At 56.1% G+C, this 57,671-nt stretch carries 45 protein-coding genes (1 of these 45 running past the window's edge); 22 read left to right on the top strand and 23 right to left on the bottom strand.

What is annotated here, in order from left to right; all coding sequences use genetic code 11:
• The 6 genes from astA to ispB all read right to left on the bottom strand — a co-directional run.
• Positions 1-103: the beginning of an arginine N-succinyltransferase gene (gene astA / locus Q0796_RS12385; protein WP_298443661.1), read on the bottom strand. Its footprint begins 908 nt before the window's first position; 103 of the gene's 1,011 nt are visible here — the first part of the coding sequence; the start codon lies at positions 101-103; its stop codon lies off the left edge, out of view.
• A 13-nt stretch (positions 104-116) separates the two neighbouring features.
• On the bottom strand, positions 117-1,334 hold the full coding sequence (locus Q0796_RS12380; RefSeq protein ID WP_298443658.1) for an aspartate aminotransferase family protein: 1,218 nt from the start codon (positions 1,332-1,334) through the stop codon (positions 117-119).
• A gap of 314 nt (positions 1,335-1,648) precedes the next feature.
• Positions 1,649-2,737: a hypothetical protein gene (locus Q0796_RS12375; protein WP_298443656.1), complete on the bottom strand. Its 1,089-nt coding sequence runs from the start codon at positions 2,735-2,737 to the stop codon at positions 1,649-1,651.
• 31 nt (positions 2,738-2,768) lie between these two features.
• Complete coding sequence (locus Q0796_RS12370; RefSeq protein WP_298443654.1) at positions 2,769-5,201, bottom strand: prolyl oligopeptidase family serine peptidase; 2,433 nt, start codon at positions 5,199-5,201, stop codon at positions 2,769-2,771.
• A gap of 106 nt (positions 5,202-5,307) precedes the next feature.
• A complete protein-coding gene (locus tag Q0796_RS12365) occupies positions 5,308-5,895 on the bottom strand; it encodes an aminodeoxychorismate/anthranilate synthase component II (RefSeq protein ID WP_298443651.1) in 588 nt (195 codons plus the stop codon).
• A 267-nt stretch (positions 5,896-6,162) separates the two neighbouring features.
• On the bottom strand, positions 6,163-7,134 hold the full coding sequence (ispB, locus tag Q0796_RS12360) for an octaprenyl diphosphate synthase (protein ID WP_298443648.1): 972 nt from the start codon (positions 7,132-7,134) through the stop codon (positions 6,163-6,165).
• Positions 7,135-7,403: 269 nt separating this feature from the next.
• Between ispB and rplU the strand changes: the two genes are divergently transcribed.
• From rplU to Q0796_RS12335, 5 genes are all read left to right on the top strand, one after another.
• On the top strand, positions 7,404-7,715 hold the full coding sequence (gene rplU, locus Q0796_RS12355) for a 50S ribosomal protein L21 (RefSeq protein WP_298443645.1): 312 nt from the start codon (positions 7,404-7,406) through the stop codon (positions 7,713-7,715).
• 17 nt (positions 7,716-7,732) lie between these two features.
• A complete protein-coding gene (gene rpmA, locus Q0796_RS12350) occupies positions 7,733-7,990 on the top strand; it encodes a 50S ribosomal protein L27 (RefSeq protein WP_298443642.1) in 258 nt (85 codons plus the stop codon).
• Between the two features lie 86 nt (positions 7,991-8,076).
• The gene (cgtA, locus tag Q0796_RS12345) at positions 8,077-9,246 is read left to right on the top strand and encodes an Obg family GTPase CgtA (protein ID WP_298443639.1); all 1,170 of its coding nucleotides are present in this window, start codon (positions 8,077-8,079) and stop codon (positions 9,244-9,246) included.
• A 387-nt stretch (positions 9,247-9,633) separates the two neighbouring features.
• Positions 9,634-10,128 (top strand): type 3 dihydrofolate reductase, encoded by a 495-nt coding sequence (gene folA, locus Q0796_RS12340; RefSeq protein ID WP_298443635.1) that lies wholly within the window; start codon positions 9,634-9,636, stop codon positions 10,126-10,128.
• Between the two features lie 78 nt (positions 10,129-10,206).
• The gene (locus Q0796_RS12335; protein WP_298443634.1) at positions 10,207-10,590 is read left to right on the top strand and encodes a DUF3718 domain-containing protein; all 384 of its coding nucleotides are present in this window, start codon (positions 10,207-10,209) and stop codon (positions 10,588-10,590) included.
• 82 nt (positions 10,591-10,672) lie between these two features.
• Here Q0796_RS12335 and Q0796_RS12330 read toward each other — a convergent pair whose 3' ends face one another.
• The 7 genes from Q0796_RS12330 to lptD all read right to left on the bottom strand — a co-directional run bounded on the left by Q0796_RS12330 (position 10,673) and on the right by lptD (position 19,398).
• Positions 10,673-12,694: a methyl-accepting chemotaxis protein gene (locus Q0796_RS12330; protein ID WP_298443631.1), complete on the bottom strand. Its 2,022-nt coding sequence runs from the start codon at positions 12,692-12,694 to the stop codon at positions 10,673-10,675.
• A gap of 90 nt (positions 12,695-12,784) precedes the next feature.
• Positions 12,785-13,630: a symmetrical bis(5'-nucleosyl)-tetraphosphatase gene (locus Q0796_RS12325; protein WP_298443629.1), complete on the bottom strand. Its 846-nt coding sequence runs from the start codon at positions 13,628-13,630 to the stop codon at positions 12,785-12,787.
• 2 nt (positions 13,631-13,632) lie between these two features.
• Entirely contained in the window at positions 13,633-14,007 is a 375-nt protein-coding gene (apaG, locus tag Q0796_RS12320; RefSeq protein WP_298443627.1) for a Co2+/Mg2+ efflux protein ApaG, read from the bottom strand.
• Complete coding sequence (rsmA, locus tag Q0796_RS12315) at positions 13,997-14,806, bottom strand: 16S rRNA (adenine(1518)-N(6)/adenine(1519)-N(6))-dimethyltransferase RsmA (RefSeq protein WP_298443625.1); 810 nt, start codon at positions 14,804-14,806, stop codon at positions 13,997-13,999. The genes apaG and rsmA overlap by 11 nt, the downstream gene beginning before the upstream one ends.
• The gene (pdxA, locus tag Q0796_RS12310) at positions 14,803-15,789 is read right to left on the bottom strand and encodes a 4-hydroxythreonine-4-phosphate dehydrogenase PdxA (RefSeq protein WP_298443622.1); all 987 of its coding nucleotides are present in this window, start codon (positions 15,787-15,789) and stop codon (positions 14,803-14,805) included. The genes rsmA and pdxA overlap by 4 nt, the downstream gene beginning before the upstream one ends.
• A complete protein-coding gene (gene surA, locus Q0796_RS12305; RefSeq protein ID WP_298443619.1) occupies positions 15,786-17,057 on the bottom strand; it encodes a peptidylprolyl isomerase SurA in 1,272 nt (423 codons plus the stop codon). The genes pdxA and surA overlap by 4 nt, the downstream gene beginning before the upstream one ends.
• Positions 17,058-17,124: 67 nt before the next feature.
• Positions 17,125-19,398: an LPS assembly protein LptD gene (gene lptD / locus Q0796_RS12300; protein ID WP_298443617.1), complete on the bottom strand. Its 2,274-nt coding sequence runs from the start codon at positions 19,396-19,398 to the stop codon at positions 17,125-17,127.
• A 165-nt stretch (positions 19,399-19,563) separates the two neighbouring features.
• On the opposite strand from lptD, the gene Q0796_RS12295 reads away from it, so the two are divergent.
• The 5 genes from Q0796_RS12295 (at position 19,564) to Q0796_RS12275 (ending at position 25,138) form a co-directional block, all read left to right on the top strand.
• The gene (locus Q0796_RS12295) at positions 19,564-20,559 is read left to right on the top strand and encodes a phosphotransferase (protein ID WP_298443614.1); all 996 of its coding nucleotides are present in this window, start codon (positions 19,564-19,566) and stop codon (positions 20,557-20,559) included.
• On the top strand, positions 20,556-21,227 hold the full coding sequence (murU, locus tag Q0796_RS12290) for an N-acetylmuramate alpha-1-phosphate uridylyltransferase MurU (protein WP_298443612.1): 672 nt from the start codon (positions 20,556-20,558) through the stop codon (positions 21,225-21,227). Before Q0796_RS12295 ends, murU begins: the two co-directional genes overlap by 4 nt.
• Complete coding sequence (djlA, locus tag Q0796_RS12285) at positions 21,211-21,948, top strand: co-chaperone DjlA (RefSeq protein WP_298443609.1); 738 nt, start codon at positions 21,211-21,213, stop codon at positions 21,946-21,948. Before murU ends, djlA begins: the two co-directional genes overlap by 17 nt.
• Before the next feature lie 91 nt (positions 21,949-22,039).
• A complete protein-coding gene (locus tag Q0796_RS12280; protein WP_298443606.1) occupies positions 22,040-22,996 on the top strand; it encodes a D-2-hydroxyacid dehydrogenase in 957 nt (318 codons plus the stop codon).
• A gap of 189 nt (positions 22,997-23,185) precedes the next feature.
• Positions 23,186-25,138 carry an exoribonuclease II gene (locus tag Q0796_RS12275; protein WP_298443603.1) on the top strand — a complete coding sequence of 651 codons (1,953 nt, stop codon included), beginning with the start codon at positions 23,186-23,188 and terminating at the stop codon, positions 25,136-25,138.
• A 111-nt stretch (positions 25,139-25,249) separates the two neighbouring features.
• On the opposite strand, the gene mgtE is transcribed toward Q0796_RS12275, so the two are convergent.
• The 3 genes from mgtE to rapA all read right to left on the bottom strand — a co-directional run bounded on the left by mgtE (position 25,250) and on the right by rapA (position 30,500).
• Complete coding sequence (mgtE, locus tag Q0796_RS12270) at positions 25,250-26,602, bottom strand: magnesium transporter (protein WP_298443600.1); 1,353 nt, start codon at positions 26,600-26,602, stop codon at positions 25,250-25,252.
• A 489-nt stretch (positions 26,603-27,091) separates the two neighbouring features.
• Positions 27,092-27,349 carry a hypothetical protein gene (locus Q0796_RS12265; protein ID WP_298443595.1) on the bottom strand — a complete coding sequence of 86 codons (258 nt, stop codon included), beginning with the start codon at positions 27,347-27,349 and terminating at the stop codon, positions 27,092-27,094.
• A gap of 259 nt (positions 27,350-27,608) precedes the next feature.
• A complete protein-coding gene (gene rapA / locus Q0796_RS12260) occupies positions 27,609-30,500 on the bottom strand; it encodes an RNA polymerase-associated protein RapA (protein WP_298443592.1) in 2,892 nt (963 codons plus the stop codon).
• A gap of 226 nt (positions 30,501-30,726) precedes the next feature.
• Here rapA and Q0796_RS12255 point away from each other — a divergent pair, with 226 nt between their 5' ends.
• From Q0796_RS12255 to Q0796_RS12235, 5 genes are all read left to right on the top strand, one after another.
• On the top strand, positions 30,727-32,118 hold the full coding sequence (locus Q0796_RS12255) for a PhoH family protein (RefSeq protein ID WP_298443589.1): 1,392 nt from the start codon (positions 30,727-30,729) through the stop codon (positions 32,116-32,118).
• 492 nt (positions 32,119-32,610) lie between these two features.
• A complete protein-coding gene (locus tag Q0796_RS12250; protein ID WP_298443586.1) occupies positions 32,611-32,853 on the top strand; it encodes a LuxR C-terminal-related transcriptional regulator in 243 nt (80 codons plus the stop codon).
• Between the two features lie 300 nt (positions 32,854-33,153).
• Positions 33,154-36,825: a response regulator gene (locus Q0796_RS12245; RefSeq protein WP_298443583.1), complete on the top strand. Its 3,672-nt coding sequence runs from the start codon at positions 33,154-33,156 to the stop codon at positions 36,823-36,825.
• Entirely contained in the window at positions 36,825-37,223 is a 399-nt protein-coding gene (locus tag Q0796_RS12240; RefSeq protein WP_298443581.1) for a YbaN family protein, read from the top strand. The genes Q0796_RS12245 and Q0796_RS12240 overlap by 1 nt, the downstream gene beginning before the upstream one ends.
• 72 nt (positions 37,224-37,295) lie before the next feature.
• Positions 37,296-39,599 carry a zinc-dependent metalloprotease gene (locus Q0796_RS12235; protein WP_298443579.1) on the top strand — a complete coding sequence of 768 codons (2,304 nt, stop codon included), beginning with the start codon at positions 37,296-37,298 and terminating at the stop codon, positions 39,597-39,599.
• A gap of 142 nt (positions 39,600-39,741) precedes the next feature.
• Here Q0796_RS12235 and Q0796_RS12230 read toward each other — a convergent pair whose 3' ends face one another.
• Positions 39,742-41,577 (bottom strand): protein kinase, encoded by a 1,836-nt coding sequence (locus tag Q0796_RS12230; RefSeq protein ID WP_298443576.1) that lies wholly within the window; start codon positions 41,575-41,577, stop codon positions 39,742-39,744.
• A 192-nt stretch (positions 41,578-41,769) separates the two neighbouring features.
• Between Q0796_RS12230 and Q0796_RS12225 the strand changes: the two genes are divergently transcribed.
• Positions 41,770-42,135 carry a hypothetical protein gene (locus Q0796_RS12225; protein WP_298443573.1) on the top strand — a complete coding sequence of 122 codons (366 nt, stop codon included), beginning with the start codon at positions 41,770-41,772 and terminating at the stop codon, positions 42,133-42,135.
• Positions 42,136-42,203: 68 nt separating this feature from the next.
• Positions 42,204-43,013 (top strand): tRNA cyclic N6-threonylcarbamoyladenosine(37) synthase TcdA, encoded by an 810-nt coding sequence (gene tcdA, locus Q0796_RS12220; RefSeq protein WP_298443571.1) that lies wholly within the window; start codon positions 42,204-42,206, stop codon positions 43,011-43,013.
• 689 nt (positions 43,014-43,702) lie between these two features.
• On the opposite strand, the gene Q0796_RS12215 is transcribed toward tcdA, so the two are convergent.
• Complete coding sequence (locus tag Q0796_RS12215) at positions 43,703-44,146, bottom strand: SufE family protein (protein ID WP_298443567.1); 444 nt, start codon at positions 44,144-44,146, stop codon at positions 43,703-43,705.
• On the bottom strand, positions 44,133-45,338 hold the full coding sequence (locus tag Q0796_RS12210; protein ID WP_298443564.1) for a cysteine desulfurase: 1,206 nt from the start codon (positions 45,336-45,338) through the stop codon (positions 44,133-44,135). Before Q0796_RS12210 ends, Q0796_RS12215 begins: the two co-directional genes overlap by 14 nt.
• Positions 45,339-45,494: 156 nt before the next feature.
• Between Q0796_RS12210 and Q0796_RS12205 the strand changes: the two genes are divergently transcribed.
• A complete protein-coding gene (locus Q0796_RS12205; protein WP_298443562.1) occupies positions 45,495-48,098 on the top strand; it encodes an acylase in 2,604 nt (867 codons plus the stop codon).
• Between the two features lie 142 nt (positions 48,099-48,240).
• Here the strand turns inward: Q0796_RS12205 and yjjX are convergent, their stop codons facing one another.
• Entirely contained in the window at positions 48,241-48,774 is a 534-nt protein-coding gene (yjjX, locus tag Q0796_RS12200; protein ID WP_298443560.1) for an inosine/xanthosine triphosphatase, read from the bottom strand.
• A gap of 88 nt (positions 48,775-48,862) precedes the next feature.
• Here yjjX and Q0796_RS12195 point away from each other — a divergent pair, with 88 nt between their 5' ends.
• The 3 genes from Q0796_RS12195 (at position 48,863) to Q0796_RS12185 (ending at position 52,793) form a co-directional block, all read left to right on the top strand.
• Entirely contained in the window at positions 48,863-49,651 is a 789-nt protein-coding gene (locus Q0796_RS12195; RefSeq protein ID WP_298443558.1) for a sulfite exporter TauE/SafE family protein, read from the top strand.
• A 436-nt stretch (positions 49,652-50,087) separates the two neighbouring features.
• Complete coding sequence (locus Q0796_RS12190) at positions 50,088-51,356, top strand: aromatic amino acid transport family protein (RefSeq protein ID WP_298443556.1); 1,269 nt, start codon at positions 50,088-50,090, stop codon at positions 51,354-51,356.
• Between the two features lie 72 nt (positions 51,357-51,428).
• On the top strand, positions 51,429-52,793 hold the full coding sequence (locus tag Q0796_RS12185) for an L-serine ammonia-lyase (protein WP_298443554.1): 1,365 nt from the start codon (positions 51,429-51,431) through the stop codon (positions 52,791-52,793).
• A 126-nt stretch (positions 52,794-52,919) separates the two neighbouring features.
• Here Q0796_RS12185 and Q0796_RS12180 read toward each other — a convergent pair whose 3' ends face one another.
• Complete coding sequence (locus tag Q0796_RS12180) at positions 52,920-53,474, bottom strand: hypothetical protein (protein ID WP_298443550.1); 555 nt, start codon at positions 53,472-53,474, stop codon at positions 52,920-52,922.
• A 47-nt stretch (positions 53,475-53,521) separates the two neighbouring features.
• On the bottom strand, positions 53,522-55,840 hold the full coding sequence (locus tag Q0796_RS12175) for an EAL domain-containing protein (protein ID WP_298443547.1): 2,319 nt from the start codon (positions 55,838-55,840) through the stop codon (positions 53,522-53,524).
• A gap of 452 nt (positions 55,841-56,292) precedes the next feature.
• Between Q0796_RS12175 and Q0796_RS12170 the strand changes: the two genes are divergently transcribed.
• Positions 56,293-56,571, top strand: coding sequence for a helix-turn-helix domain-containing protein (locus Q0796_RS12170; protein ID WP_298443545.1), 279 nt, complete (start codon positions 56,293-56,295; stop codon positions 56,569-56,571).
• A gap of 69 nt (positions 56,572-56,640) precedes the next feature.
• Here Q0796_RS12170 and udp read toward each other — a convergent pair whose 3' ends face one another.
• A complete protein-coding gene (gene udp / locus Q0796_RS12165) occupies positions 56,641-57,402 on the bottom strand; it encodes a uridine phosphorylase (protein WP_298443542.1) in 762 nt (253 codons plus the stop codon).
• Positions 57,403-57,671: the final 269 nt, after the last annotated feature.

Here is a 57,671-nt window from a genome sequence, read left to right as displayed (position 1 = left end):
ATTTTTCGTCGATCGGCAGCGAGGTAAAGCCGTGCCCCGACGCTTTGGCAATCGCCATCAGCGCCGGGTAATCGTTGGTGTGGATCGGTCGGATCACTAACATGGACACTACCTCGTTAGCCGCCAACCACTTGGGCTACCGCTTGCTCGAAGCGCGCCAAGCCTGCGTCGATGTCTTCGTCGCTGATCACCAAACTTGGGGTAAAACGCACCACGTTGGTGCCGGCCACTAAGCACATCAGACCCTGCTCGGCAGAGGCCACTAAGAAATCGCGAGCGCGGCCTTGGAATTGTTCGTTTAAGGCTGCGCCTAACAGCAGACCCATGCCGCGGACTTCGCTAAACACGTGGTACTGGGCGTTGATTTTTTCCAGCCCAGCGCGGAAACGAGCCGACTTGGCTTCCACTCCAGCCAGTACCTCTGGCGTGGTGATCACGTCCAGTACCGATTGCGCGACCGCACAAGCCAGTGGGTTGCCGCCGTAGGTGGAACCGTGGGTGCCCACTTTTAAGTGCGTTGCCAGATCGGCGGTGGTCAACATGGCGGCAATCGGGAAGCCGCCGCCTAAGCCTTTGGCTGAGGTTAAGATGTCGGGCACCACGCCGTATTTCTGGTAAGCGTACAGGTGGCCAGTACGGCCCGCGCCGGTTTGTACTTCATCAAAAATCAGTAAGGCGTTGTGCTGATCACACAAGGCCCGCACGGTTTGCAGGAACTCGTCGGAGGCAGGAATGATGCCGCCTTCGCCTTGCATTGGTTCAATCATCACCGCGCAGGTGCGATCGCTGATGGCATCACGCAAAGCGACGATGTCGTTGAACGGCAGGTGATCAATGGCGCCCGGCTTGGGGCCAAAACCGTCAGAGTAAGCCGCTTGGCCACCCACGGTGACGGTGAAGAAGGTGCGACCGTGGAAACCTTGTTTGAAGGCGATGATCTGATCTTTGCTTTCGTCAAAGCGTTCTAATGCAACACGACGGGCTAATTTCAAGGCGGCTTCGTTGGCTTCGGCGCCAGAGTTGGCGAAGTAGACGCGCTCAGCAAAAGTGTTGTCGACTAAGGTTTTGGCCAGCTTCAACGCGGGTTCGTTGGTGAACACGTTTGATAGGTGCCAGAGCTTCTGGCCCTGTTCGGTTAGGGCATTCACCATGGCAGGGTGGCAGTGGCCCAAACAGCTCACGGCGATACCACCGGCAAAGTCGATAAAGTCGCGGCCGGACTGATCCCATACCCGGCTGCCTTCGCCGCGCACTGGCACGATGGCCGCAGGGTTGTAGTTCGGTACCATTACCTCATCAAACAAGGCGCGATTTACGGTGGTTTGTTCACTCATGGCGGGTCCTCTTTCCTGTGGGGGCATCTTCTTAGTGTGATGCTTGTCTCATTTCCATTTAGCCAGCACCTTATAAAAACAAAAGGGGCGAGTCAAAACTGTGCAAACCCAGTCAGAAGCGTGTTTTTGCTTAACTATGCAGCGCCAATGGTAACGGCAATGTTGCGCCGATGTTGACGCCAAAACAAGAAGGAAAAGGGCTTGGTAGTTGGGGTTGAGCAGCGCCGTGAAAACAGCGATGACGGCGGGGGGAGTCGTTCGCCCGATCGAATGAGCGGTGTATTTATGCACATCCATGTGCGCTTGCTGCGGTTTTATGCGTGCTTATTTGTTGCGTCGGCCAGGCTTGGGTAGCTGCAACGCCACAGATTAAGCTGCTCTGGTGCCGCTAAACGGCGGCGACGCAAGGTGCTGCTGATGGTCATCAGGTGGGCGTGGGCGATCACTTCGGTGGCGTTTGAGAGCTTGTGGTAATCCCGTTGGGCCATCTCGCCAATCCAGCGTTTGTTTTGCGCTGAGAGCTGCCCTGCCATGGTTTGATAGCCCCACAGGTGTGGGCGCTGCCATTGCTTTAACAGTTGTTCGCTGGGTAAGCGCAGTTCGAAAATGGCTTGGTGGGCGATCTTTTCTCCGGCTTGGCGAGCTTGGCTTAGCCAGTTGTGTTTCAGTCGGTTAAAGCACAGTTCACCTAGGTGCAGCAGCAACATAATGTCCACCGCTTGCAGCACGGCTAAGCCTTCTGCCAAGCCTTTGCTGACGTTGAAACTCGGGGCCACCTGGCCGGCAAAGCGCTTTTGCTGCTGCACCATACGCCACAGCTTGCGCTGGCGTAACGAGGCCGGACCGTGGGGGCGCCACAGTTGAAACAGCAACCACGGCAACACCTGCTGCAGCTGCTCGATGCCAAGAAAGTTGAAGGCAAGGCGCACGTTGGTGACATCCGACGCTTGGCGTTGGCGTTGCTGGCGGTTGACGTAGCGGATCAGCGCGTTGCTGAGATCGGCCATGGCGCTCAATTGGGTAAATAAGCGATGGCGATTAACCTGAGGGCTCAGCAGCTCATCCAGCAAGTCCAGCTGACGGGGGGTGATCGGGCTGTCTTTGGTGATCAGCGCGGGCGAGGCCATTAAGCGCTCGAGCTCTTTATCAAAGTGGGCGATAAAGCGCTGTTGGCATTGGGCGATGGCCTGTTGCTGCGCCTGTTGATCGGCAATGCGCTGCTGCTGAGCAGCGCGTTCGATGGCCAGTTTGCCTTGCCAGTAGCTGTCGTCGCTCGGATCCAGCGCCGACCGGGAGACCGGCGGCGCTTCGGTGATCAAGTATTGCCAGAATCGCTCTTGCAGGGCGCCCCGATCTGATAACGGGTTTGCGGCCAGATTGGACGGGCCTGCGGCTTCGGTCACAACAATACTCCAGAGGAAAAAATAGAAAGCGCTATTTTACCTCTTGTTCGAATAAACGGAAGATCCGTCGGTACTCATCAAGCCAACTGCTTGGCTGTCGGAAACCGTGGGGTTCGATCGGGTAGATGGCGGTTTCAAACATCGGCTTCTCCAGTTCAATCAAGCGCTGCACCAACCGCACGCTGTCTTGGAAGAACACGTTATCGTCTAACACCCCAGCCATGATCAGCAGCGGCTTGGTTAACCCTTCGGCGTGGTAGATCGGCGAGCTGCGCTCGTAGGCGATGTGATCGTCCGTTGGGGTGTTCAAGATGTTGCTGGTGTAACCGTGGTTGTAGTGGGCCCAATCGGTTACTGGGCGCAGGGCTGCCCCGGCTTGGAACAGATCCGGCTGGGTAAACAGCGCCATAAAGGTCATGAAGCCGCCGTAGCTGCCGCCGTAGGTGCCCACTCGATCGCGATCGACGTTGGCGTTGGCCACCATCCAGTTCACCCCATCGGCTAAGTCTTCCACTTCCGGGTGGCCCATGTTGCGATAGATGGCAGTACGCCAATCGCGGCCATAGCCTTTAGAGCCACGGTAATCCATGTCCATTACCACGTAGCCTTGCTGACTCAGTAGGTTGTGGAACATAAATTCGCGGAAGTAGCCCGACCAACCAAAGTGAGCGTTTTGCAGATAACCGGCACCGTGGTTGAAGATCACCGCGGGGTACTGTTTGTTGGCGTCGTAGCCTTGGGGCAGATAAACCCGAGCGTAGACGGGCTCCGCTTGATGGCTGGATGGTACGGCCACCACCTGCGGGGCTTGCCATGGGTAAGCGGCAAAATCGGCGCTCACGGTATGGGTTAAACGCTGTGGCTGGTCGCCGATCACCTGAGTGTACAGTTCGGTTGGCTGGGTGCGCTGGGAATAGCCCAACAGCAACGTGGTTTCGTCAGGGCTGAGCTGGTAATCCAACATGCCTTGCAGTTGAGTTAGCTGCTCAATCTGGCCACTGCCAACATGCACGCGGAACACATTGTACTGGCCAGGATGGCTAGGGTTGGCTTTGTAGTAGATGTGCTGCTGATCTTGGCTCACGGTTAATGAACTGACCACCTGTTTGCCGCTCACCAGTGGTTGCTCGGTTTGCCCTAAGGATTGCAGGTACAGGTTGGAATAGCCGGATTGTTCCGATAAGAAGTACAGCTGTTGGCCTAACCAGCCAAATTCGTTGTGGGTGTAGTTCACCCAAGCGTCGTCGTGCAGGCGGTGTTCGGTGCTGAGTTTGCCTTGGCTTAAATCAACGGTCGCGATCCAGCGATCTTTGTTGTCGGCGGCCTCCAGCATCACCGCGACGACATCTTGGTCTTGCTGCCACACCATCGGGCTTTGCTGCCACCCCCAATCTTGCATTAAGCGGATGGTTCGCAGAGCGGGTTTACTTTGGTAGGTGTTGCCTTCGGCCTGATGGTTTTCCGCTTTAACGCTGGCCAGCACATCTTCGTTGTAGCCGCTTAATCCCTCGTAGGTTACGTCGATCTGCTGACCGCTGTGGTTATCCAATACCACTAAGCGATGGGCGGCGATTTTTGTCTCGGCAACACGGGCCCGGGCAGGAACGGCATCAACGTAACCGCTTTGGGTGACGTAGTTCGGCATGATGTCGTGTTTGGCGCGCCAGCTAATCTCTTTGTCTGCTAGGGCCAGCAACACATAACGGCCGCTGGGGGATAGCGACAGCGCCACTAAGCGTTCGCTCTCGCCCAGATAAAACGGCGCCTTAGCCATGGTGGGATCGTGCTGTTGGCGTTGCTGTTTCAAGGCCAGACGTTGGTTGGCATTGTGCTGCTGTTGCTGCAGGTAGCTGCTCAGGCGTTGCTGTTGCTTGGCCAAGTAGCTGCTGGCCTGTTGTGGTTTGGGGGCTGGGGCGAACTCAAACTGGCTGAGCAGCTTAGGTTGCGGGGCCGCGGTGTCGATGGCCCAGATCTGGTTATCGTGCCAGTAGGCCAAGCGGCCATCACTGAGCCAGCGGAAATCGTCGATGCGGCCAGCGCCAAAGGTCAGCTGGCGGATGTCGCTGCCCAGCACTTGGGCAAAGAGGTTGCCTTGGTAGAGCCAAGCTCGCTGGCCGTTGTGCCATTTGCCCGGTTGCTCGACTTGGCCCCACTGCGCGACTTCTAAGGTTTGTGGTTGGCCATCAAGCGGTTGTTGCAAGCGTGCCCGTTGCGGGCTGCCCAGCTGTTTTTGCTGGTAGAACACACTTTGGCTGTCGCTGCCCCAGTAGTAACGCTCTGGCGCGCGCCCCATCCAATCTGGATCCGCCATGATCTGTGCCAATGTTAAAGCATGGCTGGCCTGCGGTGGGGCCATTAGGGGGGCAGAGGTTGCTGTTGCGGTTGGGGTCGTATTAGGGCTGTTGGTGCCGCTGCTGGCGCAACCAGCTAGGACGACGGCTAGGGCTAGGATCCCGACTCTCATTATTATTCTTCCGTGTCTGTCGTTGTTGACGGCAGGTTATAACACGGTGAATTAATTGAGAATAGAGTCGAGGCTGCGCAAATTGTCAGCGACTGTGAGCCTGAGCTTACGCGGGCGGATTGGTGTTGATGAAATTGGCCAGCAGTTCCAGCCCTTGCTCGGTCAAAATCGACTCTGGGTGAAACTGCACCCCTTCAATGGCCAGCTGCCGATGACGCAAGCCCATGATCTGCATCTGCCCTTGCGGGGTGTGGTGCCACGCGGTGATCTCTAAGCAGGACGGCAAGGTGGCCGGATCAACCACTAACGAGTGGTAACGGGTTACTTGCAGCGGCTGCGGCAATTGGCGAAATACACCTTGGCCTTGATGCGTGATCAGGCTGGTTTTACCGTGCATCGGCTTATCAGCGCGAACCACGTTAGCGCCATAGTGCGCGGCGATGGCTTGATGACCCAAACAGACCCCTAACAGTGGGATCCGACCGGCAAAATGGGCGATCACCTCAAGGCTTAGCCCAGCCTGCTGGGGATCCTTGGGGCCGGGGGAGATCACTAGGTAACTGGGGTTAAGCGCTTCGATTTCAGCGATGCTGGTTTGATCATTACGGCGTACCACCACTTGTTGCCCGAGTTGCTGAAAATACTGCACTAGGTTGAAAGTAAAGGAGTCGTAATTATCGAGCATCAACAGCATGGTGGGATCTTAAGTGGCTTTCGGCTCGGGGATGATAGCAATCAAGGCAAAAAAAAACGCCCTTAGTGGGCGTCTTTTTTGATTGGTGTTAGTTGACGGCTAACAGCCAACCTTTGCAGGGATAATGATGAACATATTACTAGACCTGCGTTGTGGCCAAATGGTTCCCTGCGCGCGTGATTTTTTTATAAAAAACCGCATGCAGTGCTTAACACCATGAAAAACCCAGCACTTAGGCTGGGTTTTCGATGGTGCGCGGTGCTGGGATCAGTTACGACGCTGTACCGCAATGTGGGCTAAACCGATCAACGCTTGTTTAAAGTCATTGTCGGGCAGCACCGCTAACGCCGCGATGGCTTTGTCGGCCTCTTGCTCGGCGCGTTGCATGGTGTATTGCAGCGAGCCCACCTCGTTCAAGGTGGCGACAACGGCATCAACTTCATCACAGCCACTGTTTTCAATGGCGTCACGAATGCGCTTGCTGTCTTCGGGCTTGGCGTTCGCAATGGCGTGGATCAGCGGCAGCGTTGGCTTGCCTTCGGCTAAGTCATCCCCCAAGTTTTTGCCCAGTTCATCGGCGTCGGCGGTGTAATCCAGCACATCGTCAACCAATTGGAAGGCGGTGCCCAAGTAGCGACCGTAGTCGCCCATGGCACTGCTGATGGCGTCATCACAACCGGCCAGTACCGCAGGCAAATGAGTGGCCGCTTCAAACAGGCGCGCGGTCTTGCAGTAGATCACCTGCATGTAGCTGTCTTCCGTGGTATCCGGATCGTTGCAGTTCATTAACTGCAATACTTCCCCTTCGGCCAACACATTGGTGGCGTTGGCCAAATCGCGCAGCACACGCATGCTGTCGAGTTCGGTCATCATCTGGAATGAGCGGGTATAGAGGAAGTCGCCGACTAATACGCTGGCGCTGTTACCAAACAAAGCATTTGCGGTTTCGCGACCACGGCGCATGGTGGACTCATCCACCACGTCGTCGTGCAATAAGGTAGCGGTATGAATAAATTCAATGATGGCGGCCAGTTTGACGTGGAGATCGCCGCCTTGGTAATCAACGGCACGGGCGGCAAGCACCGTTAGCAGCGGGCGCAAACGCTTGCCACCACCATTGATAATGTAAAAAGACAATTGATTGATCAGGGCCACGTCACTGTGGAGCTGGTCGTAGATCATGGTATTGACCGACTGCATATCGTCGTCGGCAAGGGCACGGATGGCGTTCAGTTCCATATGGAGTTCCGAAATCTGGCTTAACTACGGGCTAAGCCTACTATGGTTATTGTTTTGCGGCCTAGCATTCTACTGAAAAAGTGACACTGAACCAGCAGCTTCACGGCTTCGTGAGATGGGATTTAGGAAAAGCAGCGATCTTTTTCTAACTTAGACTTGCCTGTTTCCTGCTCATGCCGTAGAATCCGCGCCCATTGTCAAACAGTTTTAGCCACACCCTGAGTGCAACTATATTAAGCATATTCAGCGTGTGAAGTAGCGGAGTTATTATGTACGCGGTTTTCCAAAGTGGCGGTAAGCAGCATCGTGTTGCTGAAGGCCAAACCCTGCGTCTTGAGAAATTAGACGTAGAAACCGGCGCAAGCATCGAATTTGATCAAGTTCTGTTGGTTGCTAACGGCGAAGAAGTAAAAGTTGGCGCTCCTCTGGTAGAGGGCGGCAAAGTGGTAGCGGAAGTGGTTTCTCACGGTCGTGCGGACAAGGTGAAAATCGTTAAGTTCCGTCGTCGTAAGCACAGCCGTAAGCAGATGGGCCACCGTCAGTGGTTCACTGAAGTTAAAATTACCGGCATTAACGCTTAATTCGAGGAATCTGAGAAATGGCACACAAAAAAGCTGGCGGTTCTACTCGTAACGGCCGCGATTCAGAAAGCAAACGTCTTGGTGTTAAGCGCTTCGGCGGAGAAACCGTTCTGGCGGGTAACATCATCGTTCGTCAACGTGGCACTAAATTCCACGCTGGTGACAACGTAGGTTTGGGCAAAGACCACACCTTGTTTGCTACTGCGAATGGCAAAGTTCAGTTCGACGTTAAAGGCAAGAACAACCGTAAATACGTAAGCATCATCGCTGAGTAATACGACTTGCGCTCGAACTAGAAAAAGCCCCGCCTTGGCGGGGTTTTTTGCGTATTATTAGACGAAACTTTAGTGGGAACTGACCGATGAAGTTTGTAGATGAAGTGACCATCCGCGCCGAAGCGGCCGATGGCGGCAGTGGCGTAGTTAGCTTCCGTCGTGAAAAATACATTCCTCGTGGCGGCCCTGATGGCGGCGACGGTGGTGACGGCGGCGACGTGTTCTTGGTGGCCGACGAAAACCTCAACACTCTGGTGGATTACCGCTTTGAGCGTTGTCACCGTGCGGTGCGTGGTGAAAACGGTCGCGGTGCGAACTGTACTGGTAAGCGCGGCGAAGATAAGTTGCTGCCCGTGCCAGTGGGCACTCGCGCCATCGACGCCGACACCGGCGAACAGATTGGCGATTTGACTGCCCATGGCCAAAAGCTGCTGGTGGCCAAAGGCGGTTTCCACGGCCTTGGCAACGCTCGCTTTAAAAGCTCGGTAAACCGTACTCCTCGACAAAAAACGTTGGGCAGTAAGGGCGAGCACCGCGAAGTGAAGCTGGAGCTGCTGTTGCTGGCGGATGTCGGCCTACTGGGCTTGCCTAACGCCGGTAAATCAACCTTCATTCGTTCGGTTTCTGCTGCTAAGCCAAAGGTGGCGGACTACCCGTTTACCACTTTGGTGCCTAACTTAGGCGTGGTGCGTACCGGTACGGCTTCCAGCTTTGTGATTGCAGATATCCCAGGGTTGATTGAAGGCGCATCCGATGGCGCAGGCTTAGGTATCCGCTTCTTGAAGCACCTAGAGCGTTGTCGTCTGCTGCTGCATATCGTTGACATGGCGCCGTTTGATGGCAGCGATCCCGGTGAAGGTGCTGTTGCCATCTTGAACGAACTGGCTGAGTACTCACCCAAGCTGTACGAAAAGCCACGTTTGTTGGTACTGAACAAGTTGGATTTGGTGCCAGAAGGTGAGCGTGAAGCGCGCATCAACGACATCAAAGCAGCGTTGGAGTGGGACGAAGAGGTGGCGACCATTGCGGCGATCTCTAAGACCGGCACCGACGATCTGGTGCAGCAAGTACAGCGCATCATCGACGAAATGCCAGCGCAGTTCGACGATGAGGAGGCGGAAGAAGAGGTGTCCTTTAAGTGGGAGCACCACCACGCTGAACAGATGAAAAATGCTGTTGTGGTTGAAGACGATGACGACTGGGATGATGACTTTGACGACGACGATTACGACGTTGAAGTGGTTTACCAGAAGTAACCGCAGCCATTTGGCTTAACGAAAGGGCGCTCCCATGGGAGCGCCCTTTTTGTTGGGGTATGACTCTGAGAACAGAGCCATTAAGCGGGGTGGCCCCTTGGTGTGTTAAACCGAGGCGAATGCCATAGCAGATCCATAGCCAATGGCTGCAGAGAAGCACGACCCCGAGCAACCCTTTGCCTGACTTGCCTGACTTGTCTGGCTGCTGCTGATGCCCGTTTGCCGTGAGTGGGGCCCCGTAGGCCGTTACCCCTCGCTGCTGGCAAGGAGTTGCCGCCAATGCGGCAAATCGTTGCTGAGACTGGCCTCGCGAGGGGCATCTGTGCGACAGTATGGCGCCCCAAATGGGCGCCATTTTTGAATTGAAGCCAAGCGCAAGGAGCCCCCGTGCAGATCGCCATGATTGCCTGTATGGCCAACAACCGAGTAATCGGAAAAGACAACCAGATGCCGTGGCACCTGCCTGCGGATCTGGCTCACTTTAAAGCGGTGACGATGGGCAAACCCATTGCGATGGGGCGGAAAACCTACGAATCCATTGGCCGGCCACTGCCAGGGCGACGCAATATCGTGATCAGTCGCCAAGCGGATCTGCAGATCGATGGGGTGGATGTGGTCAGCAGCATCGATGCCGCCTTGGCATTAGCGCAGGGGGAAGCGGACGAATTGATGGTGATCGGCGGCGGCCAATTGTATGCGGAATTGATGCCGCGCGCTGACAGCTTATACCTGACCTTGATCGATGCGGAGCTTGACGGTGATACCTATTTCCCAGCCTGGGAAGCGGATCAGTGGCAGCAGCACAGCAGCGAATTACGAGTGGCGGATGACCGTAACGTTTACAATTTACGCTTTGTCCACCTAACAAAACGCCAAGTGTAAGGGTTGCGTGGTTCAAATGTGAACGAATTGAGGTATTCTTGTGGCGCAAATACTAACTGTCGATAGAGGGATTTTGTTATGCGTGCAGGGATTGTCGTTGCTGCCTTGGTGGCTGCAGCTGTAACGTACTCACCCGCGAGCCAAGCCAATGTGCAGCAGTTAGCTGCCAATGTGTGTGACTATGTGCAAGCCAACGATAAAGGGCGGTTACGCAAGCGCTTGAAAGAGAGCCGAGTGAAACTGCGAAACGTTTATCCAGAGATCCAATGTAACGGCAACAGCTTGTTGCGGTTTGCCATGAGCAACAACGCCGATGGGGTTGGGGTGTTTGTCGCGAAGCAGATCTCCAAGAACGCCTTGGTTGCTCCGGAAGCGGATGGTCAAACCGTATTAGATTGGGCCGCAGCCAACGGCTACGGTGATGGCAAGATCGCTTCCTCGATTGGCGCTCGCCTGAATTAAGGCCTGCGGTAAAGCGCGGAACCATTAAAAAGCCCAGCATTGCTGGGCTTTTTTGATCTCGTGGGGGCGGTGCTTGGCACCATTACACCTTGAACTGACGCACCTGTTCACGCAGCTGCTCGGCCAATTCGGCCACCTGCTGGCTGGAGCTGGCTGTTTGAGTCGCGCCGGCGCTGGTTTCCTCGGCAATGCCGGTGACTTGTGACAGGCGTTCGGAGATGGTTTGCGAGACTTTGTTTTGCTCTTGCGCGGCCAGCGAGATCTGATTGCCTGCGCTAAAGACTCGGTTAACCGCATCGGCGATGGAGTCGAGCATCTGGTTGGCGTCGTTGCTTTTCTCAACACTGGTGCGGGCCTGTAATTGGCCTTGCTCCATGGCGCCAACCGCTTGCTGGGCACCTTGTTGCAGCACTTCAATCATATGCTGGATCTCGCTGGTTGAGTCTTGGGTACGCGATGCTAACGAGCGCACCTCATCGGCCACCACGGCAAAGCCACGGCCCTGTTCACCGGCTCGAGCGGCTTCAATGGCGGCGTTTAAGGCCAACAAGTTGGTTTGCTCGGCAATGCCGCGGATCACGTCTAGGATGCTGCCAATGGCGGCGCTGTCTTCGTGCAGTTTATTGATCACGCCGCTGGCTTGCTCAACTTCACCGGCCAGTTGCTGTAAGGCGGTGGCGTTTTCGCTCGACAGGGTCTTCATCCGCTGGGTTTCGTCGTCGGCTTGTTTCATCTCGCCGAGGGTGTCGCTGGCGCTGGTGGCCACTTGGCTGGCCGAGGCCGACAGTTCTGAGGTGGCGCTGGCCACTTGTTCGAGCTGATTGCGCTGCTCTTGAATGCCGCTGGTGGTTTGCGCTGTAACCGCCGACGTTTGTTCCGCGGCCGTGGCCAGCTGATGAGAGCTGTCGGCAATGGCTCGGATCAGTTGCCGTAGGTTGGTGACCAAGGTGTTGATGTTGGCCACCAGTTGGCCAAATTCATCCTGATGTTTGTACTCTAAGCGTTCGGTCAGATCCCCTTGGGCCAAGATGGTCAGGCTGTCGTTTACCTGCTTAAGTGGGCGGGTGATGGAGCGGATGGTATAGAAGCCGATGCTGGCAGCCACCAAGATGGAAAAGGCCATCATCAGTAAGATCCGCAGTTGCCCGATCTCAAGGGATTCTAAGGTATCGTCACCGGCCATTTGGCTAACCCCACTGAGCTGCTGATTGAGGCGGCTAACGGTAAGGTTGAGCCCTTGCAGTTGGGTGTTGGCGTCGTTCAGGGCACTGTGGGCGCGGCTGCTTTGCTCAAGCAGATGCTGTTGCTGTTGCAGTAAGCTGTTGCTGCCGGCCATGCCTTGCTGGATCTGATCCAACTGGCTGAACAGCTCGGCGGCATCAATAGGCAGCGGCTGCTGTTGATTCAATGCGTGCAGCTGTTCACGTTCGTGGCTGATGTTGGTCAGTATGTATTGCAGTTCGCCGTGCATGGTATCAAGCAGCGCAAGGCTGTTGGCGCTGGGCAGCTCAAGCGCTAAGCCGACTAAGCTGCTGAGGCTGGTATCGAGGGAGTTGGCTTGCGCGGCCATGTTTTGCTCTAGGGCGCTGTTGGAGAGCTCCAGATCCATCACATCCAGCAGCAGTGAGACGGTGTCATCAACGGTGGCTTCGAAGTTTTCTACCCCTTGGCGCACCTGTTCTTGGCTTTGTAGGGCATTGCCGTGGGCGCTGATCACCACGGAGGCTTGTTGCCAAAAGCGTTGATATTGTTCGTTTAGGGTACGAACCAGCGGCAGGCTATCAGGGCTGTGTTGCAGCAGCTCTTCCAGCTCTTCCAGTTCGTCGCTGAGTTGTTGTTGCTGTTGGGACAGTTGTTGCTGGTAGCCTTGGTTGCTGCCGTTGTCGCTGCTGTAATAGGCATTAATCAGGGCGATGCGCTGATCGGTGAGGGTACGTTCAATGTTGCTGGCTTGCTCTTGGGCGGGCAAAGAAAAATCTAATAAGCTGCGGGTGTTGTCGCTGACATTACGCATGTCCAGCCAAGACAATCCGCCGAGGAATAACAGCAGCAGTGTTACCGAGGTAAAACCACTGATGATCCGCATTGCGACCGTGATCTTCATGAGTGCTCCCTGCACATTTTGTTCTTATTGATATCGGCCGATAGTATCAATTTCTTAACGTTTTCTCAGTGCTGAAGCCAATTAATTTGCTTAAAGGCTGTACACCGGTTGTTGGCCTCCGGCGTCGATCAGGTAGCGTGTATCGGCTTCGGCGTGCCAGATGCACAGTTGCCCACCCCAGCAGCAGCCGGTATCCAGTGCGATGGCATTCGGGTGGCTGGTGCGGCCTTGCAATGAAGCCCAATGGCCAAAGACCACGCGGCAGTGGGGCAGTACTTGGTGTGGGGTAAAGGCAAACCACGGGACGTGAACCGAATCGGCGCTAGGCGGTGTTTTGTCGTCAAACTCAAGGTGGCCATCAACGGTCAGGTAACGCATGCGGGTTAACGCATTCACGGTGTAGGTGGCGCGTTGGTAGGCGTTGGCATCGGATCGATCATGATCGGGCTTGTGGCCATACATCTGTTGGCAAAAATCGAGGTAATTGTCGCCGCGCAAAATCTGCTGCACCTGTTGGGCGCGCGCCGTGGCGGTGGCCAGATCCCATTGGGGCGGAATGCCCGCGTGGGTCATCACCACATTATGCTGTGGGCAGTGTTGCAGCAGCGGTTGCTGTCGCAGCCAGTCAATCAACTCTGGTAGATCGTCCGCCGCCAATAATTGCTGTTGCCGATCTTTGGGGCTGCCACGTTTTAGCCCTGCCGCAACGCAGAATAGGTGCAGATCGTGATTGCCTAGCACCACCTTGGCGCTGCGGCCTAAGGCTTTGATGTAGCGCAAAGTGGCCAGGGAATCGGGGCCTCGGGAGATCATGTCGCCACAGACCCAAAGGGTGTCGTGGTGTGGATCAAAATCAAGGTGTTGTAACAGCAGTTGCAGTTCGTGAAAGCATCCTTGGATATCCCCCACAAATAGATTCTTCGCGGTGTGGGTCATGATCAGTGCAGGATCCCGGGCTGACAAAGTTGAAATGGGGCGATGTTGGCTTTTATCGGGCCCTCGCTGCTGGCTAAGGTGTAATAGCCGTGCATGGTGCCCAGTGGGGTTTCCAGCGCCACCGCGCTGCGGTATTGAAATTGTTGCCCTGGGACCAGTGTTGGGGTTTCTCCCACCACGCCTTTGCCTTCCACTTCGATCTGCTTGCCGTTGGCGTCGCAGATAAACCAGTGGCGCCGCTCTAGGGTAACGGTGTCGGTACCGATGTTGTCGATGGTGATGTGGTATTGGAACAGAAAGTGTAACTGCGCCGGATCCGATTGATCCGGCACATAGTGGCAAGCCACGGTAATTCGCAGGGGCGAATTAGGCTGCATTGCGGCGGCTAATGAAGTTGGCCATGGCCACAAATTCCGCCACGCTGATCCGCTCTGGGCGCAAGGTTGGATCGATGTTGAGTTCGGCGAACTCTTCATCGCTCAATTGGCCTTTGAGGTTGTTGCGCAGGGTTTTGCGGCGCATGGCAAAGGCGCTGGCAACCAGCTTTTCTAAGGTGCGAACGTTGTCGGCCGGGTACGGCTTGGTTTCGTGTGGCAACAAGCGCACCACGGCGGAATCAACCTTTGGTGGCGGAGTGAAGCTGCCTGGTGGCACTTCCAGTACCGGCATGGTAACGCAGTAGTACTGCGCCATGACGGTTAGGCGGCCATAGTTTTTGTGGCCTGGGCCAGCACACAGGCGTTCAACCACTTCTTTTTGCAGCATAAAGTGCATGCTGGCAACGTTGTCTACGGTTTCGAACAGGTGGAACATCAACGGGGTAGAGATGTTGTATGGCAGGTTGCCAAACACCTTCATCTTTTTGCCCGGCTCCAGCAGCTGATTGAAATCGAACTTCAGTGCATCCCCTTCGTGGATCACCAAGCGTTGCCCCCAGCGAGGCTGATGACGCAGGCGCTCGGCCAAGTCGCGGTCAAGCTCGACCACATTAAGGGTTTCTACTTGCTCGGCCACGGGCTGGGTTAAGGCACCCAGACCTGGGCCAATTTCAACCAAGGTGTGGTCGTTATCAGGCCCAATGGCGCCAACGATGCGATCGATGACGTTCATGTCGTGCAGAAAGTTCTGACCAAACCGCTTACGGGCGCGGTGCCCCATATGAATGTTGTTGCTCATGGGTGTTGATTATTCGCTAGCTCAATGGCTTTGCTAAGGGCGACGCGCAGGCTGCCAGCGTCGGCTTGGCCAGTAGCGGCTAAGTCCAATGCGGTGCCGTGGTCGACGGAAGTACGGATAAAGGGTAATCCCAGTGTGATGTTCAGTGACTGACCAAACCCTTTGTATTTTAGCACCGGTAAGCCCTGATCATGGTACATCGCTAAGACCGCGTCGGCATTATCGAGGTATTTCTGTTGAAACAGGGTGTCCGCAGGCAGCGGACCGGTGAGCAACATTCCTTCGCCGCGTAGCGTTTCGAGGGTAGGCTCGATAACGTCGATCTCTTCTCGGCCTAGGTGGCCGCCCTCGCCCGCGTGGGGGTTAAGCCCACAGACAAGGATTTTTGGTTGCTGACAACCAAATTTACTTTGCAGATCCTGATGCAGGATCCGGATCACTTTTTCCAATCGCGCTGGGGTAATGGCCTTGGCCACGTACGCCAATGGGATGTGGGTGGTCACCAGCGCCACTTGCAACCCTTCGGTGGCGAGCATCATCACCACATCTTGGCAACCGGCCTGTTGGGCAAAGTACTCGGTGTGGCCAGAAAAAGGCACGCCCGCTTGGTTGATGATCCCTTTATGCACTGGGCCGGTAACGACGGCGGCGAAATCACCACTGAGGTTGCGTTCACAGGCAAAGCGCAGGGTTTCCACCACATAAGCGCTGTTGGCTTCGTGCAGAACGCCCGCTTGGCACGGTTGCATCATGGCCGTTGGGGCGATGGTTAAGGTACCTGCGGCTTGGGGCTGAGCTGGCTGTGACGGTTGATAAGGTTGCAGCGCTAACGGCAACCCCAGCGCTTTGGCGCGCTGGGTCATCAGATTTGGATCGGCACAGACCACCAGTTCGACCGGCCAGGCTTGCTGGGCAATTTGCACCACAAGATCAGGGCCGATCCCCGCGGGTTCACCTGGGGTTATCGCAATACGAAGGCTCATGAGTTGTTGTTAAGCACTTCGATGTACGCGTTAGAGCGCATCTCGTTCTGCCAGCTCTGTGCTTGTTCGGCGAATTTACGACGGAACAGCAGCTGGTAAGCGCGATCGCTGTTGACGCTGGCGGTGGCATCGGTGGTGCGCTTTTCGAGTAGCTGCACAACGTGCCAGCCGTGGCTAGAACGAAACGGCTTAGAGAACTCACCAGGCTTCAGGCGATTAAGGGTATCGCGGAACGCCGGTACGTACATGTTGGGATCGGCCCAGCCCAGATTGCCACCGCGAGCGGCGGAGCCGGGATCGTCAGAATGTTGTTCGGCCAGATCAGCAAAGTCGGCTTCGCCCGCGGCAACTTGCGCCAAAAAGTCGGTTAGCATCTGCTGCGCCATGTCTTCGCTTAGGATCGGCGATGGCTTCAGTAGGATATGGCGTGAGCTCAGCTCGGCCACTTCTTTGGTTTGAATGCCACGGGTTTCAAAGACTTTAACGATGTGGAAACCGGCGCTGCCTTTGATCGGGCCGATGATGTCACCGGCTTTGGCATCGGTTACTACTTCAGCAAACAGGGTCGGCATGGCGTTGACGTTCATAAAGCCCCAGTCGCCACCTTCCAGTGCTTTCGGGCCCGAGGACGCCGCTAAGGCGGTGTTTTTAAAGTCGGCGCCGTTGTTCAGCAGTTTCATGACTTTTTCGGCACGCTCACGAGCGCCGTTTTCATCGTTGGCGAAGTCCACCAAGATGTGACCAACGTGGAACTCGGCGGTTTGCAGCCCCTGTTCTTTGATCAGCTTAACCAGGGTGTCAATCTCTTGAGGCGACACTTGGATCCGGCGCTGCACTTGAATGCGCTGCACCTGACCGATGGTGATTTCGTGGCGGATCTGTTCGCGATAAGCGGCGTAGTTGCCGCCCTTTGCTTCAACGCTGGCACGGAATTGGTCGAGGTTCTGTTTCTGTTCTGCGGCCATGTTGGTCAGGGTTTGATCCAGCTGGGTATCGCTGATCACCAGCCCCATGCGCTCGGCCATTTGCAGTTGCAGTGACTCGCTGATTAAGCGTTCGATTACCTGAGTACGCAGCGCTTGCTCCGACGGCAACTTTTGCCCCGCTTGGATGGCTTTGAGTTTCACGGACTGCAGTCGCTCTTGGATTTCACTATCCAGAATGATGCCATCGTTCACCAATACGGCAACGCTATCCAGTGGCTGTGGTGCCGCCCAAGCCAGCATTGGCACGAGTACAGCAGCAAGTAAGGTATTACGAACTCTCATTATTGTTTTCCATCCTGGCAATAGTCAGCGTGGTCGCTGCGGGTTGCACTTTATCACGTCTTTGTTATCAGTTGCGTAAGTAGTACGGCTTGCGGAAATTGAACTGACCTTCGTCACGCATCGCCTTAACGCCCAGCGGGCCGGTTGAGCCCAGGCCTTTTAAGACGAAGTTAAGGCGAATGCCACTATCAAACTCATTGGATTGGCTGATGGTGGTGAAGTCTTCGCCTTCGTAGTTGGTGTTCAACTCGCGGTAGTAGGCCAGCTGAATCGCCCAACAACAGGACTCGTACTGCAAGCCTGCGTAGGTTTCAATCGACCGACTTAAGTTGGTGTCGTAGTAGTAGTTACCGACAAAGTAGATGTCTTTGGCAACGGGCCACGTGGCGCGCATGCCGGTTTGACTGATGTCGATGCTGCGACCGTTCTCGTCGGTGCCCAGATCCGGCACATAGCGGTGAGACAACTGCACCAGCCTATTGTCATCGACCTGATAATTGAGCAACAGTTCACTTTTGTTGGTGTCGCCGCTTTGGCTATCAAATTGCAGCGAAGCTTCGGTGTACCAGCGTTTGTTGATCTGCCATTGGCCTTCCACCGCCAAGGCGGAGCTGGACTGAGTGCGACGTTCGTTGCTGTTGTTTAGGGTCAGCTCGGCGTCTTGGAAGTAAAAAATTTGGCCAATGGACAGCTCGGCGGTTTCGTGCAAACCGTTATCGAGAATGCGGCTTGAGAGGCCGACGGTCAGCTGGTTGGCGTCGGAGATCCGATCCAAGCCACTGAAGCGACGGTCGCGGAACAAACCGAGGTAATCTTCTTGCAGCAGGGCGGTGTCGTACAAACCGATGTCGGACTGATCCTCGTAGGGCACGTACAGGTACTGGATCTGCGGCTCTAGGGTTTGCAGGTAGCGGTTGCCACCAAGGCTGAAATCGCGCTCAAAGTTGACCTGCCCATGCAAGCGCAGTTGCGGCAGGGTACGGCTGACGGCACTGTCGAGCACATCGCTAGGATCGTCCTGCTGATAGAAGGTCTGCATCAGCTTCACTTCCGCCGTTACGCCCCCTTCCGGGGTTTGGTAGGGCAGGGTTAACGTGGGCTCAAAGTGCCAGCGGGTGGCGGTGAGGTGTTCATCGTCGCGATGGGCGAAGTTGGTCAGTTCAGTGTTGAAATCAAACTTCAATCCCGCAGCTAAATCGTATTGGTAGTAGTTAAAATTCAGGCTGGGCATCACCTGAAAGGGCCGCTCTACGTCACCGAGCACTTCGATGTCTTGCACCTTCAGCGCCATGTTCCAGTTGTCGTTGAAGTAGGACACTTCCCCTTCACGGCTGATCTGGTTATCGGTGGCATCGTTGACGCTGCTGTCCAGATCGGTGAAGTAGTTGTCGTCACTGATGTGGGTATAGTCGGCGTACAGGCGCCAGTTTTCGTCTAAGCGCCCCGCGTGCTCAATATGAAACAGGTAACGTTCGTCGTTGTTGGCGGTCAGGCGATCGTTGCCGATGTACTCTAAATTCACCTGTCCTGCGCCCCACGGCTGCAGGTAGCGACCAATGCCGCTGAAGAAGGTGCCGCGCTTGCTCATGTACTGGGTGGTTAAGGTCGCGTCCAAGTTCGGCGCGATGTTCCAGTAGTAGGGCACGCTGACGTCGATGCCATTTTTTGAGCTGGAGCTCAGGCTTGGGAATAAAAAGCCGCTTTTGCGTTTGTCGGTGACCGGCACGGTCATGTACGGCACGTAGAACACCGGCACCCCAAACATATTGACCTTGGCATGCCAGATCTCGCCCCATTCGGTGGCGCTGTCGAGAGTGATCGACTCCGCTTCAAGCTCCCATGCCGGTTCTGCTTCGGCACAGGTCGTGAAGGTGGCATTGGTTAATTCGATGTCGTTGTTTTGCTGGATCTCTAACAACTGCGCGGTGCCATGCACCTGTTGGCCATTCAACCAATAGCGTGCTTGGCTGAGCTCCGCTTGGTTGGCGTCCACATCGGCGTTAAGGGTTTGCGCGCTAATGGTAACGTCGGGATCTTCATAGATCAGGCCACCGCTGGCTGAAAAGGTGCGATCTTGCTGATTCACACCGGCGTTTTCGGTGCGGATCCGACGGGCACCTTGGAGCAGCTCGACTTTACCGGTAAAGGTGGCGCTGTCGCCGGCCACCGCTTGGCTGCGATCGGCATTCACCCGAATGGCAGGATCGTTGCTATCGCCTTGATGCGGCTGTTCAGAGGCGATCCCTGCTGGGATCGGGGCGATGCACTGGCTCTGCTCAATGGTGGTTGCCCACGAGGCAAAAGGGATACAGCTAATAGCTAAGATCAGGGAAAAACGCATGAGGTCCCAAAATAATCAAACATCGGTAAGCGATAACCGTCCATGGGCGGGCAAATACTGAGCCTATGAAGGTTTTGCTGACAATTCCACACCGGCGTCTTTGTCAGCACAAAAACTCCGGTATGATAAAGCAATTTTAACGATTCTACTACGTTAGGGGGCCGGATGACGGCAGACCTTAGAGCGCAAAGTTTGCACCGTTGGTTAGAGCAGAATTGGCAACAATCGTTCGCGCCGCCACAGCCGATTTTTGCCGATGCCAGCTTTCGCCGTTATTTTCGCTACCAGCGTAATGGCCGCAGCGAAATCGCCATGGATGCCCCGCCGCAGCAAGAGGATTGCCGTCCCTTTGTGGCCATGACCCAGGCACTGACAGCGGCGGGGCTGCCGGTACCGCAGTTGCTGGCGCAGGATCTGGAACAGGGCTTTTTGTGTTTGTCGGATCTGGGCGACACCCACCTGTACCAACGATTGATCGAGCCTCGGCCGCAATCGTGGTACCGACAGGCGTTGGCGATGCTGCCAACTTTGGCGCAGGTGAGCGCGACCGAGCAGGGGCCGTTGCCCGCTTACAGCGCCCAGATGTTGCGTACCGAGTTGACGATCTTCCCGCAATGGTTGTTGCAAACGCACCTTAAATTGCCGCTGCCCGCATGCTGGCAAGCCAGTTGCGATGCCTTAGTCGCCAGTGCGTTAGCGCAGCCGCAAGTTGCGGTGCATCGGGATTTTCACAGCCGTAACTTGATGGTGGTGGCACAAGAGCTGGCGCTGATTGACTACCAAGGTGCGGTGATTGGCCCCATCAGTTACGATCCGGTGTCGCTGCTGCGAGACTGTTACCTGCACTTAGACGAAGCGCAGCTGCAACCGCTGCTGGCGGAGCACCGAGCGGCGTTGGTGCAGGCGCAGTTGTTGTCGCCCAACGTTTCGGCCGAGCAGTTTGGTCGCTGGTTTGATCTGATGGGGATGCAACGTCATCTCAAGGCCGCGGGGATCTTTGCCCGTTTGCACCATCGTGATGGCAAATCGGGCTACCTGGCGGATCTGCCCCGGGTGTTGGATTACCTGATCAGCGTGGGGCAACGCCACCCAGACACCCTTGACTTGGCCAACTGGTTAGCGGCCGAGGCCAAGCCACGCTTAGCGCAGGCGCAGCCATGAAAGCGATGATCTTAGCCGCTGGACGGGGCGAACGGATGCGCCCGTTGACTGACACTACCCCTAAGCCGTTGATCCCATTGCAGGGTAAGCCACTGATTGTGCATCACTTGGAAAACCTGGCCGCGGCGGGGATAACCGAAGTGGTGATCAATCAGGGGCATTTAGGCGAGCAATTAGCGGCCACTCTGGGGAACGGCAGCCGCTGGGGGCTGTCTATTCGCTACAGTGACGAACGCGGCCAAGTGCTGGAAACCGGTGGCGGCATTCATAAGGCGTTGTCGTTATTGGGAGCCGAGCCGTTTTTGTTGCTCAATGGGGATGTCTACTGCCCTTACCCGTGGCACACTTTAGCGCTGCCCGCGGGGCAATTGGCGCACCTGTTGTTGGTGCCCAATCCGGATCACAATCCCAATGGCGACTTTGCCCTGCACGCTGGAGTGGTGGCCGCCCGTGGTGAAAACCGATTCACCTACAGCGGTTGTGCGGTGCTGGATCCGCAGCTGTTTGCCGCTTGTCAGCCCGGTCGCTTCGCTTTGGGGCCGCTACTAAAACAGCACATGAACCGTGGCCGCATTAGCGGCCAATTGATTGATGAACCATGGTGCGATGTGGGCACCGTGGCACGATTACAACAGTTGGAGAAACAGCTTAATGCGCATTTGGGGTAAGCTTATCGGCGCCGGTATCGGCTTTATGATGGGCAAGTGGTTTGGCGCGTTAATTGGCCTGTATTTGGGCCACCGTTTTATTGATGCACGCCGTTCCCGTGGGCCGAATCCATTCTTCCACACCACCTTTGCGGTGATGGGACACATGGCAAAAAGCACCGGTCAGGTCACCAAAGAAGACATCGCGTTGGCCTCGGCATTGATGGATCAGCTGGGGCTCAGTGGTCAAGTTCGCACCATGGCGCAGCAGGCCTTTCGCGACGGCAAAGCCAGTGATTATCCGCTGCAGCAACGGCTGAAACAGCTCAATATGGCGCTGCGCTTTCGCCGTGATCTGGCGATGATGTTCGTTGAGATCCAGATCCAAGTGGCTTTGGCCGATGGGGAAGTGCAAGCCGCAGAGCTGCGTTTGCTGGAGATGATCGCCGTTGAGCTGGGCTTTGACCGAGCGCAACTGGAACAGATGTTGGCGCGCCACAAAGGCGGCCAACACGGTCAGCAGGCGGGGATGAACATGGCCGATGCCTGTCAGATCCTTGGGGTCAGCGAGCAAGACGAATTGCGAAGCATTAAGCGCGCTTACCGTAAGTTGATGTCGCAGCACCACCCAGACAAACTGGCCAGCCAAGGGTTGCCGCCAGAGATGGCCAAGGTGGCGCAAGAGAAAAGCCAACAGATCCAAGCCGCCTGGGAATACGTGCGCGCCCAAAAAGGCGAATAATCCCCAGTGTGGTGGTGTTTTTATCTTTCAAGGCCAGCGTTGTAACGCTGGCCTTATTGTTTAACCCGTCCCTCTGAATTTGGAGCAGATCATGACCAGCCTGGTGGTGTTAGATGGCTACAGTTTGAATCCCGGCGACTTAAGCTGGGCGCCCTTAGCGCAGTTGGGATCATTGACCGTGTACGACAACAGCCGTGCGGATGAGGTGGTGGCCAGAGCCCAAGACGCCACCGTCGTGCTCACCAATAAAGTGGTGTTGGATGCGGCGCTGTTGGCGCAGTTGCCACGGCTGCAGTACATCGGCGTGTTGGCGACCGGCGTTAATGTGGTTGATGTGGCTGCCGCCGCCCAGCGTGGCATTGTGGTCACCAACATTCCCGCTTATGGGCCGGAATCGGTGGCGCAGATGGCCATTGCCCATCTGCTGCACTTTGCCAGTCAAGTGGGGCCGCATCAGCAAGCGGTTCGTCAAGGGCAGTGGCTTGCCAGCGAACAGTTTTGTTTTTGGAATGCGCCATTAATGGCGCTGGCGGGGAAAACCTTTGGGGTGGTGGGCTTTGGCGCCATCGGCCAAGCCGCCGCCCGCATGGCGCGGGGCTTTAATATGCCGGTGTTGGTCACCAGCCGTCAGCGCCGTGACGATCTGCCTGAGGGTTACCGTTGGGTAACCCAAGCGCAGCTGTTTGCCCAAGCGGATGTGGTCAGTCTGCACTGCCCGCAAACCGAGCACAACAGCCAGTTTGTGGATGCGCGGTTGCTGGCGACCATGCAGCCGAGCGCAATGCTGATCAACACCGCCCGTGGCGGTTTAATTAATGAAGCCGATCTGGCGCAAGCACTGCAAGATGGGGTGATTGCCGCCGCCGGACTGGATGTGTTGTCGACCGAACCGCCGAGCGCCGATAACCCACTGTTAACCGCCCCCAATTGCAGCATTACCCCGCATAACGCTTGGGCGACACTGGAAGCACGGCAAAATCTGTTGGCGATTGCGGTGGCCAATGTGCGCGCCTTTCTGGCGGATCGGTGCCAGAATCGAGTGAACTGATGGGTCATCGGTTTGTCATCGCCGGAAGTTAACTTGAAGTAAGCCAGCATTACTGCCGTCTTAATTCACCCTTACGGTCAAACGGGGGCGGGGCCATTGGCGCCGCTCACCGCTATCCCGTACAATTGCCGCTTTTCTGGCCTTGGCCAGAAGGCCAATTTTAGTCAGCACAACCACGAGATCCCTTCGATGTTTCAAGACAATCCGCTACTGCAGCAATTAAAAGCGCAGATCCGCGAAACCCTGCCCACGGTAGAAGGGCAGATCAAAGCCACCGCCAAAGGCTTTGGCTTTATCGAAACCGACAAGGGCGAAAGCCATTTTGTGCCGCCGCCATTGATGAAAAAAGTGCTTCATGGCGATCGCGTTACCGCGGTATTACGTACCGATGGCGACAAAACCTCTGCCGAGCCAGAACAGTTACTGGAAGCCGGATTAAGCCGCTTTATCGGCCGCGTTCAGTGGTTTAAAGGGCGCTTAAACGTGGTGCCAGATCACCCAATGATGCGCGCGGGCATGCGGGGGCGCTGCAAAAAGCACATTGATGAAAAGTCCCTGAAAGAGGGCGATTACGTGGTGGCGCACTTAAAGCGCCACCCGCTGCGCCCAGACGATCAAAGCTTCCAAGCGGAGATCAGCGACTTTGTGGCCGCCAATGACGATCCGCACGTGCCATGGTGGGTGATCTTGGCGAAGCACGATTTGGCCAAGGTGGAACCGCAAGATCCGGCCAACTGGCAGCTGGACGAGGCGCCACGACAAGATCTGACCGCGTTGCCGTTTGTGACCATCGATGCCGAGTCCACCAAAGACATGGATGACGCGCTGTACATTGAACCGCAGGACAATGGCTGGCGCTTAACCGTGGCCATTGCCGATCCAACCGCCTACATCCAACCGGGCGATGCGGTCGATCAAGAAGCCTTTAAACGCTGTTTAACCCAATACCTGCCGGGTTATAACGTGCCGATGTTGCCGCGCCAGCTGGCCGATGAGCTGTGTTCCTTGGTGGAAGGCGAAGATCGCCCGGCGCTGTGTGCCCACATTCAAGTTAGCGCTGCAGGTGAGCTGCAAAGCGGTGCTGAATTTTTCCTGGCGAGCATTCGGTCGCAGGGCAAGTTGGCCTACGACAAAGTGTCGGATCACTTAGACGGCGTCGAGGCCGCATGGCAGCCAGCCAATCCGGTGATTGCAGAGCAAGTGCAGCAGCTGCACCTGTTGGCGAACGCCCGCAGCAACTGGCGCAAGCAAAATGCGCTGGTGTTCCCCGATCAGCCGGATTACCGCTTTGAAGTGGACGACAACGGCAACGTGCTGAACATTCACGTGGATCAGCGCCGCACCGCCAACCGCATTGTGGAAGAGTGCATGATTGTTGCTAACGCCGCTTGCGCTGAACGGTTGGCGGCGACCGTGGGCCAAGGGGTATTTAACGCCCACGCGGGCTTGGATCCAGAGCGCATTGGTCAAGTGGTGGAACTGCTGCAGCAGCATCACCTGAGCTTTGACGCCGAACAGCTGCTGACCATGGGCGGTTACTGCGCCTTGCGCCGAGTACTGGATAAGCAAGACACCGGTTACTTGGATGCACGGGTACGCAAGCTGCAGGCCTTTGCTGAGGTGGCGGGCACGCCGAAACCACACTTTGGCATGGGCTTAGAGGGCTACGCCACCTGGACCTCGCCAATTCGTAAGTACAGCGACATGGTCAATCACCGCTTACTGAAGGCGGCGATCACCCAAGCGGAGCCACAGCAGCAGGTGGATGAGCCTCTGCTCGAGCAGCTGGCGAAGATGCGTAAATTGCACCGCATGTGCGAACGCCACGTAGGCGATTGGCTTTACGCCCGTTACCTGAAGGCAGAATCCGGTTCTAGCACCGAATTCAGCGGCAAGATCATCGACATCAATCGCGGCGGCGTGCGGGTGAAACTGGAAGAGAATGGCGCCGTAGCGTTTATCCCTGCCAGCCATCTGAGCGTTGATAAAGCGCGCTTGCAGATCAACGGCGATGCCGCCCAAGCCAGCTTTGACGACCAGCTGCAGCTGAGCGTGGCGGACACCATCAAAGTGACCATTGGCGAGGTGGATGTGGATCAGCGTAGCGTGATGGCGCTGCCGCTGGTTAAGCTTGGCGCCTAAGCCCTAAGCCCTAAGCCCTAAGCCCTAAGCCAACGAAAAACGCCGCGATGAGCACTCATCGCGGCGTTTTTGTGTGGGCGCCATAGCGGCGTGACTCGATAGGGGGATGCCCTATGGCATCGACAACCCCAGTACGGTACTGGCAAAGCCTAAGTAGATCACCATGCCCGTGGCATCGACAATGGTGGTAACCAGTGGGCCCGAGGCGGTGGCGGGATCCAGGTTCACCCGCGACAGCAAAAACGGCAGCGATAAGCCAATCAACGAACCGGCCATCACCACGCAGATCATCGCCATGGTCACCACCAAGGCGATCTCAGGGCCGCCCCGGAACCAGCCTAAGCCCGCGACTACCGCGCCCATGGTTAAGCCTAAGCCCCCAGCCACCAGCACTTCCCGCCCGAGCACCCCAAGCCAATCTTTCAGTTCCACTTCGCCGGTGGCCAGCGCCCGCACCATTAGGGCGGCGGCCTGCGAGCCGGCATTACCGCCAGAGCCCACCAGCAGCGGCATAAAGAACACCAGCGCGACATTGGCGGCAATCACTTGCTCGTAATGGGCAATGCCCGCGCCGCTGAGCAACGAGCCGAACACCAATAAAATCAGCCAGCCGATGCGTTTACGGTACAGCTCCCACTTGCCGACCTTATCCATGGTGGAGTCCAAGGCGGCGACCGAAGCGGACTTCTGCGCATCTTCGGTGGCTTCTTCAACCACCGCATCCATGGCGTCATCGTAGGTACAGATCCCCACCAGTCGGTCGTTGCTGTCCAGCACCGGCAGCGCCAACAGATCGTAGTGGCGAATTTTGTCGGATACGTCTTCTTGGTCTTCATCCACCCGCACAAACAGCACGTCGGTCAGCATGATGTCGGCCACCAGCCGTTCAGGATTAGAGAGGATCAGTTCCCGTAACGAGATGGTGCCCACCAGTTGGCGGTCGCCGTCGATCACGTAGGTTTGGTAGATGGTCTCTTTGTCTGGGGCTTCCAAGCGTAAACGCTGCAACGCTTTGCGGATCGGCCAGTGGCTGCGCAAGGTCGCGTAATCCGAGCTCATCATCGCCCCAGCGGTTTTTTCCGGGTAGGACGCCAGTTTACGCACATCTTCCCGCTCTGCCTGGGCTAGGCCCGGCAGCAGCGCTTGTTGTTGCTGTTTGGAGAGTTGATTAAACAGATCCGCCCGTTCGTCGGATTCCATCTGCGAGAACAGCGCCGCCAGTTCGTTGCGGGGCATTGATTCAGCGATGTCTGCCTGCTTTTGCGGATCGAGGTAGGCAAACACCTCGGCGTGATCCGGCAGCGACAGCAGATCCAGCAGCGTGGCCGCGCCGGTTGCATCAAATTCGTCCACGGCCAAAGCAAAGTCGGCCGCGTGCATGTGTTCCAGTTCCGCGCGAATGGCGCGCTTATCACTGGCAGCGAGTAGTTCGCTAAGGGTGGCAAAAAGTTGCGCTTTTTGCATGGTCCACCTCCGAAGGTCGGAAGCAGAGCAGCAGGGAGGCGATCCCTATCAGATATGGACTCTGCTTACCGAAGGTAATTGTTGCACGGTTCGGTTATCTCATCCCACCTGGGACTGGGAATGGGGTCCATATCGGCCTCCTAAAATTGGATTTCGCCGCGATTTTAGGCGCTTAGATACAGAGGTGCAAGGGCAGAGCCAACTCGGGAGGGAATTAGTTGCTGCAGTGCCAGCGCGAAGCGCCAGCACACCGTCGGCTTAGAAGCGACAGTTGCAGTTAATGTTGTAAATCGCGTCATTAAAATCATCGGCACTGGCGACACTGATTTCCACCGCCGCGCGGGTGGTCAACTGCAGCCAGTAGGTTGTTTGCATATTGAAGTCGCCGTCACCACCGCTATGACAGTCGCTCGCCCCGATACTCCACTGCGACAGGAGGTACAGATCGGCACACGCGCCAAGCAAGTCTTCGCCGTCACCGCCTTCGTATTAAGCCCGAAAGTCGACGCCGTGGACGTGGTTTAGCGGCAGGCAGTGTTGGTCACGCACGCCGTAGCGGTTGAAATCAAATTCGTTGTAGTACAGCGCCGCTTGTGCCTGCTCAGAGAGGAAATAACCCAGTTCAACGCCATAGCTGCTGAGCTCAGCTGGGCCGGGATCAAACTGACTGAAGTGAGCACCAAGATGGATCTGATTGGGCAGGACAGAGCGACCGGTAACTTGATAGTCATCTTCTTCTAGAGCCACACCGACCAAGCTCTGCTGAGTGTAGTCGCTGCGCTAAGCAAAGCGGCAGCGAACAGTGCGGTTACTGTATATTTCATTGGTGTCGTCCTTGTCTGAGTTGTCGCCACAACCGTGACAACCGTGGCAACAACGGTCACAGCTCACAATCGTCACCGACTGCATGGTGTGTCAGTGATTGCCCGTAGGGTGTTGCGATTAACTCATTGAGTAGACACAAAAAAGGCGCTCAATTGAGCGCCTTTTTGCACAGTGCGGGTGGTTACTCTGGGGTCACCACAATCAAGCGGATGGCATCCAGTTGAATTTGCGCGCGCGCCAAGTGGGCTTTAACCATGTTCATCTGTTCACGCAGGGCATCCAGCTCGGCATCACGAATGTTCGGGTTAACCGCTTTAAGCGCCTGCAGGCGTTCGAGCTCGCCGCCTAACTCTTGCTCCGCTTTTTGTTCCGCGCCGCTGACCAACGCGGCGAGCTGCTCGGCCACTTGGGCTTCAGCGGCGGCGATCAGCGGGTGCAGCACCGATTGCGACGCCGACACTAACTTCGAGCCGGTGTGACGGTTGATGGGCACCAATTGGCGGTTGAAGCTGTGGAAGTCGATGTTCTGCCCCAGATCCTTACCGGTTTTGTCCATCAACATGCGGATTGGCGTTGGCGGCAGGAATCGGCCCAGCTGCGCTTCGGCCGGTGCGATCGCTTCAGCAACGTAGATCATCTCTAGGAACAAGGTGCCGGCGGGCAGGGCTTTGTTCTTCAGCAGCGAAACGCCAGTACAGCCGGTTTCGCTGCTGGTGACCAAGTCGATGCCGGCCGCCACCATCGGGTGCGCTGAGGTGATGAACTGGAAATCGTCGCGGGATAGGGCGGTATCGCGGTCGAAGGTGATGGAACAGCCATCGTCCGGCAAGCCGGGGTAACTTGGGAACAGCATGTGTTCGGTTGGGCGCAAGACAACGGCGTTTTCACCGCGGTCGTCCTGATGCACCCCGATCACATCCCACAGCTTCAGCATAAAGCTGATGAAGTCGGTGTCGTCGTCGGCCTGCTCAAGTTGTTGCACCAAAGCGTCGGCTTGCTTGCCGCCGTTGGAGTTGATCTCCAGCAGGCGATCGCGGCCGGCTTCCAGTGCCGCTTTGTGCTCGGCGGCACGGGCGGAAGTGGCGTTGATCAACGCTTCAAGCTGTTCGGTTTTGCCCGACAGCACTTCAACCAGTTGCTCGCTGAACTCGTTGTAGATCAGGTGGCCGCCTTGGCAGTTGTGTTCAAACGCGTCCATGCCGCGATCAAACCACTCCAGCAGGTGTTGCTGGGCGCTGTCGGTGATGTAAGGCACGTGGATCTGCACATCGTGGTTCTGACCGATGCGATCCAAACGACCGATGCGCTGCTCGAGCAGATCGGGGTTTTGCGGCAGATCGAACATCACCAAGTTGTGGGCGAACTGGAAGTTACGGCCTTCAGAGCCGATCTCAGAACAGATCATCACCTGTGCGCCACCTTCGCTTTGGGCGAAGTAGGCGGCGGTTTTGTCGCGTTCTAAAATCGACATGCCTTCGTGGAACACCCCTGCTTGAATGCCTTCACGGGTACGCAGGGCTTCTTCCAGCTGCAGCGCCGTGGCCGCTTGTGAGGCGATCACCAGCACCTTCTTCGAGCGGTTGGCTTTTAAGAACTCCAGCAGCCAGTTTACGCGGGTATCAAACTGCCACCACGAGGCGTTGCCTTTATCCCCTTCAAACTGCTGGTACAGTTTTTCTGGGTAGAGGTTGTTGATCACCTGTTGTTCGGTGGTGTTGGCGCCGCCAAACATGTTCGACACCTTAACGGCGGTGGCGTACTGGGCGGGCAGCGCCACTTCATGGCGGTTGAGCTGGCGGGCGGTAAAGCCGGAAACCCCTGCGCGGGTGTTACGGAACAACACCCGGCCGGTGCCGTGGCGATCCAGCAGATCCCGCAGCAGTTTATCGCGGGCGGCTTCATCGCCGCTGGCGATGGCGGCTAAGGCGCTGCTGAGATCTTGCTCTGGCAGCAAAGCGGTTAAGCTGTTGGCTTCCTCGGCGCTGACTGGGCGTTGCTCAAGCAGCGATTCCGCGGCATCGGCCACCTGCTGGTAGGCTTGCTCCTCGGCCAGGAAGGCGTCGTAATCGTAGAAGCGATCCGGATCGAGCAGGCGCAGACGGGCAAAGTGACTCTGGTGGCCGAGCTGATCTGGGGTGGCGGTGAGCAGCAGTACCCCAGGCACCTCTTCGGCTAAGGATTCCACCACTTGGTAGGCGCGGCTGGGTTTGTCTTCGCTCCATTCTAGGTGGTGGGCTTCATCGACAATCAGCAGATCCCAGCTGGCGTCGAGCGCTTGCTCAAACCGCTTCTTGCGGCGCAGCAGATCCAGCGAGCAGATGATCAGTTGTTCGGTATCAAACGGGTTATCGCTGTCGGCCAAGGATTCGATGCAACGCTCTTCATCAAACAGTGAAAAGCGCAGGTTGAAGCGGCGCAACATCTCTACCAGCCATTGGTGTTGCAGGTTCTCTGGCACCAAGATCAGCACCCGTTCAGCGCGGCCGCTGAGCAGTTGCTGATGCAGGATGTGGCCCGCTTCAATGGTTTTACCCAAGCCCACTTCATCGGCCAGTAATACCCGTGGCGCGTGACGCTGGCCCACTTCGTTGGCGATGTAGAGCTGGTGCGGGATCAGCCCCGCTCGTGGCCCTTGCAGTGCCCGCAAGCTGTTTTGCTGCATGGCGTGGCGCTGCTGCTGACATAAGTAGCGGGTAACAAAGTGTTCCATTCGATCGATCTGACCGGCAAACAGGCGATCTTGCGGCTTATTAAAGCGGATCTGATGGTCCAGCATGGTTTCGCGCAGGCTTACGGCTGCGCCGTCGTCAACGCGGCTGCCGTGGTAACAGATCAGCTGATCCTTCTCTTCAATGGTATCGACCGTCATCTTCCAGCCTTCGTGGCTGGTGATCTCATCGCCTTGGTTAAACACCACCCGAGTGAGGGGAGCTTCTAAAATAGAGAACAGGCGGTTATCGCCGGTGGCCGGAAACAGCACGGTGACCATGCGACCCTCGATGGCAACAACGGTGCCGAGGCCCAGATCAGATTCGGTGTCGCTGATCCAGCGTTGACCTAAAGCAAAGGACATAGACGGGGGAACTCCTGATGAGCAAATTGCAGGGGCAAAAAAGGCGCGTATCTTACCCAAATTTTACCATGCAATCATCTGCTTATTTTATGTGGTCAAAGGCTAATCGTTCTGGCATGTTGAAATTGCGATGGGCGTTCGAAATGCGCTTCGAGAGGCGCTCTAGAACCGCCTTTGCCAGATAGCTGTCGTGACGAATATGGGTATAAAGCATAGCGGAGGCGCCATGGTTCAGTCTGAGAAAAAGCTGTTTGTTCTGGATACCAATGTGTTGTTGCACGAACCCCTCGCCATCTACTCGTTTGACGAGCACGATGTGGTGGTTCCGATGACCGTTCTGGAAGAGCTCGACCAGATAAAAGATCGCAAAAGAGACGTGGCCCGGGATGCCCGTATTGCCATCCGTACCTTAGAAGATTGCGTTGGTGCGGCCACCCCGGAACAGCTGTTGGCGGGGGTGCCACTGGCCACCACCGAACACGACATTCCCCGCGGTAAATTGCTGATTTTTGCCGATCACCAGGTCGATTTGGGCACGGCCCCCGTGCTGCCGGCCAGCAATAACGACAACCTCATCATCAATAGCGCCTTGTATCTGCAACAGCAGCGGCAACCACGGCCGGTGGTGCTGGTAACCAAAGACATCAACATGCGGATTAAGGCCAAAGGGGCTGGGTTGGCGCAGGTAGAGGATTACCGCAGCGACCAACTGGTGGACGACATTCGCTATCTGGCCAAAGGGTTTATCCAGTTGCAAGGGGATTTTTGGCAATCAGTGCAGCAGGTAGAGACCCGTCAGCAGGGGCAGTTTGCCGAGCACCGCATTGCGCTGGATCAGCTGGGGGAAGAAGCACTGTACCTGAATCAATATCTGCTGGATGACGGCGAGGAGTTCTGCGGCCAAGTGATGGCCATTGATAAGCAGCACGTTACCTTGCGTGATTTTGGCCGCGAACGGCTGATGCATTACCGCGCTTGGGGCATTACCCCAAAAAACATCTACCAAGGCATGGCCTTGCAGGCGCTGCTGGATCCCAGCATTGATGTGGTGATCCTAACGGGGCCGGCGGGATCGGGGAAAACTCTGTTGGCACTGGCCGCCGCATTAGAACAAGTGGTAGAGCAGCACCGTTACGACCGAGTTATCGTTACCCGCAATACCCCCGAAATTGCCGAATCGATTGGCTTCTTGCCGGGCACCGAAGAGGAAAAAATGATGCCGTGGCTGGCGGCGGTGACCGATACGCTTGAAGTGCTGCACAAGCACGATGAAAGCCCATCGGGCAGCCTGCAATACATTATGGATAAGGCCAACATCCAGTTTAAGTCGGTGAACTTCATGCGCGGCCGTTCGATCCAAAACAGTTTCGTGTTGTTGGATGAGTGCCAAAACTTAACGCCATCGCAGCTGAAAACGCTGATCACCCGCATGGGCGAGGGCAGCAAGTTGGTGTGCAGTGGCAACTTAGCGCAAATCGATTCCGACTACTTAACCGCCGTCACCTCGGGACTGACCTATTTGGTTGAGCGCTTTAAAACGTTTGAAGGCAGCGCCAATATCTACCTTGATGGAGTGGTGCGTTCCCGTTTGGCTTCGTTTGCGGAAGAAAACCTGTAGGCAAACCGATGCTCTGCTCAGGAAGGGGTTATTTTAAACTGTTCCTGAGCATTGTTTTGAACGGGTTAATTCAGAGTGGAAATATCTAGTTAACCGTTCGTGTGAGCTCGTTTCTCTTTAGCTTTTCCCTTTAAGAGGGCGCATCAATAAGATCAATCTTATTGCCGGTGATATTAGAGCCCTCGTCATGGTCATCAGTCATCAGTCATCAGTCATCAGTCATCAGTCATCAGTCATCAGTCACCCACAGAAACGGATCACTGTGGGGTTAACGACAAATTGCTGCGCGTTTACGCGTCTCCTTTTCAAGATTAACTCAGCGCTCCACGAGCGCTTGCGCTGCTTGGGTAAAACCATTCGCAGCAATAACCATGATAAATGTGCGTGATACTGCTCCTGCGTTACTTGGCCAATTTCTGCTGCGGATCACTTTCCTAAGCACAAGCTCAAGAACAGCTGTTGCTGACGTTTTCAGACAGGTTAACCCCATGGGTGAACCAAAAACGAATTAGCACCAAAGGTGATGAAGTGTTGAGTCTGTTGGCGGAAGGGGAATCAACTGAGGTGATTGCTGCAACAATGAACCTGTCTGAGCCTGGGGTGCTTTACCATAGTGACACCATGAAGAAGAAGTTCGGCGCCAGAAACCGAACCCACCTTATTAATAAGGCCACTCAAGCGGGCATCATCAGGCGAAATGTGGTGGGGAAAGAGCTTGATTCAATCTTCAAGTGAGCGAATGGGTGTTTCGCTAACCCACAACTGATGGGATGGCGCGGTGTGCTGCTGTTCTGATCCGATTGACGAGCGGTTCTTACGCTTACCCAACAACGTGCACGCCGGTTGCTGTCGGGGATCGGCTGGTTGATGAGTCAGGTAAACCGCCGCGGCTCACGGCTACGCCCTTATGCATCCCAACGGCAGCCCATTGGATCCGCCACCGAGCCAAAGCAGCAACCACATCGCTTGGGTAACGTCTTCCACAATCCATCTGATACACTGCGGTAAACCAACACTATTTGCCTTGTTTAGCCTGTGAAATTGCCCATTCTCCGTCGATATAACAAAGCGGTGTTCTACACCTATCTTGGGGTAGTACTGCTGGCCTTGGTTACCGCCGGTTTAGATTACGACAACAAGAAACAGCAACTGATGGCCGCCAAGTATGGCCGCATCACTCAGCACGCCCATCAGGTTGATATGCTGCTGGAAACCAGTGTGCGTACGCTGCAGTCGCTGAACAATTTTGCGGTGAATCATCTCACCATGGCGCGGATGACGCGGGTGAGCCCGTTCCCGGATCTGGCGCGCTTTGGCAGCGATGGCGAATACTTTGCGTTGGAATCCTTCGACAGCCTTGATATGAGCAACAGCATTGGCCGGATCTCGGGCCAAGGTAAGCTGTCGGGGCGCGATCCCGAGTTCTATTTCGAGCTGGATATGCTGCATCAGATGTCGCTGACCTTTCCGGTGGCGTCGCAGATGGCCTCAAAAGCGTCGCAGATCTATTACATTTCGGCGCAGCGGATGATGTCGGTCTATCCGTGGCCACAGGGGCAGGACAACTTCAACCGCAGCATTTTGAATTCGCCGCTATTTAAGCTGGCGCAACCGGCGCAAAATCCCGAACGAGATTTGTTTTGGAGCGAAGTTCGACGCGATGGCAGTGGCCAGTTGATCACCACGTTGGGGATGCCGGTTTATCTTGAGGATCAGTTCCTTGGTGCCCTGTTTTTAGACATCGAACTCTCAACCCTGGCCAACCAGATCGATCGTTACTTTGAAGTTGATGGCACCGTCTTATTGCTGGATGACGACAACAACTTGCTGACCTACCCACAGATGCACACCGAGCCGGTGGTGCGAACCTATCAGCTAAGCCAAAAGCTGCCTCCGGAGCTCAACAGTGTGCCGGTGAGCGAGTTGATGAACAGCCCCGATGGCCGCATCAGCAACGAATATTACCTGCGCTCGATGTCGATGGAAGTGGCGCCGTGGCGACTGCTGTTCCTGCAGCCCGAAGCTGAGCTGGTCGAGCCCGCCATCGGCCAACTGGAATCCACCTTTATTACGGTGATCATCGCCTTGTCGGTGTTGGTTACCGCGGTGCACTATTTAACGCGCCGTGCTTTTGTTAGCCCCGCCGCGCGGCTGCTGACTCACCTCGAGCGCAGCGCCGAAAAACCACAGCAACCGCCACGGCGGGTGCAACCCGGCTGGGAAGCGTGGTTTGAGCTGATCTCGCGCACCTTTGAAGAGAATCAGCAATACACCCACTACCTGGCTGAGCAGAATCGGCGCTTGGATAAGTTGGTGGCCAAACGCACCGAACGCTTACGCTTAGCCAACGAGCAGCGTGAACGGGACTTCTCATTAATGCGCAGCTTGATTGACGCCATTCCCGAAGCGATCGTGTTTAAAGACACCTCGGGCCGTTATCTTGGCTGCAACAAAGCCGCCGAACGGATGCTGGGCCAGAGTGAATCGGAGATCATCGGCTGCGCGGTAACGGAAATTGACCCATCGCCACGGGCGGCACGCCAAGCCCAAGATGATCTGCTGTTACTGGAAAAGCGAGCGCCGGATCGCTACCAAGAACGGGTGGCCATCGATGGCAAAATGCTGCTGTTGGATGCGCTGCGCTTGCCGTTCTACAACCGCCGTGGCGAACTGCTGGGGTTGATTTCGGTATGGCGCGACATCACCCGCGATGCCGAACAACAAGAGCAGTTACGCCGTTCTGAGCAGCGTTACCATCTGGCAATGGATGCCGTAGAAGATGGCATGTGGGATTGGTATCTCGATTCCAATCAGCTGATCTGCAACCCAGCCTATTACACCATGTTGGGCTATCAAGCGGATGAGTTCCCCCTGCTGGTGGAAACCTTTTATAGCCTGATGCACAGCGACGATTGCCAGCGGGTTGAGCGTTACATCGACGAATACCTCGACTTCCCAGAGCAGGCCTTTAGCGTTGAATACCGGCTGCGTGGCAAGGGCGGTGAATACCACTGGATCCACTCCCGTGGCCGAGCGGTCGAGTTTGACGATCTGGGCGAGCCGCTGCGTTTGCTTGGCACCAACAAAGACATCACCCAGCAGAAAGAGAACGAAGTAACCCTGCTGGAAGCCAAGCAAGATGCTGAGCTGGCCAACCGCACCAAAAGTGAATTCTTGGCCAACATGTCCCACGAAATTCGCACGCCGATGAACGCGGTATTGGGGATGTTGGAACTGACCCTGCGTACTCAGGTCGACGACCGCCAACAGGATTACCTAGAAAAAGCCAAGTTAAGCGCGGGTTCGCTGCTGCGGATCATCAACGACATTCTCGATTTCTCGAAAATTGAAGCGGGTAAGCTCGAACTTGAGCAGCGGGAATTCTCGCTGGAAAAAGTGCTGGATCATGCGCTCTCTATCAACGCCATCAAAGCGCAAGAAAAGGGCATTGAACTGCTGCTGTACGCCCCAATCAGCACCGGATTGCACATCATGGGCGATTCACTGCGGCTGGGGCAGGTGCTGGTGAATCTGCTGTCCAATGCCGTGAAATTTACCCAGCAAGGGGAAGTGGAACTGGGGTGCGAAGACATCACCGAAAGCGATGGCCGCGTGAGCCTGAAATTCTGGGTGCGCGACACCGGCATCGGCATCACGCAAACTCAGCAGCAACGGTTGTTTGATGCCTTCAGTCAGGCCGATGGCTCGACAACGCGGCAGTACGGCGGCAGCGGTTTGGGGCTGTCGATCTGCAAACACTTGGTGGCGATGATGGGCGGCGACATCGAAGTCGTCAGCGCGGTGGGCGAAGGCACCACCTTTAGCTTCACCATTGATGCACTGCAGGTGGAAGCGCCGCAGCTGCCTGGGCGCGCCTTGCCTAGCCAGCTGAAAGGCTTAACCGCGTTGGTGGTTGACGATAACCACAGTGCGTTGCAGATCTACGCCACCTACTTGCGCGATCTCGGCTTCAACGTGGAAACCGCTGAAAATGGCGAAGATGCATTGCGACAGGCCCAGCGCCATCAACCACAGCTGGTGTTACTGGATTGGATGATGCCGCAGATGGATGGCCTGCAAGTGGCCGACAAACTGCATCAGCTGTACAACAACGGTGACTTAGAGCTGCAACCGCAGATCCTAATGATGACCGCCTACAGTGGCCAATCGGTGCAGCAACAGGTGAAAGAGGGGCGGGTGCAGGCGCTGCTGCAAAAACCGTTTAAAGAGGCCGCGCTGCAAGATGCGGTGCTGAACGCCTTTGCGGCGCAGTTTGCCGATGCCGCCGAGCCAGAACCGCAGGCAAGCCACAACGAACATCGCGGTGGCCACCACATTCTGTTGGTCGAGGACAACCTGATTAACCAACAGGTGGCGATTGAATTGCTGAAGAGTGCTGGCTACCAAGTGAGCTTGGCGGTAAACGGCCAAGAAGCGTTGGACATGGTGCAGCAGCAACCGCCGTTTGATCTGGTGCTGATGGACATTCAGATGCCAGTGATGGATGGCCTGCAAGCCACCAAGCTGATCCGCAAAACCCACCCGGATCTGCCCATCGTTGCGATGACCGCCCACGCCATGGCCGGCGACAGTGAAAAGAGCTTGGCGGCGGGCATGAACGATCACATCACCAAACCCATTGTGTTGCCGCAGCTGTTTGAAACCATCAGCACCTGGTTAAACAAAAACAAGGGGCACAGCGCCTGATGCAGCCAATTCAAGGGCCCATGCGTTATCTGTTGCTGGCACTGGGCTGGCTGGCGGTGGTGTGCGGCACCATTGGCCTGTTTTTGCCGCTGATCCCAACGGTGCCATTTCTGCTGTTGGCCACCTTCTGTTTCTCCCGCACCTCCGAGCGCTGCCAGCAGTGGTTGTTCAACAACCGTTTGTTGGGGCCAGTGCTGCGTAACTACTTGGAACGCCGCGGCTTAACCAAACGGCAACTGCTCACCACCTTAGTCAGCCTGTGGCTCAGCATCTCGATTGGCATCTACCTCGTGCCGCTGTTGCCAGTGAAGCTGTTGTTGGTGGCCATCGCCTGCGGCGTGAGCATCCATTTGTGCCGCATGAAGCGCTTGGAACCCGAGCCAGCCGTGAAGTCTTAACGTTGCCATTGCCGCTCTGGCAGTGGCGGCGTAAGCTGGCTTAAAAGTACGCACAAATATAAGGATTTTAGTATGTTGGCACGGATGCTAATCGCAGCCACGCTGTTGTTTTCAACGGCGTTGGCGGCGGCACCACTGCTGCCGTGGCAGGTGGATAACAGCGGCAAGCTGCAAGGGCCATTGCCGCCATTACAGCAGCCGATGTTGTGGGTGAGCGCCTTACCTCACGGCGTTGGCGCCAACGACATTGGCTTGGATCGAGGCCAGCTTGGCGCGCGCAAACTGGTGCAGTTTGAGCGCCATGGCGATCGCCTGTTACTGCGCCAGCTCAATACCCAGTTTCGTGGCAGCAGCAGTAACGCCGCCGAACAAGAGGCGATCCGCACCGCCTTTGCCGATGCGGTGCTGTGGATCGGCACCATCGACAACAACCAAGTGGATTACAGCGCGTTGGTGTTAAGCGATGGCCACGGCATTAGCACTCGCTTAAGCCAAGCGAAGCAGGGCAGTTTCACGCTCGACAGCGCCCGTTCGTTGCTGCTCAGCAACAGCGCCAAAAGCTTTGAACGCAATAGCGATGTGGACGTGCAGCTGACGTTCTCTAGCCCCAAACCGGGGCCGCAGGTGCAAGCGGTTGCGGCGGATCCAAATCATGTCAGTGTGCGGCTGCGTTATTCGCTGGTGGCCTTACCGGACGAGCCAATGAGCCCAAGGCGATTTCACCCTCAGTCCGGTTACTTTCCCATTAGCCACCTGGATTACACCCAGCCACTGAATCGCCCCATGGCGCAACGACTGCTGCCAAAACACCGCTTGCAGAAAACCGATCCGAGTGCGCTGTCGTCACCGGTGGTGAAGCCCATTGTCTATTACCTTGATAACGCCACCCCAGAGCCCTACCGCAGCGCCTTATTGGAAGGCGGCAACTGGTGGACACAAGCCTTCGCCGCCGCCGGTTTTGAAGACGCATTTCGGGTGGAGTTGCTGCCAGACGGCGCCGATCCGCAAGACATTCAGCTGAACATCATCCACTGGGTGCACCGCTCGACTCGAGGTTGGTCTTATGGCGATGCCCTGATCGATCCCCGCAGTGGCGAGATCATCAAAGGCCATGTCAGCCTTGGTTCGTTGCGGGTGCGGCAAGACGCCAAAATTTTCCGCGCCCTAAGCGCTGGCTGGGCCGATCGCAGTGCGGCACTCAACCTGTCGCAGCAACTGGCCTTGGCGCGCTTAAAGCAGCTGGCCGCCCACGAAATAGGCCATACCCTCGGCTTGGCGCATAACTTTGCCGCCTCGGCCAGTGGCGATAAATCGGTGATGGATTATCCCCACCCCAATATTGGCCTGCGCGATGGCCAGATCACCTTGGCCGACAGCTATCAACATGGCGTGAGCGAATGGGATAAATTTGCCATTCGCTTTGGCTACAGCGAACAATCCTTTGCCGAACTGGTGGCCGAAGCGCAACAGCGAGGGCTGGTGTTCATCAGCGATCCCGACGCCCGCGGGGCAGAGGCCGCCCAGCCGCAAGCCAGCCTGTGGGATAACGGCACCGATCCGGTGGCGCGCTTAGAGCAGCTGTTGCAGATCCGCCAGTTAGCGCTGGGGCAGCTAGGGCCACAGGCGTTGTTGCCGGGGCAACCCCCCAGCGAACTGACCGAGCTGATGGTGCCGCTGTACCTGTTGCACCGTTATCAGGTGGCTGCGGTGGCGAAGGTGCTGGGTGGGGTTGAGTACGATTACCTCAGTGGCCGCCGCAGTCACGCCGCCCCCGAGTGGCAGCAAGCGGCGTTAACGGCGCTGTTGGCCGCGTTGCAGCCAGAGCAGCTGACCGTGCCGGAAGCGCTGTGGCAACAGTGGTTACCGGCCAACTATGGCAGCGATGCCAATCGCGAATATTTCAGTGGGCGTCAGGGCGCGGTGCCGGATCTGCAAGGGTTGGCTGAAGTGGGCGCGCAGGTGGTGTTGCAGCAGCTGCTGAACCCACAGCGGTTGAACCGCTTAGCCGAACAGCGTTGGCTTGATGGCGAGCAACTGGGGGCAACCGAGTTGCTGCAACAGCTGTCCGAACAAGTGCTGCACGATGATCATCGCGATGGGCAAGAGGGGGCTCAACAAGCGCGGTTACGCACGGTGCTGATCGATCACTACCTGAAGCTGTACCGCCACGCCGATCTTAGCCCAGAGGTGGCCGCCACACTGAGGCTGCGCCTGCAGCAAGACGCAGAAAAACTGCAGCGTCGTGCCCGCCGTGCCGGAGTACCGTTATCGGCACAGCTAAGCCAATTGGGGCAAGCGGCATTGGCTGGGTTAGAAGATGAAAACGTGGTGTTGATCCACAAGCCACTGCCGTTGCCGCCGGGCTCGCCGATTTAACGGCCAGCAACGGAAGCAGCAGCGGCGAACCACTGTGGCCAACCGCAAGCCATAAGCCACAAGCCGCCTTTGTACCGTCACGTCAAGGCGGCTTGTTGTTGCTGCGCGGGTTAACAGCACGAGTGCCGGGCTCAGCGCCGAGTTACCGCGTGGATGCCACGGTTGAGCCGGTTAAAAACACCCGCGGATCCTTGGGATAATAGTGGGGCGGCAGCTGCTCAATCCGCTTAAATTGGCGAGTGTTTTTGTAGGGCAGCTTCATAAACCCAGCGATCCCACATTGATCGATCTGATCAACCGCCGCCAAGATCCGCGCCAAACAGGCACTAAAGGCGGCGTGACGGCTGGGATCCAGCAGCCGCAAACAGGAGTGGATCTTCAGGTGATCCTCGAGCACTTCGAAGATGATGCAGCCGGTGTGGTGGATTAAGTTCAGCCGCCCCAGTTCGCTCATGATGCTGGCGGGCAGGCTGAGGGTTTCATCGGGATCGCGGCCATCTTCAAAGTAAGAGTGTAAGCGGCTGCTTTGCTCTGGCGGTGCCTCGCCGACTTCAAACGGCAGGCTTATCTGCTCCGGCACGCTAAAGGGCTGTTCGGCGTTGCTGCGATCAAAGTGCAGGGTATCGCGGGCATCAAAGAAACAGGCTTTAAACACCGCCCCACTTTGCGGTGGGCGCACGGCTTGGGCCAACCGCACCACGTTATTCACCACCTGCCCAAACGGCTTGGTTAGGGTGGGATCCTGTAAATTTAAGCTGCAATCAATCGCCACGCCATGTTCACTCCAATGCAGCGCCAAACCGCCGAGCAGTGGGTATTGGCCCAATTGACTTACCGCCACCACAAACGCCTTTTCGTTGTCGCCCATCCCTTGCAAGAAATCACGGTAGTAGTGCGCGAGCTGAATATCATCGCGGTGGTGCTGTTGCGGCGCTTGCTGGTTGGCTAACAGAAACGATTTGCGTGAGCTGTACACCACGGTATCGATCCCTTTGCCTTGGGCGTGGATCCACAGCGGCAGCAAGCACAGCGGCGCTTTGTCTGGCGGCGGGATCAGGTGCCAATGGGTGCTGGCGGCCATGGTGCGCAGAAAGTGCTCCCCCGCCAGTTTGCGGGTCTCGGGCTGATCACTGAGCATGCCGTCCAAAATTGTGGCCAGCGGCTTGGGCAAGCCGAGGCTGGCGGCCGGTTGCAGTTGGCTGCCAAAGCGGCTGCACTGGCCAGACGCCAGCGCGTACAAGGTGGCGGCGACCCCTTGTTCATCAAAACGCGGTGACGACGGCTGCCCAGCCAGTTGATCCGGGCCAATAAAGTAGACGTCGCCCATGCGTGCGTTCGAGCCTTGCTCGCCTTCATACAGGCCAAGCTGCGAGCCCAGCGCGTTGCCGTCGGCGTCTTGCTGCGCCAACACCGCCGAGCCCCAATCCACCAGCGACAAATGGCGGTTGCTGGGATCAAACAGCAGGTTGGAGGGTTTGATGTCGCCGTGCACCACCGGCTGCGGCAACTGGCGTAGGTACAGCAGGATCTGCGCCAGTTGCTGGGCGATCACCATCAGCCACGTCAGTGGCAACGGCCCCACCTTTTGCCCTAGTTGTGCCAGCTCGCGACCAGGGGCGCGATCCATCTGCATGATTGGCTGCCCCGAGGCGCGAACAAATTGGGTTAGGCCGGGAATATTGGGGTGATCCAGCAGGGCGAGGATCTGCGCTTCATCTTCTAATCGGTCTTGCAGCCGCTGCGGCAAGGTGCGGCGACTGAACTTAAACACCTGCTCGCGGCCGCGGGCTTGGCCAGCAAACACAAAGCCAAACACCCCTTTGCCAATAAAGTGCACCTGCTGGTAGCCCAAGCGGCGTAATTGCTGCTGGCACAGCGACTGCCATTGGCGCAGTTTTTGTGCGTCATTTTGACGCAGCAGATAAATGCTTTGTTCTTCAGGGATGTAAAAATGTTGTAGCGGTTTGTTGAACGGCACGGGGATCCCTTCCTGCGTCGAGTTGATCAAACTGTTGGCAGCATACCCTTTGTGGCTGAAGTTAGGCGAATGTGATCTGCGCCACACTGATAACATTTGGTACTGATAGGGCGGATGGAAGCTGTGCCAGACTAAGGCCAACAAACAGACAGAGCCAGACATCATGCCTTAGCGGGCAAGAAGGTACTCAGTATGACCACACAATCCCCAATTCAGCAGCTCGAACGCGGTGAGCTGGCCGAGTTGCTGGCGTATCCACGCCGCAAAATGCGCGACAATATGGATGTGCGCTTTTGTAAGCACGCGGTGTTTTACAATCCGGTTGATGAAGATTGCACCTACTGCCATCAGGGCATGGAGTGTAAGTGGCTAAACCATAACGATGAATTGATCTCGTTGGATAAAAAAGCCGACGACGACATTCGCCGCGAGCTGACCAAAGCGATGGATTACGTGGAAGCCCAACTGACCGCCGCCCACCTTAACCGTCGCGCCTGCAGCTGCGATAATTGCACTTGGCTGGGGCGGGTGCGCGTGCTGCTGGGGATCGCTCGGTAATAGCAACCGCCGACTGCGGTTTGCTATACTCCCGCCTCGATTTTTAGCCGACGGCGAGCACCCTAACTATGAACGATCTCTATCTACAACGCTTTGGCGGCATTGGCCGACTGTATGGCGCCCAAGCGCTGCAGTGTTTTGCCAACGCCCACGTTTGCGTAGTGGGGATCGGCGGGGTGGGCACTTGGGCCGCCGAGGCACTGGCGCGTTCGGGCATCGGTCAGATCACGCTGATTGATCTGGATGACATCTGCACCACCAACACCAACCGCCAAATTCACGCCCTCTCCAGTACCGTTGGTCAGTCTAAAGTGGCGGTCATGGCCGCGCGGATGCGCGCCATTAACCCCGACATCGTAGTGAACGAGGTCGAGGAGTTTGTGGATCTGGATAATCTGCACGAGCTGATTGATAACCGCTTGGATTATCTGGTGGATTGCATTGATTCGGTGCGCGCCAAAACCGCGCTGATCGCCCACTGCAAACGCAACAAGATTAAGATTGTGACCGTCGGCGGGGCTGGCGGCCAGTTGGATCCCACTCGAGTGCAGGTGGCGGATCTGGCCAAGACCTATCAAGATCCGTTGGCGGCCAAGGTGCGCAACAATTTGCGCCGTGAATACAACTTCTCGAAAAACCCTAAGCGTAAATTCTCGGTTGAGTGTGTGTTTTCCGATGAGCCGCTGCGCTACCCCAGCAGCGATGGCCAGGTGTGCTTGACCAAAGCCGATGCCGAAGGGCCCAAAGCGATGGATTGCGCCACTGGGTTTGGCGCGGTTACGCCGGTCACCGGCACCTTTGGGTTTGTGGCCGCATCGCGGGTGCTGCTGAAATTGGCAGAAAAAGCCAAGCGTGACGCGCAAGCGCCAAGCGTATAGCCAAGGCAAGTCCTAGCTCTAGGCTGTGTACCAATTAGTTGTTGAGCTGATTTTGTATGACCAGCTGTTGGTAATGGTCATTGCCGGGGCCGCCCGGCGGCGGGCAAGGAACTTCGTCCCTTTGCAATCCCGAGCGCCTCCGAGGTGACGACAGCCCCTCGTTCTCGCCGCATTACGTTGCAGCAACGGCCAGATGCGCCATCCATGGCTTAGCTGGCCTCTGCGGCATCCTGCCTTCGGCTTTACTTCATCACTGCTTCACTCGGCGTCACCAAGTCGGCAAAAAAACCTCACTGTCAGACGATTACTTCACCGTGAGAGCTGCGCCGCAGCGGCTTTATTGCCGCATCACAGCGTTGAGCGGTGTACTGCAGAATGAGGTTGAGCAACAGGATGTTGCGAATGCATCGCTAAGCCATGGATGGCACATCGATGCAGTGCCGAATTATGCAGTGCAAGGAGCGAAAATTAAGCTGAGCTAAGGCGATTGGGATCCCAAAGGGGATTTATCCCCTTTGGGTGCCGTCGCCACCGCGACATAACCCCATGAAAGCAATATCAGTGCATCCGGTAAATGCCAGCCGAGAGTGTGTGATACAGCCTAAATCTAACCCCAACCAAAAGCACAACGGCCACTATCACAGTGGCCGTTGTGCTATCTGGCCAAGGCCAGTTAGGTCGATATTGTGTTAGTCGGCGTGCGCCAGCAGCTGCTGCACCACCGCATTGAGGCCATTGCTGCGGCTTGGGCTTAAATGATCGGCTAAGCCCAGCGCGGCAAACCAGCCAGCCAAGTCCAGCTGCGCTAACTGCGCGCCGGTTTTGCCGTTGCAGGCGGCCAGCACCAGCACCAATAAGCCCCGAACAATGCGGGCGTCGGAATCGGCCAGCCAGTAGTGCTTGCCGTCGATCTGTTGATGATACAGCCAAGTGGCGCTTTCACAGCCAGCAACTTCGGCACTGGCCTGCTGTAACGCGCCAGGCAACTTATCCATGCGCTGGCCGAGTTTCATCAAGATGCGGTAGCGCCCCTGCCAATGGCCTTGGGCGCTGAGCTCCTGATCCAAACTCTGCTGGGTTAATTCGCTGCCCAGTGGGCTTTGCAGAAACGATTCGGGGCTAGGCGTCGTCATCAATAAATTCCAAATAGTCGCTGATGGCCGCGATCACGGCGTCGATCTCGGCGTGGGTGTTGTAGGCGGCAACGGATAAACGGCAGGTGCCTTTTACCCCGAGGTGTTGCATCAATGGTTGGCAGCAATGATGGCCACAGCGCACCGCGATCCCCGCTTGATCCAGCCATACGCCAATGTCTTGGTGGTGTTCACCATCCACATTAAAGGCCAGCGAACCAACGTTATCGGCAAAGGCACTGTATAAGGTGATGCCATCGAGTTGGCGCAGCTGTTGTTGGGCATACTGCAGCAGTTGCTGTTCGTGCGCGGCTACGCTGTGGCGATCTTGGCGCATCAGCCACTGCGCCGCAGCGCCTAAGCCGATCGCCTCGGCAATGGCGGGGGTGCCCGCTTCAAATTTAAACGGCAGTTGGTTAAAGCTGCTGTGTTCAAAGCTGACGCTGGCGATCATCTCGCCGCCAAACTGATAGGGCGGCATCGCCTCCAGCAGTTCGGTTTTGCCCCACAAGGCGCCAATGCCCGTTGGCCCATACATCTTATGGCCAGAGAAGGCGAAGAAGTCGCACCCCAACGCTTGTACGTCAATGTGGCTGTGCGCCACCATTTGCGCGCCATCAATGATCACCGTAGCGCCAACGGCTTTGGCGGCGGCAATAAATGGCTCCAGTTCAACCCGACAACCCAGCGCGTTACTGATGCCAGTGAGCACCACCACCTTGGGGTGCTGGCGCAGCAGCGCGCGAAAGGCGTCGAAATCCAATCGTCCTGCGGCGGTCATTGGAATGGCGTGCAGTGTTGCCCCGTGGCGGTGGCAGGCTTGCTGCCACGGCACAATGCTGGCGTGGTGAGCCCATTGATCCACTAAAACGTGATCGCCTGGGTGCAGCTGCATCGTCGCTAAGCTGGAGGCCAGCAGGTTCATCGCTTCGGTGGTGCCGCGGGTAAAAATCACCTCGTGCTGCGCCGGAGCATTAATGAACTGAGCCAAGGTGGCGCGGGCGCCTTCAAAGGCCCGGGTTGCGCGAGCCGAGAGCCGATGAGCACCGCGATGCACATTGGCGTTGTCGCGCAGATAAAACTGGCTCATCGCCTCGATCACATCGTGGGGCTTTTGGGTGGTGGCGGCGTTGTCTAGGTAGATCAGCCCCGCCTGCTGCAAAGCGGGAAATTGTAAGCGCAGGGATTCCACGAATGTCCTTTAGCGATGAAACGGCATAAAGGCCAATTATACCCGTAGTTGGTGGCGACTGTGCAGCTTAACGCTTGAATACGGTAGCGATTTCATTGGGAAGCTGATTTACTGAGCAAAGCAGTCCCCTCGGTTGTCCATACAAGGAAGATAATCATGACAATAAAACCGTTTTGGCTTACCACGCTAACGGCATCGCTGCTGTTGGCCGGTTGTGGCGACAACGACTACCAAGTACCAACCCCCGCGCCAGTGGAGCCGCCCCCTGTGGTGACCCCGCCACCGATTGAACGCCCCAGCGTGACGACTAAGGCCGATGGCCCGCTTGAAGCGCGCATTCGCCGCACCACCTATGGGGTGCCGCACATCGAAGCCGACAGCATGGAAGAGATCGCCTTTGGCTCGGGTTATGCCCAAGCGCAAGATCACCTGTGTATCTTGGCCGACAACATCATCAAGGCCAACAGCGAGCGCTCGAAGTACTTTGGCCCCCACCGCAGCATCGACTTTACCACCGGTGAGGTACTGGCCGAGGACAACCAAAACCTGATCAGCGACTTTGGCTACAAGGCTCTTGGAGTCCGTGCCAGTGCCGAAGCGTTGTACGGTACCTTGCCAGAGCGCAGCCAAGCGATGCTGTCGGGCTTTAGCGCCGGCTATAACCTCTATTTAAGTGAGCTGCCAACCAACACCGCGCCCAATCTGCCCTGTGCTGGGCAGGCCTGGGTTCAACCGATTGAGCCGGTTGATATGCTGACCTACCTGTTCTCGATTGCGCAGCTGCCGGGCTCGGCCAACTTCTTAGATCTGATCTTCTTCGCCAACCCCGGTGACGGCGATGAATACCTGCCGCAACCGGCACCGCTGGCCAATGTGCCCGAGCAAGCCAGCACCATGCTGGCGCAGATCCACCGCAAGGCGCGTCATCGTGCCGCCCAGATCAGCACCCCAGAGTTGAATCCGACCGAGCTGGGCTCGAACGGCTGGGGCATTGGCAGCGAGTTAAGCGCCAACGGCAAGGGCATTGTGCTGGGCAACCCGCACTTCCCGCATACCGGCCAGCTGCGCTTTTGGCAATCGCACCTGACCATTCCCGGCGAATTGGATGTGATGGGCGGCTCTTTAGTGGGCACCCCGGGGATCATCAACATCGGCTTTAACCAAAACCTGGCGTGGACGCATACCTTCTCGACTGCCGAGCACTTCATCGCCTATAACTTGGCGCTGAAAGAGGGCGATCGCCTCACCTACCTGTTGGATGGCGAAGAGCGACCGATTGAATCGGAGTTGGTGACCATTGAGGTGAACGTGGGCGGCGGCGTAACCATTCCGCTGCAAAAAACCATTTATCGCACCGGCAAAGGGGTGATGGTGGAAGCGCCACCGCAACTGGCGCCGTTTGGCTGGGATGATAACCAAGCGTTCTATGTGCAAGACGCCAATGAAGAAAACGTCGATGTGTTGGAGCACTGGCTGGCGATGAACCTCGCCACCGATCTGGGCCAGTTCCAACAGGCATTTAAAGACTTCGATGGGGTGATCTTCAACAACACCATGTACGCCGACGATCAGGGCAACGCCTTCTACATTGATGATTCCACCGTGCCGGACATCAGTGACGACGCGCAGTTGGCGTTGCGAGTGGTGCCAGAGCTGATCGCCGCCAAGCAAGCCGCCGGCTTTACCATCTTCCCCGGCGACGATGGCCGCTTTACCTTTGATGGGGCCGTACCCTACGAGCGTGCGCCCAAGCTGCTGCGTCAGGATTTCGTTCAGAACTCCAATAACTCCTACTGGGTAACCAACCCCGCCGCGCCGATTGAAGATGTGTCGCCGCTGTACGGTAAGCGTCGAAATGAGCAAAGCCTGCGTACGCGGATGGCGCTGCAGCTGCTGGCGGACTCCGCTGGGGATGATGGCTTGTTTGAACCGGCGGAAGTGGAAGCGGCGCTGTTCTCTAACCGCGCTTACTTAGCGGAGTTGGTGTTGCCGCAGTTGCTGGCGCAATGTGATGCCCAAGGTGCCACGCCGGTTGATATTGGCAACGGCACCCTGGTTGATCTCACCGCCGCCTGTGCGGCCTTAGGGCAGTGGAATGGGGCGCAAAACCTCGACAGCATTGGCGGTGCCTTGTTGCGTGAGTTTGGCCATCGCTTTGACAGCGGCACCCACCTAACCACGCCGTTTGTGTCGACCATGCCAGCCACCACCCCGAAGGATCTGGTCACCGACGGCAGCGCCTTGGTGATCTTGGCGCAAGCGGCGCAAAGCCTGACCGATGCCGGTTTTGCCTTAAACGCCAGCTTGGGCGAGATGCAGTTTATTGAAAAGTCACTGCCTAATGGCATGGCCTCTGGGGTTAAGATCCCAGTGCCGGGCAGCAACAACCGCGAGGGCGGCTTCAATGTGTTCTCTTACTCGGTTGATAGCCGCGACGACACCTTGTTGCCACAGCATGCCTACCCCGCCGCGCTGGATCCGATCAGCGGCAATCGATTGCGCTCCAGCTTAAGCACTGAGGGTTACCACATTCGCTACGGTAGCAGCTGGATGATGGTGGTGGGCTTTGATGACGATGGGCCGCAGGCGCGTGGGTTGCTGACCTACAGCCAGTCCAACAACTTCCAATCGCCACACTGGAATGATCAAACCGCTTACTACGGTGCCAACAACAGCTTGCGACCGCTGCTGTTTAAAGAAGACGACATTGCTGCGGCGACCTTGTCGGACATTACCATTAGCGTGCCATCGCCCGAATAGCCAAGCGCGCAGGGCTTAGCGTCAAAGACTCAGTGTAAAAGACTTGGTGCTGCAGAGCGCGATCCGCAACACCATGCAATAAAACGGCAGCCTTAGGGCTGCCGTTTTTATTGCTGCGGGGTCAGCGGCTGTGCCGATCCTTTCAATACAGCTCTGGGTGCAGGAAGGGCGCCAGCAGCAGGGTCATGGTGTCGCGGTAGGTGCTGGCTCTGTCGATGATGCCATTGGTGAGCAACCCAATGGCGCCGCCTTTATGCTTAATGTTGTGATCGTTAAACAGCGCATCCATCAGTGGCCCTAACTCCCCGCCGGCTTCCAGTGCAGCCGCAATGCTGGCTGGTAATGGCAACGTGCCACTGCGGCCCACTTGGGTGCGCTGACCGTCGCTGATGGCGACATAGGCAAAGGTGTAGGGCTGGCCATCAATGCGGGCATAGCCACCTTCAAAGGCCGCATAGAACTGCGCTTGGGGGCGCAATTGCTGCAACGCGGCTAAGCGATTGATTGCCCCGAGCCGAGTTTGCGGTTCATCCATGGGCTGTTCGGCCACGCCCGAGGGCACCGATACGCCTTCCACTTGCCAAGGTTGATCGGCAAAGGCGCGTTGCAGTGCCTGGTGCGCGGCGCGGATCTTAACGGGGTTGCTGGATCCAACCAGCAGCAGTGGCGCGGTCATAGGTGTGCTTCCTTCGCAATATTTACCTGTTATTTTGCCAGATGGGCTGCGAGAATGTGGTTGATTTTAAAGCAATTGGTGCGGTGTGATGTTGGATTTGCTGATTTATCTTGTTTTGGGCGCGCTGGCGGGCACGTTGTCGGGACTGTTTGGCATTGGTGGCGGCTTGGTGATTGTGCCGGTGCTGATCACCACCTTTAGTGTGATGGGGCTAAGCCAAGAGATATACATCCACATGGCCATCGCCACCTCGTTGGCAACGATTGTGATCACTGCGGCGACGGCCATCGCCAATCACAATAAACGGGGCAACGTGGATTGGGATGTAGTGAAGCGGTTTACGCCTGGGGTGATCCTGGGGGCGTACTTAGGCGGGGTGATTGCCGATCGTGTGCCGGCAGACAGTTTGGCCACGCTACTTGGGATCTTTATGTTGCTGATTGCGGCACAAATGCTGCTGGGGCTAAAACCGGATGCGGGCCGTCAGTTGCCGGGCAGCGGTGGTTTATTTGCCGCTGGCGGCGTGATCGGTACTTTGTCGGCGATGGTGGGGATCGGCGGCGCCAGTTTGAGCGTGCCGTTTTTTCGCTACTGTTCGTTAGCGATGAACCGAGCGGTTGGCACCTCCGCCACGTTAACGCTGCCGATTGCGGTGGCTGGGGTCACCAGCTTCGTGGTGAACGGCTGGGGCAGCAGTGCGTTGCCAGAGTGGACATTGGGTTACGTCTACCTGCCGGCTTTTGCTGGCATTGCGATCGCCAGTTCGCAATTTGTGCGGGTGGGGGCGGCGTTGGGGGCCAAGCTATCGCAGCTGTGGCTGCAACGCAGTTTCGCGCTGTTCTTAGTGTTTATGGGCGTGAAGCTGCTGCTGAGTTAACGCCGCTGTAAATAACTTGTAAAGCCGCCGTTATGGCGGCTTTTTTTGTTGCTACCAAATAATCACAACTCTGTCACCTGTGAATTTTGCCCCAAATCTGTGCATCTTTGTGCCGAACCAAGCCAATGTTGCCAAATTGGTAAAAAACAGAGGCGAAATGTTACTGCTAAATTGAGGGCGATCAAGACCTATTTGGGTGGAATAAACGTGATTTGTATCACTAGAGGGGTAGTTGGCGCTGCATAAGCGACCACGATGGGGCACCACATTTAAAATTGGTTAATTGGTCTTACCAAGTGGTAATTTCTGCAATTCATTATTACGGAGTGTGACGAGCTTCACGCGAGATCTTTTCAAAAGTGATTCGGATCACTTTTTAATTCCTCAAAAACCCTATTCTGTGCCCCGCTAACTCGAACACTCAAAGGTGATAATCATGCAGAACAACACTGCGACCGCAACTGACAAAAAGTCAGTTGGCTTTACCAAACAAGACCTAACTTGGTCTCTGTCCATGTTCGGCACCGCTGTAGGTGCTGGTGTACTGTTCCTGCCTATCCGTGCAGGTCTGGAAGGCTTCTGGCCGCTGATCGTTATCGCGATGCTGGTTGGTCCTATGACTTACCTGTCACACCGTGCATTGGCTCGCTTTGTTCTGTCTTCAAGCGACCCTAAAGCCGACATCGCAGATGTAGTTGTTGAACACTTCGGCAAAAGCGCCGGCGTGATTATCTCTTTCCTGTACTTCTTTGCGATTTACCCAATCGTTCTGATTTACGGTAACGCCATCACCAACACCATTGATTCGTTCATGGTTAACCAGCTGGAAATGGCTTCTATGCCACGTTGGATCCTGTCTGGTCTGTTGGTTGCGGCGATGATGTCAGTAATGATCATGGGCCAGAAGCTGATGCTGAAAGCCACTGAACTGCTGGTATACCCACTGGTTGCTATCCTGTTGGGCATGTCTATCTACTTGATCCCAGAATGGTCAATGGCAGCGATGTCTTTCGACAAGATGCCTGAATTCGGCGACTTGATGATGGTGGTTTACCTGACCATCCCAATGCTGATTTTCTCTTTCAACCACAGCCCTGCCGTATCTTCTATGGCGCAGGCTCAGCGTGATTCTTACGGTGATGATGCGGTTGCTAAGTCTGACATGATCCTGAAGCGCGCTTCTGGCATGTTGCTGGGCTTCGTAATGTTCTTCGTATTCTCTGTAGTACTGTCTCTGTCTCCAGCCCAGCTGGCTGAAGCGAAAGCACAGAACCTGCCAGTACTGAGCTACTTGGCGAACGAATTTGATTCTCCAGTAATCTCCCTGATGGGCCCACTGGTTGCATTCCTGGCTATCTTCTCCTCTTTCTTCGGTCACTACTTGGGTGCCAAAGAAGGTCTGGCTGGCATGATCCGTAAGGGTGCACCACAGATTGTTGAGTCCATGGGCGCGAAGTCTTTCGACAAAGCGCTGGTTGCTTTCTTCTTCTTCACCGTATGGGGCGTGGCCATCATCAACCCATCCGTACTGGGCATGATTGAGTCTCTGGGTGCACCGTTCATCGCTGCCATCCTGTTCCTGATGCCAATGATTGCCATCAAGAAAGTACCAAGCATGAAGAAGTACGACGGCAAGCTGTCCAACATCTTCGTTGCAGTAATGGGTGTGATTGCTATCTCTGCAATCGTGAAAGGCCTGTTCTAAACCACTCTTTATCCAGAAAAGCCGGACTGTAAAGACCGGCTTTTTTTCTTCCTACTTCCCGAGGTTATGCTGATGTATAGCGTATTTGATATCTTCAAAATTGGTGTTGGCCCTTCGAGCTCTCACACTGTTGGACCAATGAAGGCTGCTAAGCAATTCATCGATGATATGCGTGCCATGGATAAGCTGCGCAATGTGACTCGCATTAGCGTCGACATCTATGGCTCACTGTCGTTGACCGGTAAAGGCCACCATACTGATATCGCTATCATCATGGGCCTGGGTGGCAACAGCCCAGAAAACGTCGATATCGACGCGATCCCGGGTTTCATTGATCGAGTTGAGCAGACCCAACGTCTGCCCGTGGGCATGCACTGCCACACGGTTGATTTCCCTAGTGACGCGGTGACTTTCCACGAAGAAACCTTACCGCTGCACGAAAATGGCATGGCGATCCACGCTTACCAAGGCGAGGAAACCCTGTACTCCAAGACTTACTACTCGATTGGCGGCGGTTTCGTTGTTGATGAAGAGAACTTCGGTAAGCCAGATTCAAACTTAAAACCACTGCCTTACGCCTTTACTGATGCCGATTCGATGCTGGAACTGTGTCGTGAAACGGGCATGAGCGTTAGCGCGCTGGTACTGGAAAACGAAAAGGCATACCACAGCGAGTCCGACATCTACGAAGGTTTCGGTCAGGTGTGGAATGTCATGCGCGAGTGTATCGACCGCGGTTGTGCCACTGAAGGCCTGTTGGCTGGCCCGCTGCGCGTACCTCGTCGTGCTGCCGCTCTGCATCGCCAATTGGTTGCAAACGAGTCCCTGTCGAACGATCCAATGGCGATCATCGATTGGGTTAACATGTTTGCCTTAGCGGCATCAGAAGAAAACGCGGCCGGTGGCCGTGTGGTAACTGCCCCAACCAACGGCGCAGCAGGCATCATTCCTGCGGTACTGGCTTACTACGATAAGTTCATCGAGAAAGTGGGCGTTAAGCAGTACACCAAGTTCTACTTGGCTGCGGGTGCGGTGGGTACGTTGTACAAAATGAACGCTTCTATCTCTGGCGCCGAAGTGGGTTGTCAGGGTGAAGTAGGCGTAGCGTGTTCCATGGCGGCTGCTGGTTTGGCAGAGCTGATGGGGGCGTCACCATCTCAGGTGTGTATTGCTGCTGAAATCGGCATGGAACACCACTTAGGCTTAACCTGTGATCCAGTTGCAGGCCAGGTGCAAGTACCGTGTATTGAGCGTAACGCCATCGCGGCGGTGAAAGCCGTTAACGCCACTCGCATGGCCATGCGTCGTAACAGTGAGCCTTGTGTCTCACTGGATAAAGTTATCGCGACCATGTACGAAACCGGCAAAGACATGCACCCTAAGTACCGCGAAACCTCCCAAGGTGGTTTGGCGATTAAGGTACTGAACGTCTGCTAAGTCCAACCCTGGACAACCTGTTTCTCCCCCGTGGCAGTTGCGGCGGGGTGGAATTTGCGTCAAATGTCAGTAAGTAAAAACCAGCCTTCGGGCTGGTTTTTTTCTGTCTGCAATTCAGCGTGTGGGTTAGTCGCGGGTCACAATCAGCATGCTGTGGCTGTCGCCATCCAGGTGCTCTAAGCGCATGTAGTAGGGCAGCCTTGCTTTGAGTAAGGCGATGGCTTGTTGCTGCGCTTGCGGGTGCGGAAATTCTTGTTCGGTAATGCAACGGCGTTGGCGACACTGCCAATTGCCCGCTTCCAGCGCCGACATCCAATCTTGGCTCCACTGGCCCCACAGTTTGCTGTGCTCAAACCGCAGCCTCCGCGATTGGTATTGCTGTTCGATGCTCGGTGTTTGTCCCCAGGAGTTCACCGCGGTAAACCCCAGCAGTTGCTCGCCGTTGTGATCCACCTGCCAAACGGTCTCTTGCCAGACAATAAAGGACTGCCGCTGTTGCTGCCAGGCGGCCTGAAGCGGTTGGGGAATGGCGGTGCTTGCAGCGGGATGGTGCGACGGCACCGAAGGCAGCTGGCTGGCATTCAGATACGGCGCTAATTGCGGCTGCAACGGTAACGGCAGCCACACACTGGCGAGGATCAATATGATGGGGGCAGCAACCAAACTGAGGTGACGTTTCACAACAACAACTGTTCATTAATTCGTTGCTGCATGTTAACGCGGGGTTGCTAGTTTGTGATCGCCTTTCCGGCTAGGAAGTGGCTCACTTGTGCCGCTGGCATTGGGTGGCCTAGATGATAGCCCTGACCGTACTGGCAGCCCAGTGCACGCAGCTGTTCAATCTGCTGCGGTTTGTCGATCCCTTCGGCGTTAACGTTGATCCCCAGTTCTTGGCATAACGTAAAGATGGCGCGCACTACGGCCGAAGAGCGGTTGTTGCCATCCATGTGGCCGATGAAGCTGGAATCGATCTTAACCACATCCAGCGGCAGCTGATGCAGATAACTGAGCGAGGCGTAGCCAGTGCCAAAGTCATCCATCATCGAACGCACCCCAATATGGCGCAGCTGCCTTAAGATTTGTGCGGCGTTTTCAGGGTGGTGCTGCAAGCTGCGCTCGGTGATCTCCAGCAGCAGCTGATTGGCATTCAGACCGCTGTGGTTTAAGGCGTGCATAATCACATCCAGACTGTCACTGCGGCTGAACCATTCGGCACTTAAGTTGACGCTGATGCCAACCCGTTCTAGCCGTGGATACTTGGCTTGCCACTGCACAAATTGGTTGCAGGCGTGGTTCAGCACCCAGCGATCCAGTTCTAGGATCTGGCGGGTCTCCTCCATCAGCGGCAAGAACTCCCCAGGCAGCAGGATCCCACGCTCTGGATGACGCCAACGTACCAACGCCTCAAAGCCACACAACTGTTCGCTGGCGAGGATCCACACCGGTTGGTAGTACACCTCAAACTGCTCAAATTCCAAGGCTCGCTGCAGTTCATTTTCCAGCTTCATACGGTGCTGAGCTTCGGCCCGCATGCTGGCGTCAAACACCACCGGCAGCTTGCTGTGAGTTTGTTTGGCGCGGTACATCGCCACATCGGCGTCGCGCAGCAGCTCTGCGGGTTCATGATACTCTTGCGAGCCAAAGGTGATGCCAATACTGGCGCCACTGTAGACCTCTTCATCGCCAATGTAGAACGGCCGCGCCAAGGTGGCATTGATGCGATTGGCGGTTTGAATGGCGTCGTTATCGCAGCTTAAATGCTCCAGTAAGATGGCGAACTCATCGCCGCCTAAGCGGGCAACGGTGTCGAAGCCACGCAAACAGCTATTAAGCCGTTGGGCAACCTGACGCAATAAGCTGTCGCCGGTAAGGTGGCCAAGCGAATCGTTAATCACCTTAAAGCGATTGAGGTCAAGGAACATCAGCGCGTAGGTAAAGTCGTTGTCTCGCTGTTTAACCGACAACACCTGATTGAGCCGCTGCATGATCATGGCGCGATTAGGCAGCCCGGTAAGATCGTCATGTAGGGTGTCGTGTCGCAGCTGGGTTTCAATCCGCCGCCGCTCGTTAATTTCATGTTCGAGCTCGGCGGTACGCTGCTTTACCGCGCGTTCCAGCATTTGTTGATTGCTGGCCAGCTGCTGCTGGGTGCGCCGGGTGCCAATCACGTTGGCGATCTGGTGGGCCAAATAGCCAATCAGCTGCAGCTCGGGCTTGCCGTAGGCGTGTTCCACCTGATAATCCTGCAACACCAAGGCGCCCAGCACCTCGCCCGCGTAATTCAGCGGTGCGCCCAACCAACAGGCGGCCTTACCGCCAAGCTGCTGGGCATCACCACGGCTAAACAGCTGTTCGATTTCATCTTGAGTTAACAAGATTGGGCGGCTGTGGCTCATGGCGTATTCGGTTAAGCCTTTGCCACTTTTGCGAACCCCAAGCTCTTCAAGGTGAGCGTTGGTTGCAAACACAAACTCGATCGAATCCACCTCACGGCGCAAAGCAATGGTGAAATGCTCTGCGGGCATCAGCTTGCCCAGCAGCTGGTGGAAACGCTGATACAGTTCGGCTAACGACAGTTCACTTTGGCACAGCTCGGTGATCTGGCACATCACTTCCAGTGATTGCTGCGATTGTCGCTCTGCTTGGGCGGCCACGTTAGCGGCAATTTGCTGTTGCTGCAGTTGCAAGCGTGCCAGCGCGCGGCTGATGGTGGCGGCCAGTTGATCAAGGAAGTTACGCTGGGCGTGGGTAAACCGTACGCCGCGATAGGTCTGCAAAATGATGCAATAACAGGGCTTACCCTTCTGCGGTAACACAATGCCCAACCAACTGTGGGGCAGGCTACCAATCAGATTGATTTGCCCGCGGCTGATCAAGCTCGACAGTTCCATCTGCTGCAACACGACCGAGCGCCCATGGCGCTGCAGGTAGTGCGTAATGCCATTTTCCAAATGGGTTGGAATGGCATTATCCACACTATCGCGGACCCACATCAGCTGTGGCCAAGAGCCACTTAAATCACACAGCATCATGTTTTCAGATGGCATGATCTGTCCCAGCAGCTGTTGCAAAGCTAAGCAAAAGCCATTGAGAGAATCGGCTTCGTTTCCAATTTCGACGATCTGCTGTTGAAGCGCAGCAAGCGACGTAAACTGGGGTGCCGTTGATGATGGATCGGTAACTGACAAAATAGCGATAGGCATGGATTAAAATCGACTGAGAATTGTGCCACGGTGCGTATTATTGCACCACTGTTTGTCGGCAAAGTTGCTGTTGTCAGCATAAAAAACACACCGATTCACCCATATTCACAGCAAAGTTATCATTTTTAGTAACAACCGATTCAACCTAATTGCTTGTACTTGAAATAGATTTAACTATTTATGCCGATGCATATGGGGGTTGCTGCGAGCTGAATTGGCTGTGATCGGTTGTGATGCTTTTGTTCCGTTGCAACTCCAAGTAAGGTGAAGCGAAATCACCTAGAGAGACGAAATGGATGTTGAATCCCACCTTTAGCCGCCGCGTATTGTTGATGTTGGCCATTGAAGAGTTAGAGCGACCATCGGTACCGTCGCTGATGAAGCGCTTAGATTGGCCACGCCGCACGGTGCAGGATGTGATTAAAGCCTTAGCCGGCATGGGCGTAGAGGTGAGCTTCATTGAGGATGGGGTGCGCCATAACGATGGCTACTATCAATTGGCAAGTTGGGGCAGCATCAATCGTGACTGGGCCAAGGCCCATCAGTCGGCACTGCAGCAATCGCTATTAAGCTAAGTCGGAACGAACAACCGCGCACAAAAAAGGGCCCGCAATGGGCCCTTTGGGTCGATGGCGCTCAGCGGCTTAGGCTTGCAACATGCGACGAGCAGCATCAACCACAACGGCGATGGCGTCTTTTTCGGTTTGCGCCATGGTGGCTTCCGAAGGGATCTCTTGCTGGGTACGGTTAACAATAACCCCAGCAACACAACCGGCGCGCAAGCCCAGTGCAGAACACATGGTCAGCAAGGTGGCGGATTCCATTTCGTAGTTCAGCACACCCAGTGCTTGCCACTCTTCCATCGAACCTTGGAAACGCTTGATCACACGCTTAGAGATAGTGTCGTAGCGTTCCTGACCTGGGTAGAAGGTATCAGAACTGGCGGTCACACCAATATTAGGCTCTTGGCCTACGGCGCGGGCAGCAGACACCAGCGCATTGGTGCAATCGAAGTTGGCTACAGCCGGGTACTCTGCTGGCGCAAAGTGGAAGCTGGCGCCATCAAGGCGAACCGAACCGGTGGTAACAATCAACGAACCCACTTCGATGTGAGACTGAATTGCACCGGTGGTACCAATACGCAAGAAGGTATCGATCCCCAGCTGTGCTAATTCTTCAACCGCAATAGAAGTAGAAGGGCCACCAATACCAGTAGAACATACTACAACGGCCTGACCGTCGATCTTACCCAAGTAGCTAGTGAACTCGCGAGTCGCGGCCAGTGGGGCTGGCTCGTCCATTAAGCTGGCGATCCGCTTAACCCGCTCTGGATCTCCAGGAACGATAGCAACGGTGGCACCTTGTAGCATGGCTTTGGTTAAGCCTAAGTGGAATACATCACTCATGATGACAATACCTATTCTCTATAATCCTATCGCTAGTGTAGACATAGGTATTCGTTGCGGTACATAGAAGAAGTCAGTTAAGACCTTAAACCACGATTCAGTTCAAACTGGGGACAAAAAATGAACTAAATTGAGGCTTTCTGTGGGTAAGTCTGTGGAAAATAAGGTATTGGCTGTGTCTTTAAGCAGACGGTCAATAAAACCCAAATTAGCGCTTGTCAGAACGAAACCGCTCCCTATAATGCGCATCTGTCGACGGGGCACAGCGG

It is taken from the genome of uncultured Ferrimonas sp., assembly GCF_947489035.1.
Classification (GTDB): domain Bacteria; phylum Pseudomonadota; class Gammaproteobacteria; order Enterobacterales; family Shewanellaceae; genus Ferrimonas.
This window is presented reverse-complemented; position numbering and strand designations above follow the sequence as displayed.

What these genes read in the sequence shown, in the direction of transcription:
- Q0796_RS12380 (WP_298443658.1), bottom strand. Translation starts at nt 1,334, where the DNA reads ATGAGTGAACAAACCACCGTAAATCGCGCCTTGTTTGATGAGGTAATG.
- Q0796_RS12370 (WP_298443654.1), bottom strand. Translation starts at nt 5,201, where the DNA reads ATGAGAGTCGGGATCCTAGCCCTAGCCGTCGTCCTAGCTGGTTGCGCC.
- Q0796_RS12365 (WP_298443651.1), bottom strand. Translation starts at nt 5,895, where the DNA reads ATGCTGTTGATGCTCGATAATTACGACTCCTTTACTTTCAACCTAGTG.
- ispB (WP_298443648.1), bottom strand. Translation starts at nt 7,134, where the DNA reads ATGGAACTGAACGCCATCCGTGCCCTTGCCGACGACGATATGCAGTCG.
- rplU (WP_298443645.1), top strand. Translation starts at nt 7,404, where the DNA reads ATGTACGCGGTTTTCCAAAGTGGCGGTAAGCAGCATCGTGTTGCTGAA.
- rpmA (WP_298443642.1), top strand. Translation starts at nt 7,733, where the DNA reads ATGGCACACAAAAAAGCTGGCGGTTCTACTCGTAACGGCCGCGATTCA.
- cgtA (WP_298443639.1), top strand. Translation starts at nt 8,077, where the DNA reads ATGAAGTTTGTAGATGAAGTGACCATCCGCGCCGAAGCGGCCGATGGC.
- Q0796_RS12335 (WP_298443634.1), top strand. Translation starts at nt 10,207, where the DNA reads ATGCGTGCAGGGATTGTCGTTGCTGCCTTGGTGGCTGCAGCTGTAACG.
- Q0796_RS12330 (WP_298443631.1), bottom strand. Translation starts at nt 12,694, where the DNA reads ATGAAGATCACGGTCGCAATGCGGATCATCAGTGGTTTTACCTCGGTA.
- Q0796_RS12325 (WP_298443629.1), bottom strand. Translation starts at nt 13,630, where the DNA reads ATGACCCACACCGCGAAGAATCTATTTGTGGGGGATATCCAAGGATGC.
- apaG (WP_298443627.1), bottom strand. Translation starts at nt 14,007, where the DNA reads ATGCAGCCTAATTCGCCCCTGCGAATTACCGTGGCTTGCCACTATGTG.
- rsmA (WP_298443625.1), bottom strand. Translation starts at nt 14,806, where the DNA reads ATGAGCAACAACATTCATATGGGGCACCGCGCCCGTAAGCGGTTTGGT.
- pdxA (WP_298443622.1), bottom strand. Translation starts at nt 15,789, where the DNA reads ATGAGCCTTCGTATTGCGATAACCCCAGGTGAACCCGCGGGGATCGGC.
- surA (WP_298443619.1), bottom strand. Translation starts at nt 17,057, where the DNA reads ATGAGAGTTCGTAATACCTTACTTGCTGCTGTACTCGTGCCAATGCTG.
- lptD (WP_298443617.1), bottom strand. Translation starts at nt 19,398, where the DNA reads ATGCGTTTTTCCCTGATCTTAGCTATTAGCTGTATCCCTTTTGCCTCG.
- Q0796_RS12295 (WP_298443614.1), top strand. Translation starts at nt 19,564, where the DNA reads ATGACGGCAGACCTTAGAGCGCAAAGTTTGCACCGTTGGTTAGAGCAG.
- murU (WP_298443612.1), top strand. Translation starts at nt 20,556, where the DNA reads ATGAAAGCGATGATCTTAGCCGCTGGACGGGGCGAACGGATGCGCCCG.
- djlA (WP_298443609.1), top strand. Translation starts at nt 21,211, where the DNA reads ATGCGCATTTGGGGTAAGCTTATCGGCGCCGGTATCGGCTTTATGATG.
- Q0796_RS12280 (WP_298443606.1), top strand. Translation starts at nt 22,040, where the DNA reads ATGACCAGCCTGGTGGTGTTAGATGGCTACAGTTTGAATCCCGGCGAC.
- Q0796_RS12275 (WP_298443603.1), top strand. Translation starts at nt 23,186, where the DNA reads ATGTTTCAAGACAATCCGCTACTGCAGCAATTAAAAGCGCAGATCCGC.
- mgtE (WP_298443600.1), bottom strand. Translation starts at nt 26,602, where the DNA reads ATGCAAAAAGCGCAACTTTTTGCCACCCTTAGCGAACTACTCGCTGCC.
- rapA (WP_298443592.1), bottom strand. Translation starts at nt 30,500, where the DNA reads ATGTCCTTTGCTTTAGGTCAACGCTGGATCAGCGACACCGAATCTGAT.
- Q0796_RS12255 (WP_298443589.1), top strand. Translation starts at nt 30,727, where the DNA reads ATGGTTCAGTCTGAGAAAAAGCTGTTTGTTCTGGATACCAATGTGTTG.
- Q0796_RS12240 (WP_298443581.1), top strand. Translation starts at nt 36,825, where the DNA reads ATGCAGCCAATTCAAGGGCCCATGCGTTATCTGTTGCTGGCACTGGGC.
- Q0796_RS12235 (WP_298443579.1), top strand. Translation starts at nt 37,296, where the DNA reads ATGTTGGCACGGATGCTAATCGCAGCCACGCTGTTGTTTTCAACGGCG.
- Q0796_RS12225 (WP_298443573.1), top strand. Translation starts at nt 41,770, where the DNA reads ATGACCACACAATCCCCAATTCAGCAGCTCGAACGCGGTGAGCTGGCC.
- tcdA (WP_298443571.1), top strand. Translation starts at nt 42,204, where the DNA reads ATGAACGATCTCTATCTACAACGCTTTGGCGGCATTGGCCGACTGTAT.
- Q0796_RS12215 (WP_298443567.1), bottom strand. Translation starts at nt 44,146, where the DNA reads ATGACGACGCCTAGCCCCGAATCGTTTCTGCAAAGCCCACTGGGCAGC.
- Q0796_RS12205 (WP_298443562.1), top strand. Translation starts at nt 45,495, where the DNA reads ATGACAATAAAACCGTTTTGGCTTACCACGCTAACGGCATCGCTGCTG.
- yjjX (WP_298443560.1), bottom strand. Translation starts at nt 48,774, where the DNA reads ATGACCGCGCCACTGCTGCTGGTTGGATCCAGCAACCCCGTTAAGATC.
- Q0796_RS12195 (WP_298443558.1), top strand. Translation starts at nt 48,863, where the DNA reads ATGTTGGATTTGCTGATTTATCTTGTTTTGGGCGCGCTGGCGGGCACG.
- Q0796_RS12190 (WP_298443556.1), top strand. Translation starts at nt 50,088, where the DNA reads ATGCAGAACAACACTGCGACCGCAACTGACAAAAAGTCAGTTGGCTTT.
- Q0796_RS12185 (WP_298443554.1), top strand. Translation starts at nt 51,429, where the DNA reads ATGTATAGCGTATTTGATATCTTCAAAATTGGTGTTGGCCCTTCGAGC.
- Q0796_RS12175 (WP_298443547.1), bottom strand. Translation starts at nt 55,840, where the DNA reads ATGCCATCTGAAAACATGATGCTGTGTGATTTAAGTGGCTCTTGGCCA.
- Q0796_RS12170 (WP_298443545.1), top strand. Translation starts at nt 56,293, where the DNA reads ATGTTGAATCCCACCTTTAGCCGCCGCGTATTGTTGATGTTGGCCATT.
- udp (WP_298443542.1), bottom strand. Translation starts at nt 57,402, where the DNA reads ATGAGTGATGTATTCCACTTAGGCTTAACCAAAGCCATGCTACAAGGT.